This window comes from Variovorax sp. BGA-UO-ETr-C22, from assembly GCF_059567965.1.
Window position 1 is genome coordinate 1 of record NZ_JCAQPA010000005.1, and the last position, 55,993, is coordinate 55,993.

Sequence of the window (55,993 nt, forward strand, 5' to 3'; positions counted from 1 at the left end):
CCATGAATACATGGGCTCAACCGAGGTGCCTCCGGCGGCCCGGCAGGGGCCTGAAGACATAAGAGAAATCAATCGAGAGCAGATCAACATCCGCCTCGAACACAAAAATTCAGACAGCCCCACGGATCTGGTTGCCTTGCGCCGTGCGTGCCTTCACAAATCCCTGCCGCACCCGGTGCAGCGCGAGCACGGCCTGCTGCTCGACATCCTTGATGGGCACAAAGCGCATGTTCGGCCGGGCGACAGCCTCAGCAATCGCTTCAGCGTCGGCAGCATCGTTCTTGTTGGTCTTGACGTAGGGCTTGACGAACTGCGGAGCCATCAAGCGCACGGTATGCCCCATTGACTGCAGTTTGCGCGCCCAGTGATGAGCACTACCACAGGCCTCCATGCCGATCAGGCACGGCGGCAAGTTGACAAAGAACGGTGCCATCTGGGCTCGCTTGAGTTGCTTCTTCAGCATCACCTTGCCCTGCTGATCGATGCCGTGGACCTGGAACACACTCTTTGCCAAATCGATGCCAACAGTCGTAATCTTCATGGTGGACGCCCCTTTCGGTTCAAGTGGTTGATCAACGCTTCCACTTTGGCACGTCGATGCCGTTACGGGTGGAGGCGTCCATCCCATTGGTCGGCGCCAACATACCGATGTGCCTCCTGAAATTAACGCCGCAAGAGCCCTCTCAGTCGACCTTGGCGCCAGACGCTTTGATGATCGAAGGCCATTTGCTCAGGTCGTCCTTGAGCATCTTGGTCAGGACTGCTGGGGATTGGTCCTTCGCGATGTCGACACCCTGCACCAACAACTGCGCGCGCAGGGCAGGCGATGCCAAGGACTTTTCAATTGCGTCGTGCAGTCGATCGAGCACATCGCGAGGCGTGCCGGCAGGTGCGACGAACCCGAACCAAGTGTTGACCTCGTAGCCCTTGACTCCGCTCGCGTCGAGGGTTGGTACCTCAGGCAACAACGGCAAGCGCGCCAGGCTAGTGACTGCCAGCGCCTTGAGCTTGCCAGCCTTGATTTGCGTCAGCACGGTGGGAGTGTTGTAGAAGCCCATGTCGACTTCGCCGCTCATCACCGCCAGGATGCCCTGCGGAGCACCCTTGTAGGGCACATGCATGGCGTCCGCTCCAGTCAGCCGCGAAAAGAGCACCCCTGAAAGGTGGTGACTGGTGCCGCTGCCACCAGAGGAAAAGGTCAACCCTCCAGGCTTCGTCTTGCCCGCAGCAACCACGTCTGCCACGGTCTTGGCAGTGCTGTTGCTCGGCACCACCATCACGTTGGAAACGCCGCCCACGAAGGAGATCGGTGCGAAGTCCTTGACGGAGTCATAGCCCGGCTTGGCGTACAGGGACAAGTTGAATACCAAGGTGCCTTGCGACGCCAGACCAATCGTATAGCCGTCTGGCGCGGTATGCGCCAGTTCGGCCATGGCGATTCCACCTCCCGCTCCAGACTTGTTGTCAACGATCACGGGCTGCCCGAGTTGCTTGGCCACTTCGTTGCCGATGGCGCGTGCCATCAAGTCGGCTGTGCTGCCGGCGGCCTGGGGCACCAGAACCCGGATCGGCCTGGAAGGGTACGGTTGCTGCGCAAACGCAGTAGCGACACCGATGCACAAAAACAGAGCAAGGGCCGCACCAATAAATCGAGGATGGCGAGGTTTCATGAAAGCTGCTCCAACAAGTTGAGATGTTCCTGACTATGCAACAAGTACGCCAGCACATAAAGCTCTATAGCTTCAATGCTATTGATCAATTCAAAAGCCGCCCTTAGACTAGAGCCATGAATATCCCGGTGCCAGCCATCGTTGTCCACTTTCACCTGGCTTCGGCCGCCTTGCCCAAGCATGCCCGGCTGCGGCAAGCGGTCGTCAACGCCATCGAAGCTGGCGATCTAAGTGCAGGCGCCAAGGTCATGGGCGAACGCGAACTCAGCGAGGCCTTGGGCCTCAGCCTCGGGACGACGCAGAAGGCATTGGGCAAGCTCATGGACGAGGGTTTTCTCGTCCGCAAGCAGGGACACGGGACGTTTGTCGGTAGTGACCGCAGGCCCATCGCGGGAACTTGGCATTTCCGTTTTGTCGCGCCGGAAGGGGGGCCCGAACTTCCAGTTTTCGCCACCATCACGGCCAGAGAGCACATTTCCGAGCTTGGTGCCTGGTCCTCGGCACTGGGCGCCGACCCGAAGGGTTATGTTCAAGTCAGTCGTCGACTCGACGTGGGCGGCAAGTTTGTCTGCTTGAGCCAGATGTACCTGGGCGCAACCCGCTTTGCAAAGTTGCTGCGCATCGCGGAGAAAAGACTGGCTGACACAAACCTGAAGGCCATCCTGGAGAACGAATTTTCCGCGCCAACACTGCGCTCGGAGGGATTCGCCACGATGGTCCCGCTTTCGTTGGAAGATGCCGCACAACTCAGCATCTCAGCCGGCACATTCGGCATGCAACTCGACATCGTCGGCCGCAGTTTCGGACATGTACCCATCACATTCCAGCGAGTGCTTGTTCCACCGACGCGTTTCGCTCTGAAGCTGGACTTCTTTGCGCCTCAATCAGGCAACAGCGATTCCCCAGGGCGGCACGACCCCGCCTCAAAAGTTTAGCGTCGCTGGCACATCCGTTTCCTCCCGCTTCGAGAGCCTACCCCGCGCAGGTTCGGGCGAAGCGCTTCCACCAACTAGCCACTGCCACTGTCACCGCCATGAGAAACAACGCTTTTCACTCCACCTACCTGAACGACCGCGTCGGCCATGTCACCGTCTCACCGACCACCGCCTGCGAGGCGGGCGACGCCGGATCATTCACCTACACCTACACAGCGGGATACTTCGGCATTGACGACACCGGTAGCCTCAAGATCGTGCATCGCTTCGCGAGCGACATGGGCAAGCTGCAGTTCACCGACCCGAAGGGCTGGAACTACGTCAGTGCCGAAGCGAGCAATGGCGCCGTGTTGGAACTACGCTACGACCCCAAGGGCAATATTCGCCCTTGGGACAAGACACTGTCGGTGCGTGTGCAGCGTGGGTTCTTGCGCGAAGGCGACCAGATCGTAGTGCGCATCGGCGATACGCGCTTCGGCTCGCCAGGCATTCGTATCCAGACCTTTACCGAACCGACTTTCGAGTTCAAGTTCTTGGTCGACGCCTTCGCGACCTACAACTTCGTCGAGTTGCCGAACCAGCCTTTCATCAATATTCAGGCCGGTCCAGCGGTGCTCTACAAGGCGATCCTGCCCACCGGAAGACGTGTGGGCGAGACATTCAGTCTCGGCTTCAAGGGAGAAGACAAATGGGGCAACCCCAGTCACTTGGTTGCAGGGCGTTTCTCGCTGGAGGCATCCATGCCGGTCAATGGCTTGCCCGAATCGCTGGACCTCCCCGGCGGTGACCTCTCCACAATCATTCGCAACCTCTCCGTCGACCAGCCAGGCGACCTGACGATCGTTGTCAAAGATTCGGCAGGCCGCACAATCTCCAGCTCGAACCCGCTGCGCATCGCCAGCGCTATGGAGCTTTCCCCTTTTTGGGCAGACCTGCATGGCCAGTCGGAAGAGACCATCGGCACCAATTCGGCGCGCGATCTCATCGAGTTCGCCCGCGATCGTGCATTTCTCGACGTGATGAGTCATCAGGGCAATGACTTCCAGATCACCATCCCCTTCTGGGAAGAGCTCAACCGATTGACCGCGGAGTTCAACGAAGACGGTCGCTTCGTTATCTTCCCCGGCTACGAATGGTCGGGCAACACGGGCCTGGGCGGCGACCGCAACGTCATGTACAAGCATGAGGGGCGTCCCATTCATCGATCGCACCACGCACTGGTCGAAGACCTGAGCGACGTGGCATCCGACGCAAACAGTGCCAGCGACCTTTTCAAGTCATTGGCCGGCGAGGACTGTGTAGTCTTCGCTCACATTGGTGGACGCTACGCCGACATCGCTGTGGCCCATGACGGCCTCATCGAGCGCTCAGTCGAAGTGCATTCTGACTGGGGTACTTTCGAATGGCTGCTCGAAGATGCCTTCGAGCAAGGCTACCGAGTGGGCGTGCTTGCGAATTCCGACGGCCACAAAGGCCGCCATGGCGCTAGCCATCCAGGCGCCTCTCTCTTTGGCGCCTACGGTGGACTGTCTTGCCTGTTAGCCACTGATCTGAGCCGCGACGCACTCTTTGAGGCCTTGCGCCACCGCCATCACTACGCCACGACCGGGACCCGCCTGCATCTCGACACTCGGGTCAAGTTTGACAACTTGGCCGACCTTTATGGCGATGACCCGAAGATGGGTGGCGAGATGACGAGTCGTGTCTCGAGCGCCATGATGGGCGACATCCTGCATACGGATGACGAATGGGTCACTTTCGAAATCGACGTATCAGCAGGTGTTCCCATCGAACGCATCGAGATCCGCAACCGTACCGAGGTCTTGGAGACCTGGAGGCCCTATGACGCCGAAGCACTCGGCAGCCGGGTTCGCATCATTTGGGAAGGATCAGAGTACCGAGGTCGAGGTCGACAAAGCATCTGGGACGGCAGTGCAACGTTCAAAGGCAACGGCGTGCAGTCTTTCACGCCCATCAACCTGTGGAACATCGACAAGACAGTGCAGCAGCCGACGCCAGACACGCTTGCATGGCAGACGCTCACGACTGGCGGCTTTGGCGGCGTGGACGTGAAGCTGCAAGCCGCTCAAGCCGGCGTCCTCAAGATTGAAACAGCACTCGCAAAGGCCGAAATTCCAGTGCGCGACATCGGGCTGAATGACATCGTCCTGAGCACGGGCGGCGGCATCAAGCGGCAGATGCGGGTTTTCCGTTTGCCTGACGAGAACATCGTCAAGACGGCAAAGATCAGCCGCCGCATCCAGCGCACGAAGCTGAAGGAAGATGCCCTCTATGTGTGCGTCACGCTGGAAGACGGTCATCTGGCATGGTCCAGCCCAACCTACCTGATCGCCTAGATGCCCGGCGTTTGAGGTTTGAGTAATGCGCAGCGGCGAACTATGCTTCAGTCGCCATGACAGCCGCCCTCGCCAACCTGGGTCTGCCTGAAGGCTGGAGTTGCTGGCTCGAACTCCAGCAAACCGCCGATGGCGCCTACGCGGGCAAGGCAGAACTGCGCAAGGGCCCCGCCCAGCGGTGCGTGCTGGTCATCGCGCAGCAGGCCAGTCGCGAAGCCGCGCTCGAAAGGCTGAAGCTTCGCGCCGAATATTTCATCCAAGAGTGGGACGCGCGACAGCGGCAGGGCACAGATCCGCTCCGCTGAACCCGCTGCTATCGAGTGGCTAGCAGTCGTTGATGCATACCCGCCACGCGCCCCCGCGGCGGCTGCGACCATTCGCGACAAGATCGTTTCGGCCTGTTGAGCGCGGCCCCGAGGCCACTGCTTTGGTACCGCGCCGAAGAGACGGCTTCATCGGATTTCGCCCTCGGCGCGCCTGCGGGCTAGCGAGAAAACGCAATCGCACGGCATTTCGGCGTGCCGACACGCCCAGTCTGTGCCAACCCCCTGGGCGCCTCACCTGGCGTCGAGTCGGCCGCTAGACAATGCTGTCCAGCCACCCTCTCCCTCTAACTGGAAGTTCATGGCCGTGAGCCCAGGTCGCGGCGTAGGCACAGCGCTGAGTTCAAAGCACAGATTGCGGCCGCGTGTGCCGAGCCCCGACGCCACTGTGGCGGCGCGAACACGAGCCTTCGGCCCGAACGAAAACCTCGTTCACAACTGGCGCCGCGGCCGTAGCGACGCAGGCGTTCCAAGACCTGCGGACTTTCGCTGCAAGGGAATCGTCCGCTCAAAGCCGTTATTGACGGCTGGATAACGCCGCCCCCAGCTGTGGGACGTCAACGCCGCTGGCGATCGCCTTGCTCGTGGTAGGTCGCTCGGCTCTTGCACATTGTTTCCCTTTCTTTGGCTTGCACGTGCGAAAAACCAGTTGGAACTCGACCAGCAGAACCCATCAGCGGAGTTTCGTCCATTTATCCTTTGATCTTCGAACGAAGAATTACCCACCAAGCGAGGTCTATATGAATAAGACGTGCCATTCGATTTCTCTGGCCCTGTTGTTGGCCGTGGGCGTGATACCCGCTCACGCCAAACAGCCAGCCAAGATCCAATCGCCCGCGTCGGGCGTGCTTTGCGACCGCTACGTGTGCGCCGATGACAAAGGGATCTCCCGAGAGTTGACGAAAAAGTATCTCGGCAAGAAGGCTGCCGCGACCGAGTTGTTCACGACGAGTGATGTTGATCGGACTGAATTCACCTTTGCCAATGGGATCTTCTGCGATGTAAAGGAACGACTGTGCCGTGAAGATCGATACTATGGCTCGAACGGACAGCGCAGCGGGGCCGTCTCCAAGAAGTACACCAAGGCGCTCTTTGGCGAATGACCAAAGATGGTGGTCCTGCCTTTGACACCGCTTCCATGTGCGAAATGTCGCCGCGAAGTTCAGCCGCAACACCTCGCAGCGCGCGCTCGGCCGCGTTGTTGCGCTGTCGCTGCCTTCATCGCCCCGGCCCCCAGCAGCGGCGCCAGCGGTTACTCCCCGAAGGGATTCGCCGCGAGCTCAAGCGTGGGGCTGTCAGCGTAGGCGTGGCATGGCCCATCTCGGCCGGTCCCGACGGCACGGCATGGTGCAGCGCTGTTCCGTATCGACGCGCTGTGGCTGTGCACGAAGCCGGTGGACATGCACTCTGGCGCCGAGCGGCTGCTCGCGCATCCGGTGCACGCGCTGCCCTCAAGAAGCCGACGCTTGTACGTGCCAATTCGGCCTGCTCGCAAAGCCACGCATCAGCCTGCACACTGCCCAGCACTCACTTGATGTCCAGCTTCGATGACTTCGCGAGTTCTCTCCATCTTCGGGTTTCGGATTCAACGAACTTCTGCGCATCGGTCGCGCTGCCTTTGCCCGCGATGGAGCCCCCGGCCACCAAAGCCGGCTTGAGTTCGTCCGACGCGACCACCTCGTTGACCCAGATATTGAGTTGCTGCACCTGCGCCGCTGGTAACCCCTTCGGTGCCGCGACCACGTACCACTGTGCGGCGTCGTAGCCCTTCAACCCGGCCTCCCTCATGGTCGGTACGTCGGGGAGGCTCTCGATCCGGTAGCTGGTCGTAACCGCATAGGCCTTGAGCTTGCCGGATTTGATCTGCTGCAGGACCGGCGTCACGCCCAGCATGCCGAGCGGGATCTGCGCGCCAACCACGTCGCCCACCGCTTGGCCACCCCCCTTGTACGGCACATGCGTCATCGCCGTGCCCGCACTCACGTTGAAGAGTTCGCCCGCAAGATGTTGTGCCGTGCCGCTGCCCGAACTCGCATAGCTCCACGCAGCCGGGTTCTTCTTTATCGCATGAATCAGGTCACTCAGGTGCGCGGGCGCGTTCGGCGTGCCGCTCACCAGCACCATCGGACCCTGCGCCAAGGTGGCGACCGCTACCAGGTCCTTGCCGACCTCGGGCGCCTGCGTTGCGTACAGCACAGGGCCGGGCACGGTGATGAGCGTGTAGCCGTCCGGTGCCGCCTTGGCCGCGGCCTGCAACGCGATGGCGCCCGACGCGCCGGGCCGGTTCTCGATGATGACCGGCTGCCCCGTCTTCTCGCCGAGCTTGCGTGCGGCCACGCGCGTGAGCACGTCGACGGTGCCGCCGGGCGGGAAACCGACGATCCAGGTGATGGGCTTGGCATTGGGCCAAGCGCCGGGGTCGCCAGCGGCGAGCACCGCAACGGGCAGGCACAGCGCGACGGCCGCGATCACCAGCACGCGACGGGGAAGGAACGGTGTGGGCATTCGGGACTCCTGAAGATGATGAATGTGAAAACGACGGCGCTCAGTCGGGCCTGCCTGGCGGCGTGTTGGGAAACTGCTCGCAACTCTTGTTGAAGGCCTGGACCATGCGAAGGACGGGGCCGAGCACCCAGGTGTTGAAGACCAGCACGTCGGTCTCTTCCTTGGGGTCTCGGGTGAGATTGAAGAGGTAGGGCGACTCGAGCTTGCCCTTGCCCTCGTTCACCTCCGGCTCCCAATAGAAGTGCAGCTTCCAGTCACGCCACTTCACCGCACGCAAATCGTTCTTGATGTAGAACAGAAAGCCCTCTCGCGCCGATTTTTCCTGTTCGCCGAACAGGAAGGCGCGCTGGTCGACGCCGTCGATGGGCCGGTCGGCCGGCAACGATGCACCGGCCACGCCCGCCAGCGTGGTGAAAAGGTCCGTCACATGTACCAGTTCATTGCTGGCGCGGCCCGCCTCGATCCGGCCGGGCCAGCGCGCGATGAAAGGCACGCGCAGGCTGCCTTCCATCGCCGTGTGGTACGTGCCGCGCCACGGGCCAGCTGTGCCGCGGTAAGGCGCACGGAACTCCGGGCCGTTGTCGCTGCAGAAGATCAAGAGTGTGTCGTCGGCGATGCCGAGCCGGTCGACCTCGTCGATGATCTGGCCGACGCGGTGGTCCATCTCGATCATCGAGTCCGCGAAGTCGCCCGCGCCAGTGCGTCCCGCGAAGTCAGGATGCGGCAGCGTCGGAAAGTGCAAGTGCACCAGCGGCAGGTACAGGAAAAAGGGCTTGCGCGCTGCATGGTGGCGCTGCATGAAAGCCTGCGAGTGTTCGACCAGCTCTGCATCGATGCCGCGACGGCTGTCGAGGTCGTAGACCTTGACTATCTCCGACGGCTCGCCGCGACAGCCACGCATGATGTGGGGGATGTCGGCGACCGACGGGTCGAAGCCGACGGTCGACGTGAACTGACTTTCGTCGGTCGTGCGCGGAATGCCATACCACTCGTCGAAGCCGCGATCCGATGGGTAACGGCCCTCGATATCGCCGAGGTGCCACTTGCCGAAGTGGGCCGTGGCATAGCCTTGCGCCGACAGCAGTTCGGCGAGCGTCACCTCCCAGCGCGTGAGGCCCTGCGGCAGGCCGGGGGGTACCGACTGCAGGCAACCGGTGCGGATGGGATGCCGCCCGCTCATGAGTGCGGATCGGGTCGGCACGCAGTCGCTTTCGACGTTGAAGTTCTGCAGTAGAAGGCCCTGGCGTGCCAGGGCATCGATGCGGGGCGTCGGCGCGCCGCGCAGCGCGCCGCCCCCATAGCAGCCGAGCTCACCCCAACCAAGGTTGTCGGCGACGATCAATACGATATTGGGTGGATTCACGGTGGGCTCTCGTTGAAGCGGTGAGAGGCTTCAATCTAGCCAGACCGGCGCCGGACTCCATTCCCTTCGATAGAGATTCCGATAACCCTCGGGAATGCATGAAGGCGCACGGCGCGCCGATGGCGGTACCGCTCAGCGGGCGGCCGCAAGCGACGGGCGGTCCGCCAGCAGCAGATCGCGAAAGGCCGTCATCAACGGCGACCACGTCGCTTGTGGCCGGGTAAGGAGCACCAGCGTGCGCCGTAATTCGAGCATCGGCAAAGGCAGCGCCTCGACACGGTCACGCCAGGCGCGCATTACCGAGGATGGCACCAGGCCCACCAGGTCGGTGCTGGCAATCAGGCCCATCACGGCTTCCGACATGTAATCGACCTCCAGCGTGACGTAAGGTGCTGGCGCGCCGGCCTGCTCGAAGATCCGCGTCACCAGTCGGCGCGCGGCGCTCTGGCGGCTCGGCATGGCCCAGGCGCAGTCCTTCAGGTCGGAAAGCACAAGCGCGGCCCGCCGCGCAAGCGGATGGTCGGCGCGAGCTGCAACCCGCACCGTGTCTTCGCTCAAGGCGAGCTGGTCGCAACTGAATGAGATACCGGGATAGGACGGCACGACGGCGACGTCGAGTTCGGCCTTTTCCACCGCATCGTTGAGCGCATCGGACTTACCTATGACCATCGTCAGGCGCAGGCCCGGCCGATGCCGCACCATGTCCGAGAGCACCCGCACCGCGGGTCCGTCACTGGCCGCATTGGTCAGGCCAACGCGCAACAGGCCCGCATGCTGCGCCCGCAACTCCAAGGCGGAACGCATCAGCGCGATGTACTCGGCATCGAAGCGCCGCGCCGATTCGAGGAAAAGCTGGCCCTCGGCAGTGAGGCGTGCGCCGTGTGCACCGCGATCGAACAGCGCGACGCCGACGGTATCCTCCAGTCGCCGAATAGCCTTCGAAACGGCGGGCTGCGTCACGCCTGCGGCTTCGGCCGCACGGCCGACGTGCCCATGACGAGCTACTTCGAGGAAGTAGGCGATGTCAGCATGTGAGAAGCTCATTGAAGCGAGTTTGTACGACAGCGCAACGCGGGCGCAAAGGATCCGCTTCCCCCAGGTGTACGTAAGTGCCGTACGGCCTTTGCGTCGGCCTGCCGTTCACCGAGGAGTCGACCCCGCGCATCGATCGACCGCTTGCAGGCGCAAGAGCAAGAGTCGCCTCCTGGCCGACAGTCGAAGTCTAGCTTGCGGACCAGAGAGCTATGGCTGGGTCGACGTAGGATGGCTGCCGGGCAACGCACGAGCAGTCCTCGCCTCGCCCGCCCGCTGCGAACCACGCGCCAACGACACCTTGCTCGACTTCGCCCGCTACGACGGCACCTCGGGCTTGCTGCCCGCCCACGAACTCCGAGGGATAAGGCCACCGCGAGTCTTCACCCGTTGGGTGCTGGCGCGGCTTCGCCACCACCGCTTCGACCCCGTCGCCCAGGTCGATGCAGCCATCACCGAGCGGCTATCGCGCGTGAACGACCGACCGTTCCAGAAGCTGCCGGGCTGCCACGCCAGCGTGTTGGCCGAACTGGATGCGCCGGCTCTGATGGCGCTTCCGCGCCGACCGTACTCGCTCGCACGCTTCAAGACGGTGAAGGTTCACATCGACCGCCACCTCGAGCTGGAGGTCCACCGCTACAGCGTGCCTCACGCGCCCGTCAGCTAGGCACTGGAGACGCGTCTGCCTCGCCACAGTGTGGAGTTGCTGCTGCGCGGCCAGCGCGTGGCCGCCCGCAACGAGCGCTGCAGCGGCTACACCACGGTGGAGGTCCACATGCCCGCTGCCCACCGCGCCCACTTGGAATGGACGCCTCGGCGTCTGATCGATTGGGGGCAACGCATAGGCATGGCCTGCGGCGAACTCATCACCCGGCTGCTGCTGACCTACAAGCATCCCAAGCACGGCCACCCGAACCCGAGTCGTGCGAACGTGGCTGGAATGCGACCGTTGACTGGAATGCGAGCGATGGCCCGCGAAGCGAATGTCTCACTCCCAGCTAGAGCTCTGCGCGGGACAGACCGATGGCATCAGGTGACTTCACGCCCGCTGTAGGCCCAGGCGCGGCCGACATGCTCTTGATCGCCAACTGTGGATGCCAGGCAACGAACAGCGCGATGTTGCGGATGGTGCTCACCGCCGACGAGCTCATCCACGGGCTTGTGCTCAGAGCCCCGGAACCTGTCCGCGCGAGATGTCCATGATCATTCGCACCGCCAGGTACAGGCGCGGTTCGATCGAATCGAGCATCACATACTCGGCATCGGCCGAGTGCGCGCCGAAGCCTTGCAAGCCGAAGCGCTCCACCACGGCGGCCTTGGTCTTCAAGGCCGCAAAGGCAGCGTCGGTGCCGCCGCCGGCGGCCTTTGCATCAGCGCCCAGTGGACGGTCCAGTTCCTTGTAGAGGGCCTGAGCGTGAGCTGCCATGGCGCTCGAGGCGCTGTTGGCCTCCAACGGCGGACGGCGGCGTTCGAACTTCAGCTCGACCTTGGTCTCGGGCACCAGCTGCTTCTTCACGCGCTCGTTCACCTGCTGCTCGATGCGGTCGTAGTCGGCCACCTTGAGCACACGCACGTCGGCGCCTGCGGTGGCACTGGCCGGGATCACGTTGCGGTTGGTGCCCGACTTCGAGATGGTCCAGTTCATCTTCAGGCCCGTGGCCGGGTCGGACAGGTCGCGCATCTGCAGAATTTGATGCGACAGCTCGTACAGCGCGTTCACGCCCAGCTCGGGCGCCGAGCCCGCGTGCGAGGCCTTGCCCGAGACGTTCAGCGTGACCGAGGCGATGCCCGCGGTGGCCAGCGAGAGCTTGTCATCCTTGATGGACGCGCCTTCGAACGACAGCACCGCGTCGTGCTCTCCGCCGAGCTTGGTGAGCAGCGCGCGCGAACCCGGCGAGCTGATTTCCTCGTCGCCGTTGATCAGCACGGTGAGCGTGCCGTAGTCCTTGAACTTCAGCGCCTGCAGCATCGACACCAGGTGCGTGATGACGGCCACGCCCTGCTTGTCGTCGGCAATGCCCAGGCCGTAGGCCTTGTCGCCATCGATGCGGAACGGCTGCTTGTTGAGCATGCCGATGGTGTAGACCGTGTCCATGTGCGCGATGAGCATGATCTTCTTGGTGCCCGTGCCCTTGAAGGTGGCGCGCACCACCTTGCCGATCTTCTCCGGCGTGTCTTCCATCCGGTAGACCTCGTCGCCGGCCGGCTCAATCAGTTCGACCTTGCCGCCGAGCGTGCGCAGCTTGCCCGCGATCAGATTGGCGAGCTTGTCCAGTCCTTCCAGGTCACGACTGCCCGACTCGATGGAAACGTACTCCTTGAGCGTTTCGAGCAACAAGGGCTTTTCCTTGGCAGCGAGCGCGGCGATGCGGGCATCGGGGGCAGCGGCGGCGGTGCCGAGGAAGGCCGCACAGACGGCGGCAAGCAGGAAGGTGCGGGGCTGAAGTTTCATGGACGTGCTTCTGCTTTCTTTGTCTGCTCTTCGTTGTCGTTGAATCAATGGGCCTTGTCCCATTTGGGACCCACGCCCATTTCGGCCGTCACCGACGTCTTGAATCCGATACGAGAGATCCAATGCGCGATGCAGCACTCTACTACGGTGCCACCGGCGCTTGGCGCAGCTTCGGTGCGCGCGCATGCCCAATGCCCGCGTCTGACACGTCGAGCAGAAGGACTCGCTCTGCGCTCAATGGATTCAGCTGCGGTGCCCGCCAACGTAGTGGCTGCCCTTGCCGCTACGGCCGATGCGACGACTACCAGATCGGTTCGCCGCCTCGAGAATCGGCGCCGCTGAGGCGCCAGCAACGCGAAACACCAGGCCACCCGGCATTGCCAAGGAGCCCGCGCTGAAACGACCGGCGCAGCAACGAACAGGATGGCGAACAATGCTGTTTTCATGGTCGAGGTCTCCGCGTGCCGAGCTGGCGAGCCCCTCCCCCTTCGCTTTTCTCAGGCCTCGCGCTTCCGCCCTCCCCGGGGCTCAGCGGCCTCGAAAACACCATCTGTCAGGCAAAGCCTCGGCCAGCAAGTCGCGATTCGAGCCGGCGCGCCAGTGCTGCCCCTGCTCAATTGACTGGTATGCAACGCATAGCTTCTGATGAAAAGGGCAGGAATCACCCAAGGACTAACGCGGTGGGGAAGCTCGACGGCCTGCGACTGCCCGCATCTGTGATGGAGGCCGTGAGACTGAGCTCAGATGACTACGTCTGCGTGCGCCCGCTCGACGCCCGGGACATCCGCGCGCGGCCGCGTGCAGAACACGCGGCCGGCCCACCCGACGATTGCCGCTGCGAAGGACGGTGCAGTTGCCGCCGCAGAACCACCCTTCGCCGCTCTGGCCGAGGGGACGAGATGGTGCTGGCATCGTACTGAAATCGACTTCTACTAGGCGAGTAGCTCGTCGGGAGTTTTGCCCGCTTCGAGTGCGGCCTTGAACCAAACGGGACGAGGACCTCGGCCGCTCCATACATTGCCCTGGTCGTCCTTGAACTTCGGTACATCAGTCACGCCGGACGACTTCTTCGCCTTGCGCATCTGCGTCTTCTTGCCATCGGCGTTCCTGGTTGGGCCAGTTCGAGCGGATGTCTTCTCAACGCCAAGCTCGGCAGCAGTAAAGCCGTACACCGCAATTGCCTCCTTAATACGGCTGAGCACGCCATCAGCCTCTTTCTTGCGCAGGTGCTCTGCTTCCTTCTGGAGTTGTTCAATCTGCTTTTGAATCTGGAGGAAAGTTTTCGTCATGCGAAATATTAATAAATGGAAACCTATATTAAACACGACCACACCGTGGACCCACTGCCAGAGCAAGTGGCGGCGGATTCGCCTGACCGGCTTTGACCATGAGCAAGCTGCCGACGCCCAAGGCAATTCGACAGGCCTGTGACTGTCCGCATCTGTGACGGAGGCCGCAGGCGCGGGGCTGGAAGCCGACGACTACATCTGCGTGCGCCTGCTCGACACTGGCGACGTCCGCGTGCGATCCGTGAAGAACGTGCAGATCGCGGGCTTGCCGAATGCCGATAGATGCACAGGTCCAACGGCCAGCCCACGCGAAGAGCCGAAGTGGTGCTCTCCTGTTTGGTTCATAGATTCCCAGCCGCCTGCCTGTCTTGAGATGATCCAGACCCCGTCGCGGCCCATGCCGAATGCCACCGGCCGACGTCGGCGAGTTGTTGGTGCCCATGAACGTCGTGGTGCCCTCCCCCGGCCTATGGCACGCCGGCGCGACGCTGAGCACCAGCCACCAGGCCGTCCGGCTTGGCCCTGGGCTGGATTTAGCGATGTAGCGAACCTTGGAGAAATGGGTGGCGCCGGTGGCAGTACGCAGACGGTCAGGAGCCCAGTCACCTGACTCAGCGACGGGACTGAAGGTGCGGAAGCGCGTTCAACATGTTTAACAATTCTTGTTGTCGACCCGTGCGTGTCTTCGAGAAGATTGAGGCCAAATGGCTGCGCACGGTGGGCAGGCCAATGCTCAAGCTGCTGGCCATCTGCGCGGGGCTCTGGCCGGTCATCAACAGGGGCAACAGTCTTGCCTCCGCACGGCTCAAGCCGAAGGCATTGGTCACGAATTGAGCCGCCGCTTCATTGCTGTGCTGGGGATCGGCCAGCACCAGCATCTGCGCGTTGCGCAGGTCGCCGTTGGCGGTGGTAAGCGGCTGAGGCAGCGCGAAGGCGAGTGCAACCAAGCCTCGCCCGCCCCTGCTGTTTGCCCCCATGTGCAGGCTCGCGCCGCGCCCCGCGGCGCACGCGCGGATGAGCGCTGCGAGTTCGCCCTGGCGGGGAATCGCCAAAGGCAGTCGACCCATCCATCGGGCCAGTGCAGGCTGGGCGGCCATGCGGCTCGTCGTCTGGTTCGCATGATGAATTTGCAAGGCGGCGTCCAGAAACACGATGCCAAAGTCCAGGTTGTCCAGCCCGCCGCGCATCACATCCAATTGCTCCCGCAAACTACGCTGGCGCCAATGCAGAGTGAAGGCACGCAGCAAATGCGGAAGCAGGCGCTCGAACAGACTCAGGTCGGCATCGGAGAAGTCCACCGCCTCTTCTGGGCGAAACAGGCTGATGAACATGGGCGGCGGGGCGCCCGAGGTGGATCCATCGGAGATCACTCCGGACATGGCATAGAGCGCCGGCATACGGCACATAAACTCGCGCCAGTACGCGGTTTGGCGCAGCTCTGACGTAGGGATCAGGTCGCTGGAGCGGCGCGCTACACCCGTGCGAAACAGGCCCTGCTCAATACCGCGCAGCAAGGGCGCATCGTACGCCCACCAGCGCTCGGAGTACTCGCGCGCCAGCGCTTCAGAATAGTTATGTGCGGCGTAAAAGGCCTTGTCGCACTGCCCTTCACCCTTCAACACGAGCAGGCCGATGTTGGCGTGAAAAACACCGCACAGGTGGCCGAGGAGCTTTCGCCAAGCGCTGTCCTCACCCACCGCGGCATAGCACGCGTCAATCAGGCTCACCAAGGCGTCAGTCGAGTTGATGTCATCGGCACTGGGCCGCTTGGCTCGCGCGTTTTCATCCATGTGAATGATTTTTTTCTGTTGGAACGAAGCGAGTATCCGCCGCGTTCGTCTCAAATCAACTTAGGAGGTTCATAGACATGAACCGTCGCAACAGAAACTACGCGTGCGGTCGCGCGCAAACCATCATCTGCATGGCGCTGGCAATAGTCAGCGCCTAGGTCATCGCCCAAGATGCCGAGGTCGAGGTGGACAGCGGGACTGACCATATCCACGACGGCACCAGGGCCCCAGTTCGGACCTCTCGCAGGGGCTGCTCGCACCGTCGTCTTCGTCAGTGCGACCGACAGCGGTAGCGCCGCCTCGATCTCGACACCTTCGTCGCTTCCAATGGAAACGTACGCTCCATCGCAATCACTTCATCCACCCGCCTTGTGCGCGACTCGTCGGAAGCACGCGCCGCCCCCCTGATTCGACAACCGGCAGCATATCGACGACGAACGTGAGGCCGCAAGAGATCCATATGAGCACAGACGCCAGACTCGCCGCAACCAATGGGAGTAACGCGCTACTCAGCCTAGCCATTTCCGGCCTTTCGGTTGCAATTTCGCTCTTCGCCGCGTTTGGCCGATGGATGCCCTCCCGGGCAGACAAACGCCAAATCACTGCGTGCGGATTCCCCTTTCAATCCGGGGAGCACCTTGAGCTATCGATCTTCGTCAGCAACATTGGCAGGCATCCCACCACCATCAGGTTTGTGCAAGCACACCTACCGGGTTCCCCGACACTCAGTTTTCCGTTTCTCCAAGTGGGGTCAGCGCGTCTCAATGCCGGCGATTTCGTTGAAACGGTCGTACCTCGCTATGTGGCCTACCAACTTTGGAAGAATATTGTCGATCTTCACCGTCTTGAATTGGAAGTTGTCGACTCAGCAAATAAATCTCACCCAATCTCCATCTCGGGGAGGCCCACCAAGAAAAGTTCGCTCCGCCAGTTGTGAGGCGTTAGTAGGTTGCACTGATCGCGAACGGCAGCGGTTCACCCATTGATATGCCATCATTTCCGATACATTGCTGGCGCAACTTTTCTGCCAGATCATCGAGCCTTCCAATAGTTTGCTCGGATGAGCCAAGGCATCTTGGATGATCACTTCGGAGAACAGCCCAAGGACGCGAAGAAGCCCTCTTGGCCTATCCGAAAATGTAGCCCAGCGTCATTGAAGATTGGACTATGCGCAATTGCCCCCCCACTTATGTGGGGGGACGTGCGTCCAGTTTTTCGCTACACAGGCATATACCCTTCATAGCATCGGGTGATTTGTCACTCCGTCCTGTGCTCAATGCTGCAACTCGCCTCACCTTTTAAGGCTGCCGTCCGCCGAGCCTTGGCCGTGAACGACCGATTGGCGCCTCCTATGTCGATCAGCATGGGGGAGGTACCGCAGAAAGAGTCGGCCCTGCCCTTGTCTGGCCGATTGGCGTTGCCGCCGGCATCGTTCTTGGCAGGTCGGGGAGCTGATCGGGTATACGGAATTCGACCGCAACTAGTCGTTGGAGGAGGCAGCCAATATGAGCCGCGTTGAAAGCATCCAGTTCTTCGTTGGAGATCTTCACTCCGAGGCCTCGATTCTCGCGGCCCTTCGAGCAGCGACTGGAATCGCTGTAGAAAGCTCGGACTTTCCGGTGAGTGGAGCCAGAGGATTTCTTCAAATGGATGAGTACACCGAGGGCGAATTTCGCCTTGGCTGCCTCGTATCCTGGAGGATCAACGAACTCGAAGCGCTAGACCGAAATAGGCTAGCGCGCGGACTTTGTGGGGCACTGGGCGCAGACATACTGACCGAGGTGCCAGCCCCTGATTGCGTGTGGTTGCTAACTAGATGCGACGGCTCGGAAACACTAGTTCCTATCCGAGAGGTAAATGTAGGAGCAGGGATTGAGCTCGCAAGATGAGAAGTACATTCGCCAGAGATCGATCAGGCAAGCTCGGCACTATGGCAGCCACCGGCAGAGATGGTATGGGCACTCGATTCGGCGGCATTGCAGTAGGTGATGGATGCTCCTGAGGTCTCTTGGCCGTAGAGCCCCCTGTGCGGCTACACGGCACTCAACTTTTTTACCTCAGCGGTGATTCCACGACAGGCGACAAGTTGACATACTCGCTGCTACCGTCCCCCCGACCTACTACGGCGCTCGGTTGCTGGGAGTCGCAGTTGCCCGGCTTCAGCCATGTCGTTGGGTACTCATGGCTTGGGCACATATTCTTGCTGAATGAAAACACGGATGAGTGCGCTGTTCTCTACCCCTTTCGGCAGGCATACAAGGGGTATGGGATATTCAATTCGCTGGCCGAGTTTGAATCTGCGGTTCTCAAAGATCAGGGATTTGTAGCGCACGTGTTGAAGCCGGATCATCAAGCCGCTACGCACATCTAGTCTTTCTGTCACAAGAGTAGCTTTGCGCCGGCTCTTCCGCAGCAGGGGCACTGCCCCAGACGCGCGATCAACTGGTAGCTGAGGCGATGGCGCAGGATCGCGAGGAGGTCGCCACGTAACGTGACGCTCCGCGCGCAGGACTGCTGCAGGGTACCGAAAGCCATTGCTGCGTCTATTCCAGCCTGAATACAAAGCTCAAGGTCTGAGGCGAACTCAGCAGCGGCGATGCCTCACGGTGGGCGTAGCGATGTGCCTTGTGCCAGGCCCTTGCCTGCGCTATCTCAGTTTTGCTCATGAGGTCAATCCCGTGGCTCTGCTCTTTCGTCCAGGCCTGAAAGCATCTGACGACCATTGCAGGGCTACCGATGGCCTCTTCCAATAGAACGCGGTAGCAAAATCCCGCCACCATGACATCCTTTACTGTCGCGTTCTTGCCTTCTACACGGATCACATAGTTTCGGCTGGCGGTGGACTTTGGCATCTCAATGTCGATGTGCAGGACGGGTAGCGCCTGGGACAGCGCGACCACAGAAAGCTTCTTCCAGGCCTTGAAGGTTGAGTGAATTTACCAAGTGTGCATGACGCCCGGGCTTAGGCCGGGTCGGACATCGGCGACTGGAGCGAGGATCTGCATGAACGTGTACGGATTCACTCGACAAGCGGGTCGCGTGCCACGCAACCTCTTAGCCGGACGACTTGACGTGCGTAGACAAGGCGGGGTCAGCATGTCGTCTCAGGTTTGGTTGTGGCGACGCAAATCAAGAGGATCGTCTCGCTCGGCTTGCCATGCGCCATGAAGGCAATCGTCAAAATTGGTTTATCCGCGAGCGGCTCGGCGGTCGAATTTCGAGATCGTTCAAGGGGAATGTGTGTCCTGCTGGACTCTGGAGAGTTGGTTGACGCGGCTAATGCGCTGTCGCGGGTCGGATTGCCATACCACGCGGTCGTCCACGGCGTAGAGCCAACAGGTCTTGCCTTCGCGCTCGCAGGTGTTCAGGACGTCCGCCATCGCGGCGCTGCCGGATGCAAGGGCTGCCGTGCCGTCCGAAGCAATCCCGAAGGCGCGCGGCATGGGCAAGGCAAGGAAGCGAAGATACCGGTCCCGGATGTTCTCGCGCACGGGCACGAGGGAGGGATCGTTGACGTCGGCAAAGTGGCTGTCGACCGGCAACTTGTAGATGCTGACAGCAGGCCCCGCAGAGATCGCATGCCGCTCGGGCGCAGCGGCCTGCGGCTTCCGGTAGACCACGGCGTAGTCGACCGCGTAGACACTGCACTCGCCCTGGCGTCGCTCCGTGCAATATTCCAGCGCCCGCTGCGTCGGATCCGAAGGCCGGTTGATGTCGCGCGGCACCAGGCCGTCAGCCCAGTGAACCCAGGTACTGTCGCCAGCCTGCCGGATGACGAGGGTCCGCGGCGGCGTGCTCTGCAGGAATTTTTGATACGCCGCACGGCCCTCCGCGTTCAACCCGGGAACGGCATTGATGTCCTCGATGCTGGCGACATTTGACGCTGTGGCGGCTGCGTCACCGTCGGCGCCCGGTCTGCCGCGCAAATGGACCTCGGCGCTGCCGGTTCCTGCATGGCACTCGTAGGCGCCGGGCGTCGAAAGCACATTGCCTTCGTAGAAGCTCTCGACCTGCGTCACCACGCGCACACCACGCGCACGCGCCGCTTTGGCGAGCGCCGCCAGCGTATTGCGCATCGCCTCACGGCAGGTCTCCTCGTCGCTGCGGATCACCGGCCGGCCATCGGCATAGCGCTGTGTTGTGGAGTAAGGCCGTGCGTAGCTCTCCGCCAAGAGCATCTGCACCGGCGCCGCCTTGGCCTGTGGTGTAGCCGCGAAGCGAAGCTGGACATCGTTGCCAATGGCGTCTCGCGTGGCGAGTTGCTGCATCACAGGGTCGATGGGCAACACCAGCCGTGTGTCACGCGCAAACGCGGGCGCAGCCAACGATGCCAGGAGCAGAAGGAGGCCCGTCGCGGAACGGCTTATGCCGCGGGGGAGGAAGCTCATAGGGATCACTCCCTGCGCGGAATAGAGCTTGGAGATGCTTGAAAACATAGTTATTTTTGAAAAATCCCATCGGATAAAAATGTGAACGGTCCAGAAGTGCGCCGAGACGTGCATCTGGACGCTTGGGTCGCTGCAGAAAGCGGGCGTGCGATGGATCCGTGGACGCGACGAATCGTGCACAACAACTCCAACCCTCCGGTTTTATGACGTTGTTTCCAATGTATTTTTCAAAAACTGACCAGGCACTGACCCTGTCAGCTCCATTGCGCTGAAAGGCGACACCATCGAGTGGTTTCGCTCCCGCGTCTTCTAGGAAAAACTGTCTCGACTAGCCCAGTAGTGGGAGGTGCCACACGCTTCCATCGCGACCAGGCTTGGAACGCACTTGGCGAAGAACTCGGTGAGTCTCGCGCGTTTGATCTGTCGCCGTTGGATTTCGCCCGTATCTGCATCGACGATGTGCAGTTGGAACACCGACTTCGCCAGATCCAGGCCAATAACCGGCAGATTTTCGATAGATTGCATGGTGAGGCCTCCAGGTTTAAGTGGTTGCGTTGAACCTCCACTTTGGCACGCTGATGCCGTCTCCGCGAGGCCCCATCCTGCTCGGCAGATGCCTCACTTCAACCTCGGCACTGTAGGTGGGCGGGCAATGCCATCTCCGGCTTTTGTAGACACCTCTGAGCCCCAATCCTGAGGCCCAATAGCCACGACGGTAGGCACAGGTTCTACGTGAGGCTCGTGATGCGGCCGGCGGCGTCGTAGCCGTAGCTACTGAACTCGGTGTTGGTCAGCCGAAACCGAAAACCAAACCCCGAGACTTTATCCCCTCACAAACCTACAGCCCCCGAAGAATCGTCCCCGTGACATAGGACGCCTTGGACGAAAGTAGCCAACAGATTGCCTCTGCAATCTCTCGGGGCACCCCCGCCCGGCCCATAGAAATCTTTGAGGCCACCCTGGCAGGTCTGTCCGGCTCCCTGGCCGCCGCATAGATGACCGACATCGTCCTTGGAATGCAGCTCGCTCAGGAAGTTGTGGGTAACTGAAAGCTTGAGGCCACGCTTACGCCCGTTCGGCAAGCTGCTCTTGTATCAAGTGGTGGATGCGAAAGTTGGGCGTCATGGAGCGCTTGTCTCTTATCTTTTGTGCCAACGGGGCGGACACCATCTCTGGTGGGCGTGATTGCCCTTCCAAGATGGCTTCGAGGACTGTGTTCCTCGGGCGGTCCTTACAACCCTGGTTCGTCGCGCTGCTACGCGCGCGATTTCTTGGCCAGGAAGTCGGCCATGACACGCGCAGGGTCGTCGGATTCGTAAGCAGTGCCGAAAATTTCGATGCTGTGCTGCATGGCGCTATCCAAGTACGGAACCTCGGACGTACGCAGCACGCGCTTCTGGGCACGCATGCCGCTCGAGGACAGCTGGGCTATGGAAGCAGCCATGTGCTCTGCGGTGGCAGCCAAATCCTCATGCGGCACCACTTCCGTCACCAGACCCCACCGCTCAGCCTTCTCCGCATCAATGTGCTCGCCGGTAAGCATTAGCCACCTCGCACGGCCTTCTCCAATCAAGCGGCTTAGAAAAGCGCCCTGAATTACGGAGGGGATGCCAATCTTGACCTCCGGCATTACAAACTTGGCAGAGTCGGCGGCAATGCGGATGTCGCAGCATGCTGCTAACTCGAGTCCGACCCCGATGCACCAACCTTGAAGCGCGCAGATGGTAGGGACGGGCAGGTCTCTCGCAGCTTCGCAAAGCTCGTAAAGAGCGCTGATGAAGAGGCGCGCCGATTGCGGCGTGAGCTTGGCCAGCTCCTTGATGTCGGCACCGCCGACGAATGTCTTCTCGCCCGAGCCCGAGATGACGACGGCACGCACTTCCGAGTTTTTGGCTAAGTAGCGAAGCTGCGCAGCGATGCCGAGCGCCGTTGCGCTGTTGATGATATTTAGCGGGCCGCCGCCCTCAATCGTTAGGTTAGCAACACCGTTGGGGGCTATCGAAATTCTAGTGGGCAGCATAGTGGTATCGCCTTTGGCCTCAGACAGCATGTTTTTCGCCGTTTATAGGGAGATGAGTTGAAAGGTATGCGGCCGAATGCTCACCAAGATGGGGCGAGACCGCACTGCGAACTCCAGGGAGGGGGCTAGCAGCCCACTCGCGGCCATGGGCGCGGACATGGCTCTGGAAAAAACCAACCTGCTGGAGATGTGTGTCATCCAGGAGGTTTTCTACCGAGTTCACGGGAGCACACGGTATCTCCGCCCGGCCAAGGATTTCAAGCCACTCGCTCGTGCCCTTCTCGGCAATGACACGGGATACGAACTCGTAGATGTAGTCGTAGCTGTCGGCACGCTTTGCCGCTGTGCGGAACCGTGCGTCTGCCGCGAACGTCTCGGGCTGGCCGATGACGTCAAAGAACGACTTCCAGTGTTTGTCGTTGTAAACAATGACCGCGATGTAGCCATCTGCCGTAGCGTAAGGACGCCGATGCTTGGTGAGCAGCCGGTTGTAGCCGGTCACACCTTCGTCGAAGTTGAAGCTTCGCTCACCAAGATGGTCTGCAAGAACAAATTCGGCCATCGTTTCGAACATTGCAACGTTCAGGTAGGTCCCTCTTCCAGTGCGCTCTCGCTGAAAAAGCGCCGCCAGAATGCGGTGGGCTGCAGTCACTCCGGTCAAGCGATCCGCAATCAACGCGGGCAGGTACGCTGGGTCACCGCCTGTCTGCCGGGAGAAGAGCGAAGCCAGGCCGGACTCGGCCTGGATGACATCGTCAAACGCAGGACGGTCGCCGTACGGTCCGCCCACACCGTAGCCGGTAAGCTCGGCGTAGACGATGTCGGGACGCTCGCGCATGACCGTCTTGGCGTCAAGGCCAAGCCTTGCGATGGCTGCCGTCCGAATGTTGTGAACCAATACGTCGCAATGGCGCAGCAGCTCTGCGATTTGTTGGCGACCAAGCTCGGACTTTAAGTCGACGACCACCGACTTCTTGCCACGGTTCGAATGGAGGAACATTGCCCCCATCCCTGCCTCGGCTTTGGCGCCTGCGTGTCGCATGATGTCGCCCTCTGGCGGTTCGACCTTGATGACCTCGGCGCCATAGCCGGCAAGAATCTGCGTGCAGACCGGACCCATGACGACGGAGGTGAGGTCAAGTATCTTGATGCCCGCCAATTGAGAGACCTCCTGCGTCGTCATTCGGGCTTCACTCCTGCGGCTTCCGCGCGTGCCGTCCAAGCGGCCTTCTGGGCGATTGCGAACTTGCGCATCTCCTCGCCCACCAATGGCGCCACCTCCATGCCAGCAGTGGCCAACTTCGCGGCGACATCAGGCGACTTCAAAGCTGCCAGCGTCTCCTTTGCTAGTCGCTGGACGATGGGAGCGGGGGTGCCTTTTGGAGCCGCAAGGCCCACCCAGACAACTAGGTCGAATTTCTTGAAACCCAGTTCTTGTAGCGTGGGCACCGAGGGAAAGGCCGCTAGCCGAGCAGGTGTGGAAACCGCCAGTGGTGTGAGCTTCTTCGCGTCGACGAACGACTTGACAACCGAAATGTCGCCGAACATGTAGTCGATTTGACCCCCCAGGACATCGGCAACTGCCGGAGGTTGGCTGCGGTACGGAACGCCCAGTGCATTCGCATTCGCTTCCGTATTAAATGTGCCCGCTGCGATTTGGCTGGTCGCAGAGCCGTACGCGTAGTTGAGTTGCTTCTTGTTGGACGCCTCCACCAAGGCCTTGACGCTGCTGACCCCGAGGTCGGGACGCGCAACGAGCATCAACGGTATGTTCGTAGCCCGCGCGATGTGCACGAAGCTCTCGACGCCGTCGTAAGGAACGCGCTGGATGAGCGCAGTCGCCGCGGAGTGCGTCGAGCTACTGGTCATGACCAGTGTGTATCCGTCCGCTGGCGAGGTAGCCACGAAGTTCGAACCAATGGTGCCGCCGGCGCCCGCTTTGTTGTCAATGACAACCGGTTGACCCATGCTCGTGGAGATGGCCGCACCAATGATGCGGGCTGCGGTGTCGGTCGCGCTGCCCGCGGCGAACGGAACAATGAGCTTGACCGGGCGGTTTGGGTAATCCTGGGCCCCAGCGCTCGACATTGTGGTCAGCGCAAACACCCCCGCGAGAAGGGTGGCGACGCTCATACGCCGCGAGGAAGTGGGCGCTTGGAGGGGAAACATCTGATTGGCTCCGTTGTTAATTTGCAGGGGGCGGCTGCGGAGCATCCCCCGATCGACTCAGTTCAACAATCCACTTATTTTCATATATACATTCCAAAATGGAATCAATCTAGCCAGAATCTGCCGTCGGCGTATCTCGGGGAAAAAATGGCTTGATGCCGGCACCACTTATGCGAATGAATATCACCTTGCGGCAACTACGCGTCTTCTGTGCGGTGTACGAGAAACGCAGCTTCACCGCCGCAGCCGAGGAAATGCATATGACGCAATCTGCGGCTAGCAAGCTTTGCGCGGAGCTGGAAGCAGAAATTGGACTACCGCTGTTCGAGCGCACCACACGCCGCGTGGTGCCACGGGACGGTGCCGCAGAACTATACGAATATGCTCAAGATGTTCTCAACACCATGCGTTTGGCTGGTCGACGGCTTTCAGCACTGAGAAGTCTTGAAAGCGGAGCAGTAAGCATTGCCTCATCGCCGATGACGATGTACGGGATAATTTCCAATGTCATTGAGCGCTTCAGGCAATCACATCCGCGCATCTCCTTTGACTTGCACGAGCTATCGACCGACGAAACCGTCGAATATGTGCGAACTGGGCGCTGCGACTTCGGGGTAGTTTCCACTTCGGAGGAAGACCCCCAGCTCAGTGCACGGGTTGTCTACTCACACCCGCTGTTGCTCGCTTGTAGCCCGAAACATCCCCTTGGCCAGCGCGAGGCGGTTGGCTGGAGCGAGGTTGCGGAGCAGGAGCACATCTCGCTTCGAAGTGTCTACAGCACTAGGACGACGGTCGACAGAATCCTCGCGGCAAAGGGTTTGGAATTGAAGTCTTCCATCCAAACAGGGACGCTGGCCACAGCGCTCAAACTATCGGCGGCCGACCTCGGGGTCACGCTGATTCCCCATTACGCAGCCGCTGCAGCAATTGAGCGCGGTCTGCGAGTCATCAAGATTGAAGATAAGACCAACTATTCGCACGACCTTTCTCTAGTCACGCGACGTGGCTTGAAGCCGTCGATAGCCGCGGCCGCCTTTATGAAGGCTCTGGAGGAGGAGCTAGTCCGGCTCGCGGCGTGACATGAGACTCGAAACCGCCGCCCGCCATTGCCGTGGTGCTGAGCACCGCGGATAACTTAATGGAATTCAGCCCGTATGGCCTCGGTGTGCGGGCCGATTGTTGGAACCATTCCCAATCGCGCGGCTCATCTCTCACAAACGCAGGAGGTGCGACGATATGCGCTTTCCCATGAGACGTTCCCACCGAGATGTGTCGAAGTTGAGGGTGAGCAAATATTGCTGAAGTCAATGCGTCGCAAGCCCCCGGATGGCCACTTCAACTTCCTCCACCTTTGGCCGGGTAAATTCCTCCAGGGCAGGACGTGAGGGATTATGAGTTTTCGGGGGTGCGCAATGCACTACGGGCGGCGGCCTCCTTGAGGCGATAGCTCTTGCCCTCGAACTCGAGCATGGATGCGCGATGCATGAGGCGATCCAGGATGGTGGTTCCCACGGTCGCGTCGCCGAGGTATTTGCTCCAGTCCTGCACGACGCGGTTTGAAGTGACGATGAGGCTGCGACGCAGCTTGTAGCGCTGGTGACGCCCGTTTCGAGGATCGCCCGCCAACTGTTGCCCATGTCGAAGATGCGGCGCACCTGCGGCCCGCGCGCGTACTGCCGTTTGAAACGCAGGAAGTGGACGGCGCTGAACACCAGAAGGACAGCTTCGAGAACACAAGTGACCCAGTTCTCAGTGTGAATCAACATGCCGTTGCCCCTTTCTTAAACCGGTCAGTCAGATCGGGCCAGACCCAAAGCGTCCGCGAGGACCCAAGCGGGCGGCTCCTGCAATGCGACCGGCCGCAGAAACCGCTCAATGGAAACGCCCCCCACTGAGCTTGTTTGGGGTGCCGTGGACGCGGGCCAGGGTCCCCCGTGGTGCTGCGCCGGTGAAATGGCGACCCCGGTGGGTACGCCCTCGAAAAGGACGCGGCCCGCAATCGCCTGCGCAGTCGCCAAAATGCGGCGATCATCGTCGCTGCCGGTACCGAGGCCCCACAGTGTCACCGTCAGGCTGCCGCCCACCGCACGAAGCGCATCCAGCAGCCCGTCCGTAGATGCAAAACGCACCACCAATGCAGCAGGGCCGAACACTTCCTCACGCAGCGCAGGGTCCGCAATGAATGCCGCGACGCTTGTCTGCATCACGACAGGCGAGGGCACTTCTCCGTCACGAGCCGCCGAATACAGCAAGGGCGTCAACTCGGGATGCGCGAGCCAATGCGCCACGCCATGTTCGAAGGCCTCGCGCATGGCCTGCGTCAGCATGCGATGCTGCGGTTGAGAGCGCAGGGAATCGCCGAGCTTTGCCGCAAATGCGTCGAACTCGGCCTCGGACGGAGCCAGTACCAAGCCCGGGCTTGTGCAAAATTGCCCGCTCCCACTTGCGATGGATGCGGCCAGTACCTGTGCCAAGGGAAGGGCGGCCTTCCGAAGCGCCGGCGCCAACGCGACGATCGGGTTGATCGACCCGAGTTCTCCGAAGAAAGGGATTGGGCGCGGCCGGGCATTGCATGCCCGCCACAACGCTTGTCCGCCGCGGAACGATCCAGTGAACGCGACGGCGGAGATCGCCGGATGCTGCGCCAGGCGCAGTCCGACCTCATGGCCTGCGCCTTCCACCAGGGTGAGCAGTCCCTCCGGCCAGCCCATATCCCGTATAACCCGCACTGCCTGCGCGAGCACCGCGCGGGAGAGCCCCGGGTGCCCCGGATGCGCCTTGACGACGACCGGACAGCCGGCAGCCAAGGCGGCGGCCGTATCGCCGCCCAGCACCGAGAACGCGAAGGGGAAGTTGCTGGCCGCGAACATCGCGACCGGGCCCAACGGCACGCCGATGCGCACCAGGTGCGGGTGGCCCTGCGGTGGAGCGCCCGGCTCCGCCGGGTCGTCGATTCGCGCGTGCGCCCGCCCGTCCTCGGCTTGCTGGGCGAAAAAGCGCAGCTGAAAGGTCGTGCGATCGAGTTCACCCTCAAGGCGGGCGGTGCTCAGGCCGGTTTCCTGTGCTGCCATCCGGACCAGTTCGTTGCGCTCCGCCTCCAGGGCGGCGGCCAGTGCGCGCAGCAGTGTCGCGCGCTCGGCGCCCGTGCTACCAGCGAATTCCGGTGCGGCTCGCGCGGTCGCCTCGGCGGTGGCATCGACCATTTCAAGGAGAGAGGTTTGGTTCATAGAGGTTTCACCTGCCCCAGCGCAGGACAACCGGATCGAGCCGACGCGCAATCTCCAGCAGGCCTTCGCGGGCCTCGGAATGCATCACCGGCCACGGATGGCGCGGTGCGTCGCAGGCGATCACCCCGCCTTCCTTCATCAGTGCCTTGGCGGCCAGGAAGCCGCATTGGCGGTTCTCCTGATTGATCAGCGGCAGCCAGCGTTGATAGAGGTCGAACGCCTTGTCCCGGTCTCCCATGCGATGCGCTTCGATGATGGGCCGAATACCGTCGGGGAAGCCGCCACCGGTCATGGCGCCGGTCGCGCCGGCATCGAGGTCGGCCAGCAGCGTGATGCCCTCTTCTCCGTCCCACGGGCCTTCGACGGCATCGCCACCCAGCGAGATCAGCGCTCGAAGTTTGGCCGCCGCACCGGGGGTCTCGATCTTGAAATAGGAGAGTTGCTCGATCTCGCGCGCCATGCGTGCCAGAAAGGGTGCGGCTAGCACGACGCCGCTGGCAGGCGCGTCCTGCACCATGATGGGAATGCTCAATCCGTCCGACAGGCGTGCGAAGAAGTCGTAGACCTCTTTTTCCGGCACCCGGAAGGTAGCGCCGTGATACGGCGGCATCACCATGACCATGGCCGCACCCATCGCCTGGGCGCGCCGGCTTCGTTCCAGGCACGCCTTCGTGGAGAAGTGCGTCGTAGTCACGATCACCGGCACCCTGCCGCGCACATGCTCCAGCGCCGTGCGGGTGAGGATCTCACGCTCGTCGTCGGTCACGAGGAATTGCTCAGAGTAGTTCGCCAGCAGGCAGATTCCGTCGACGCCTGCATCGATGAGGAAATCCAGGCACCGTCTCTGGCTATCGAGATCGAGATCGCCCGCTTCGGTAAAGGGGGTGGGAGCAACGGGAAAGATGCCTCGGAAGCGAGGTGACTTGGCGATGTTCATGCGCGAATCAAAAAAATTGGACCGAGATGTGTCAGGTGATGACGCTCAGCTGCCAGGGAACGAACTCCTGCTGGCCGTACCCGTGCCGCTCGCTCCGTGAAGGCTCGCCAGAGGCGGTGGTCAGCATGAGCTGGAACAGTTCGGCGCCGAGCTCCGGGATCGAGCGGCCGCCCCCGAAGACTTCGCCGCAGTTGAAATCCATGTCGTCGCCTTGACGCAACCACAAAGCGGTGTTGGTTGCCAGCTTCAGCGATGGCGATGGTGCGCAGCCGTAGGCCGAGCCTCGACCCGTCGTGAAGCAGATCAGATTGGCGCCGCCCGCGACCTGGCCGGTTGCCGAAACAGGGTCGTACCCCGGTGTGTCCATGAACACCAACCCGCGCGTCCGTACCGGCTGTGCATATTCGTAGACCTCCATGAGGTTCGTGGAGCCTGCCTTGGCGATCCCGCCCAAGGACTTCTCGAGCACGGTCGTGAGTCCGCCGGCCTTGTTGCCCGCCGAAGGATTGTTGTCCATCGACGCGCCGTTGCGCGCGCAATAGTTTTCCCACCACCGGATGCGGTCGACCAGCTTGCGGCCCACGGCCTCCGACGCTGCGCGTCGGGTCAGGAGATGCTCGGCGCCGTAGATCTCGGGCGTCTCCGAGAGGATCGCCGTGCCGCCGTGGCGCACCAAGAGATCTACTGCCGCGCCGAGTACCGGGTTGGCCGAAATTCCCGAATGACCATCGGAGCCTCCGCATTGCAGGCCCACGACCAGATGGCTCGCGTCCACGGGCTCTCGCCGCACGTCATTGGCGGCGGGCAGCATCTCGCGCACCAGTTCGATGCCGCGTGCCACGGCACGCGTGGTGCCGCCGGTGTCCTGGATGGTGAAGGTTTGCAGGCGTGCACTCGGCGTGAGGCCCTGGGTCTTCACAAGCGACGAGATCTGATTGGTCTCGCAGCCCAGTCCGATCACGAGGATTCCCGCGAAGTTCGCGTGCGTTGCATAGCCGCCTAGGGTCCGCTGGAGAACTTCCAGACCCTCGCCCTGCGAATCGATCGCGCACCCTGCGCCGTGCGTGAGTGCGACCACGCCGTCCACGTTGGGGAAGGCCGCGAGCATGTCGGGAAAGATGTCCCGACGAAAGCGGTCCGCGATGGCGCGCGCCACGGTGGCGGAGCAGTTCACCGACGTGAGGATGCCGATGTAGTTGCGAGTGGCAACGCGGCCGTCCTCGCGCACGATGCCCTGGAAGGTGGCGCGCTCGTCCACGTACTGCGTGACGCGGGCCTCCGTGCCGATGGCGTAGTCGCGCGTGAACTCGCCCATGCTCAAGTTCTGCACGTGAACGTGCTGGCCGGCGCGGATTGGCTGGCTGGCGAAGCCGATAACCTGGCCATAGCGTCGAACCGCGCTGCCGGGCTCGATGTTCCGCGTGGCCATCTTGTGCCCCGGCGGAATCAGGCCGGCGACAGTCACGCCTTCGCTGTCGATGTGCGTGCCGGAAACGAGCTGCGCGAGCGCGATGACCACATCGTCATCGGGATGGAGGCGAATTGTCGGCGGCGCGGCCGGCGTGTGCGCGTCCGCGGATTGCGCGCTTGCTGGAGATGAATGCGACATGTCTATCTACGCCCTTGCCGGCGGGTCATGTATGAATCGAAGGCCAACGCGAAGAGCAGGACCAGGCCCTTAATCACCAGCTGAAGGAACGACGAGATGTTCAGGATGCTCATGCCGTTGTCTATGGTGGTGAGCAGCACGGCCCCGACGATAGCGCCGGGGACGGTGCCGATTCCTCCCTTCAGCGCGGTGCCACCGATGACGGCGCCGGCGATGGCATCCAACTCCAGGTACATTCCGGCCGTCGGCGTGCTGGCGCCGACGCGCGCGGTCAGCAGCGCGCCCGCCACACCATAGAGCGCCCCCATGAGCATGAAGCCCAGATACAGCTGCCGCGCCAGCGGAATGCCGGCGAGAACGGAAGCCTCCTGGTTGGAGCCGATCAGGTAGGCGTTGCGCCCGAAGACCGTGCACGTCATCAGCACCCACAGGACCATGCCGATGGCCCCGACCCAGACCAGCGCCGTCGGAATGCCGCGGAAGCCGACGCATACCCATATCAGGAGACCCACGGCGGCGGTGAGCCCCACCAACCGACCGATCAATCCCGCGCTTCGAGTCTCGCCCATCAGCATCGCATCCTGGCGATGGCCGCGCACCATGAAGAAGACGCCGATCGCGTAACAGGCAAGCAGCAAGACGACGGAGGGGCCGATCGGAATGAAGGCTTCGCTTAGCGCCGAGAACTCCTGGGGCACCGGGGCCAGTGTTGCGGCATCGGTCGCGTAAAAGCCGATACCTCGGTACGCCAGCAGCCCGGCGAGCGTGACGATGAAGGACGGCACGCCCACCGTGACAACCCACAGCCCTTGCCACAGTCCGATGAGGGTACCGGCCGCCACGGTGATGAGCACCGTGGAAACGATGTCCATGCCATACGTGATTTGAAGCGTCGCGGCCACCACGCCGCACAGGTAGACGGAACTGCCGATAGAGAGATCGATCTGCCCCATGATCATCAGGATCGACACCCCCGCCGCGACGAGCGCGACGATGGATGCCTGGCGCAGCAGCAACGACAGGTTGCGAGGGGTCAGGAACAAGTCACCAGAGGCGACATTGAAAACCAGTGCCAGTGCGAGAAACACGACCACCATGGTCAATGTCCTCGCGCTGATGACCTGGCCAAGCCCGCGTCGAGTTGCGGGCGAAGGGGGGGTGCCGGCGGTGGCGCTGATCGTCATGGTCTGTTTCTCCATCAGTGGGATTGCCCCGTCGCGGCCGCCATCAGTGCCTGCCGCGTGGGCTCTTGTTCGAATGCTCGGGTGATGCGGCCCTTGTACATGACCAGGGTTCGGTCACTCTCGTCGATGATTTCCGTCATGTCGCTGGAGATCATCAGGACACCGGTGCCGCCGTCAGCCAGTTCGCGCAGTAGGGCGTAGATCTCGGCGCGGGCGCCGATGTCCACGCCGTAGGTAGGTTCGTCCACGATGAGAATGCGCGGGCGAATGGCCAGCCAGCGCGCCAACAGGACCTTCTGCTGGTTGCCTCCGCTGAACCATTCAATCCGGTATTCCAGCTTCATCGGACGTAGTTCCATCTTGCGAACCAACGCCAGGTTCCGTCGCACTTCCTCGCGACTGCGGATGAACGGACCCCGGCAGACTTCGCGTAGGCTGGCCGCGCTGACGTTGTGCAGCACGGAGTGCCCTTCGATGATGCCGGTCTGCTTGCGATCCTCGGTGAGCATGCCGACACCGCGTGCAATGGCTTCGCGCGGCGTGCGAGGTCGGCCAGGGCGTCCTTCGATCTGTACCTCCCCGGTCACACTGCCGGGCCAGGCGCCGAACAGCGCCTTGGCGAGTTCCGTACGACCTGCGCCGACAAGGCCGAACAGCCCCAGGATCTCGCCACGCTGCAGTTCGAAGGACACGTCGTCGACCCGTCGGCGGCGTGCCCCGAAGGCTTCGTGAACCGTCAGTCCCGAGACCGAAAGAACCGACTCGGCGCGTTGCGGCCGAGCGCGTCGCGCTCGAGGTTCCGGATCGCGCCCGATCATCGCGCGCACCATCTCTGCAATGGGACCTTGTGCACTGGGGAACTGTGCAACCACCCTTCCATTGCGCATCACCACGACACGATCTGCCACTTCGGCGATTTCGTCGAGGCGATGGGTGATGTAGATGCAACCCACTTTTTGCGCCTTGATCTGCTTGATACGCTCGAACAGATGCACCGCTTCGCCCTGCGTGAGCGACGCCGTCGGCTCGTCCAAAATCAACACGCGTGCAGCCGCCTTTGACAGCGCAGCCGCGATAGTCACGAGCCGTTGCGCTGAAGGGCTCAGTTCGCCCACCGGTGCGTCGGGATGCGCGTTCACGCCAAAGAACGCAAGCCTCTCGGTTGCGAGCGCGTGCAGTTGCGCCTTGTCGACGAATCCGCGATTCGACGGCAGCCGGCCCATGAACATGTTCTCGGCGATGCTCAGATTGGAGGCGACGTGGAGTTCCTGCGCCACCAGGACGATACCGGCGGCTTCCGCGTCGCGCACGTTGCAGAACCGCTGGGCCTGGCCGTCCAGCAGCATCTCGCCATCGAAGGTGTCGCCGCCGTAGACGCCGGAGATGATCTTCATGAGGGTCGACTTGCCGGCACCGTTCTCGCCGATCACGGCGACGACTTCGCCCGCATCGACGCGCAGGCTCACGTCGCTGACCGCGGCGACGCCCGAGAACGACTTCGACACCCCGCGAAGCTCCAGCGAGGGAGTGCCAGAGGCGCTACGCACTTGCAAGTCCTGCATGCCCAGTCTCACTGGCACGTGGTCTTGCCGGCGCCGTAGACCTGCTCGGTCGTCACCCAGCCCTTTGGTGCGTCCTTGGTGATGAAGGCGCAGAGATTGTCCCGCGTCACCGCGGTGACCCTGACCAGTTGGGTGGGCACCGGCCCGGAGCCCAGGTCGACGACGGTGCTGCTGGCCGGCTTTTGCTTGCGCGCGAGCGCCACTGCCGCACGGACGGCGGAGCGACCTTGCTCCTCCAGGTCAGTCCACACCGACATGGTCTGAACGCCCTGCGCAATCAGTTGGAGACTCGCGGGGTCGGCGTCCAGTCCGGAAAGGTAGACCTTGCCCGCAAGATTGCGCGCCTTGAGCGCTTGAGCCACACCCAGGGCCATGCCGTCATTGGCCGTCACGAAGGCATCCACCTTGTCGTTCTGCGCACTCAAAACATTCTCTGCGTTGGAGAGCGCGAGCTTGGGGTCCCAGCCGCGGACGAACTGGTTGAAGACCACCTTCACATCCTTGTTTTTCACCAGCAGGGTGTCGTACTGTTTCGAGATGGCCTGCGCCACGTCATTGCCGGCGTCGCCCTTGATCAGGGCCACCGTACCGTGCGGCGCGTGCTGGAGAGCCCCCTTGGCCTGCAACTGACCGACCAGGTCGTTATTGCGCATGACGAAGTAGTCGAGCCGGGCCGTCGACACGCCCATGTCATAGCCGACCACGGGAACCCCAGACTCCTGGGCAGACTTGACGATGCGCCCCCCTGCCTGCTGGTCCACCGGCACGATGATCAGTGCATCCGGCTGCTGGCTCAGCAGGTTCTCCACTTGTGAAGATTGCAGCGCCGGGTTGTCGTTAGCCCATTGGACGATGAGGCGCGCGCCTTGCGCCTTGGCTTCTCTTTCCATCGCCGCGAGGTCGAAGGCCCAGCGACGCTGCATCTGCGTCTTCATCGCGACGGCGATCACCGGCGCCTTGTCGCTGGCGACGGACGGTGTGGCGAACATCGCGCTAACGGCAGCCGCGGCGAATGCCACGGCACAGCTCAATGAAGTACGGAACGAAAGACGGCGTTGCATGATTTGTCTCCTGAAGTTTCTCGATCGTGGAAAGCGGGCCCGCCCGCCGATCCCGCAACGTGTGTGCTGATCGGGCGAAGCAAGTACCGGGGATGACCTCAGCGCAGAGGCTCAAGGTTTGAAGAACACACTCTCCATTCGGGCCCACCACTCGCCTGGCTGACGCGTCTCGAAGGGAATCTGCATCGGATCGCAGAGCTTCCACCAGTCCTTCATACGTGACTCCTGTGCAAGACGCGCCTGGTCACCAGCGAAGTCGCTGCCGTGGTATTCCCAATACGCAAACAGAAGGTTCTCCGGCTGCTTGAGAAAGATCGAATAGTTGCTGATGTTGGCGGTCGAGATGATCTCGACGATCTCCGACCAAGTTTCGCGATGCAGGCGTTTGTACTCGGGAATGTCTTCTTCCCTGAGGCGGAGCACGAAGCCCATGCGTTCCATGATGTGATGCCTTGTGATCGTGGTTTGCGTTGTTCGTCAACCGTGGTTGACGACTTCGGCGTGCGCGGCCTTCCACAACCGGGCGTCCTTGGGAATCGCCAGCGGGTCGTCGACCTTGGGCTCGGCACCTTCGATGTCCAGCAGAAAGCGCTCCGCAGAGCCGGCTCTGTCATACAACGCCCGCGTCAGGTGTTCCCGCTCATTGAGTTGCTGGGGGATGTCGCGCCGGCCAATGGCCAGATGAAGCACACGACGCTTCTCGCCGCTCTTGTTGGCGGTGCCTCCGTGCCAGATGTGTCCGTTGATCACGGCGATCGACCCGGCCCGTCCTGTCACGTGGATCTCCTTTGGGTGGGTTGCCACAGGATCTGCGGGGACCATGGCCGCCTGTTCGGGCGTCACCGCGATGTGCTCGAACTCGGCCATGTTGATGTCCGGCACGTTGATGGGAACCCACTTGTGCGACTGCGGCACAAGCCGCGTCGGGCCGTTTTCTTCGGTCATGTCGTCGAGCATGACCATCGTGTTGATCATTCGCCAGTCGTTGTTGTGTGCGCGCGGAACATCGCTGTGGAGCGGCTGCTGCCCTTGCCCTTTGGCTGGATTGCGTGCGTTGAGCGAGTAGACCCGGACCTCGCCAAGCAGGTGATGGGCAACGGCCAGCGTCGGCGCGCAGCGCAGACACCGATCGAAGGCCGGTGATTTGTTGAAGAGATTCGACAGTCGCAGCGCGCCGGGCTCTATGTGGACTTCATGGCCGCCATATTCGCCCTCGATGGCTTGCAGGCGCTCGATCTCGGAGATCATTTCGGCGACGTCTTCCTTGGAAAACACGTCGGGAATGATCAGGTAGCCTTGTTCGTCGAAGGCACGGATCTGCTCCTGCGTGAGGATAGACGTCGAGATGCCGAGTTGCGCGAGCGCTTTTGCAGTGTGCATGATGGTTCCTTGGGGTAAGGTCAAAGTTGCTTCGCCTGGCCGGCGAGGCGCGATTGCAGTTCGTCCGAATCGATGCGGTAGAAGGCGAGCGCGTTGTTTCCGAAGATTCGCTGCAGAGCCGCTTCGCCAAGAGGGGCCAGCAACGTCTCGCACAACCTCAGCCAGCGCCCGTACTCGATCGCACTAGTCGAGACGGGCCAGTCGGAGCCCCACATCAGACGCTCGGACCCGAAGATCTGCACAAGGTGCTCGATGTAGGGACGCAGACGCTCCTCTGTCCACCCCGCGCCTGCCTCGGTGGCCAGGCCCGAGAGCTTGCACAGGGCATTGGTGTAGCTGGCGATAGCGCGCATGTCGGCGGCCCAGGTTTGGAATTCGCTGCGCGCGATCTCGGGCTTGAGGCCATGGTCCAGGACGATGCGGAGGTCGGGGTGGCGCTGTGCGCGCGCAAGAAAGCGACGCACATGGCGCGGATAGCCCAGCGCATCGAAACTCAGCCCGAGCTCTTGTGTTGCCGCGAACGCCCAATCAATGTCCTTGCGCAAGACCCAGTCGTCGTCGGCGATGTCCTGCACCATAGGGCGAACCGCGACCAAGCGCGGATGGCGCGCCAGGCATTCGAGTTGCGCTTTCTGGCCGGGCTGCTCGAAGTCGATCCAACCCACCACGCCGGCCACCGACGGTGTGGCGTCGGCGATGCCGAGCAGGTAGTGGGTTTCGTCCACCGTGGGCGCCGCCTGCACGAGGATGCTCGCGTCGATGCGCGCTGCGGCCAGCAATGGTGCCATGTGCTGCGGACTGAAGACACGCTGCAGACAACTCGGCGCATTCGGCATCCAGGGATAGTCGCCCCGTTCCGGACACCAGTAGTGCTGGTGCGCGTCAATCCGCATGCCGAGACTCCTCGGTGGTCGCTGCTTGGGGCGCCACGATGGGCGCGTCCTCGCGCAACAGGCCCTCGCGCTTCAGATCACTCCACAGCGCTTCGGAAATCGGTGCGGTGACCGATGCGACATTCCCGCGCACTTCGTCCGGCGTGATCGCACCGGGGATCACACTGACCACGGCGGGATGCATCAGCGGGAACTGCAGTGCTGCATCGCGCAGCGCAGTGCCGTGCGCACGGCATACACGTTCAATCTCGCGCACGCGCTGCAGGATGCCCGCCGGCGCCGGCGCATAGTTGAAGAAGGCGCCGTCCTTGGGGCCGGTCGCGAGTACACCCGAGTTGAAGGGCCCGCCGATGATTACGCCCATGCCACGACTCTGGCAAAGCGGCAGGAAGGAGTCGAGCGACTCCTGCTCCAGCAGTGTGTAGCGTCCCGCCAGCAGGAAGAGATCCACGTCGGCGTGGCGCGCCACAGTTTCGCAGACCTGCCATTCGTTGACGCCGATGCCGATCGCATCCACGGCGCCCTGTCGACGCAGTTCGTCGAGCGCCCGCATGCCGCCGTCGAGGAATTCGCGCGTGCGCTGCGCGCTGGCTTCGGCGCTGCCGTGCGTGAAGATGTCGATATCGTGGCACAGCGAGATGTCCACGCGGTCGAGGCCCAGCCGTTCGAAGGAGGTCTCGAAGCAGCGCATCACGCCGTCGTAGGAGTAGTCGTAAACCACCTCACGTGAGGGCACGTCGAAGAACTTTCCGATGCCGTCGCGCGCGTCGGGCGAGGTCCTACGAAGGATGCGACCGACCTTGGTGGACAGCAGAAAGCTTTCGCGGGGCTGTTCGCGCAGGAACGAGCCGACCCGGATTTCCGCCAGACCGTAACCGTAAAGAGGCGCCGTGTCGTAGTAGCGCAGACCGCTGCCCCAGGCTTCGGCGAGCGATTCGCGAGCCTGTGCATTGGAGATCGGCCTGTAGAGGTTGCCCAGTGGCGCGCTGCCGAAGCCGAGCGCGCTGAAGTCAAGCACCCGGCCCGCGCGACTGGTAAAGCGGCGGCCGCCCAGGGCCTTCGGTGAATGGTTCAACACTGGTTTCTTCTTTCGAATACTGTTCCCGGAGGAGATGGGTTCATGACGCGAGAAACTCATCTACGTACATTGCATTCCAAGTACATATGTACATTGTATTCTGCATACATTTTGAGTCGTGATTGGTGGTTTCCCTGAGACCCTTCGACGTACCACGGTTCGCAACCGAATGCAGAATCTGGGCAACACAACCGGCAAGAAGGCACCTGTGCGCCCCGCCCTCGTGCAGAACGTCAGCGGACATCCGGTTTTCGGAGAAAGGGGTGAGGCCTCAAGCGGTTTCGCTTCGAGGGGCATCAACGACCTGTGACTAAGATGAACTTGAACATCAGCGGCGCCACGCGCCTGGAAGAATTGACGACCGCCTCCCTGGTTGAGGATGGTCACGCACCGATCCAGCAGCGCGTCTACTCGCGGATCCGGGAGATGATCGAAGACGGTCGAATCCGCCCTGGCGAACGCCTTCTTGAAGTGCATGTGGCCAAGGCGTTCGCGGTCAGCCGATCGCCGGCGCGGCGCGCGCTGCAAGAGCTTTGCGAGGCAAAGATCGTGCGCGCGGCACCAGGCCGCGGCTACGTCGTCGTGGGACGGCGTAGCGAGCGCGGCCCTGCCGAGTTCGCCAATATCGTTCCCACTACAGTGGAACCGATGGCGCGCTGGCGGCAGGTCTATGCCGAGATGGAACACCAGATCTGTATCGGTGTTGTAGCTCACTCGCTGCGGATCACCGAGGAACGCGTTGCCGAACACTTCAGCGTCAGCCGCACCGTTGCACGCGATGCGCTCGCAAGGCTCCAGGGCGTGGGCCTGGTCTCCAAGGATCGGCAGGGCCGGTGGCTGGCCGAACGCCTTACTTCGGAGCGGCTGCGCTCGCTCTATGAACTGCGCTGGCTGCTGGAGCCGCAGGCGCTGGTGCAATCGGCTCCAACCGTGGACGAGGCCAAGGTGCGCGCCTGGCGCGAGAAGCTGCTCTCTGCGTTGCACGATATTCCCAAGCTCGGTAGCACCACGCACATCGATCTTGAGAACGACCTGCATGTGCTCATGCTGGCGGGCTGCCAGAACAAGGAACTCTTGCGGGTGCTCGAACGCACGCACTCGCTGTTGGTCTCCAATCCCCATCGATTGAGCTTCAGGGTGGGCTCCCCCCGCGAGCACATGAGAAGCAGCCTCAGCCAGCATCTGGAGGTGCTCGACCTGGTACTGACGCGCAAGCTCGACGCTGCGGGAAAGGCTCTGCATCGTCACCTCGTGGAGTCGTGCGAGTTCTGGCTGGAGAACTGGGGCCGAGTGGAGGCCGAGCCGGTGTCGCCTCTGCCGTCCTATCTTGCGCCGGTCGATTCGTAGCGTAGTGCGACGCAGGGGCCGGCCGTGCGAGCAGGATCGGCAGACGTCCCCAGCAGGCTGAAGTACGAAGCCAACGCGCCAAACTCACCGAAGGGGGACCTTCGAGTGAGGTATTTCAGCAGCCTGCTGGGCCGCCAGAAGTGCTGGTGGGCGTCCACCCTCATGGAGCGGCTCTACGCGTGGACGGCAACAGGCCCCGCTGCGCCAGGTTGCCCATGAGTGCGGCGATGCCGAACTCCCAGCGCTCCGCGCGGTCCGCGTGGACGACCCGGTTGACCAAGGCCCCGAGTTGCGCAGCCGATATGCGCACCACGTCGCCGACCGCATGCGTGAAGCCTTGGCCGGGCCCGAACCTGTCCTGGGTGGGCGCGAACATGGTGCCCAGGAACAGCATGAAGCCATCCGGGTAGGCATGCTGCGGGTTCAGCACCTGCGCCACGATGTCCAGCGGGTCACGGCTGATGCGGCTGAGTGAACTGCGGCCATGCAGTACGAAGCCGTCCTCGCCCTCGACGGACAGCGCCACTTCACAGCGCCGCACGTCGTCGATGCCGAAGTGGCCGTCGAACAGGCGGATGAACGGCCCGATGCCGCACGACGCGTTGTTGTCCTTGGCCTTGGACAGCAACAAGGCGCTGCGCCCTTCGACATCGCGCAGGTTCACGTCGTTGCCCAGCGTGGCACCAACAACGGTCCCACGGCTGTTCACGGCCAGCACGACCTCGGGCTCGGGGTTGTTCCACTGCGATGCCGGATGGATGCCGACCTGCGCGCCCGCCCCTACGGCCGACAACACGGGCGCCTTGGTGAACACTTCCGCATCGGGGCCGATGCCGACCTCCAGATACTGCGACCAGGCACCGCGTGCAATCAGCAACTGCTTGACCTGCAACGCCTGCTCCGAGCCTGGCACTATGCCCGCCAGGTCGCCGCCCAGCACCTCGCCCAGTTCGCGGCGAATCGCGCCAGCCTTGGAGGCATCGCCGCGGGCCTGCTCCTCGATGACACGCTCCAACAGGCTGTCGATGAAGGTCACGCCACTGGCCTTGACGACCTGCAGATCGCACGGCGCAAGCAACCAGGGGCGTCCTTTGTCGCGGCGGGTCTCGTCGGCATTGGCCAGCACTTCTTGCAGCGTGGCCACCACGGGCGCACTGTCCCGTGCCTGCCGTACGGCAGCGGCCAAGTCCTCGTGCTCCAGCAGCTGGCTGGTGGTGGGGGCCAGACCCGACAGGTCGACCAAGTGGAGGCCGTGCACAGCAACGGGCATGGGGCCTATTTCCGGTACCCATAGGCGCCCCACGAGCAGGGCTCGGGCGGCATCGGCGGGCAGGACCGCATCCAGGGCGGCTATCGTGGAAAGTGTCATGGTTGTTTATCGGTGGAAGGAGGAGAGGAGCCGCGTGGCCCGTACGTCGTTGCTTGCACCCTAGTTAGTCGTGCTCTTGACCCTGCGCCGCGCAGTGGCGTCGCCGCCCGGTGGCGCGCAAGAGGCGCGTACGACCAGCTCCGGCTTCAGCACCACGGTTTGCGGGGCACTAGCGTCGCCATCGATGCGTGCCAGCAGCCGCTGCAACGCCGCCGAAGCCATGGCGGCAATCGGTTGGCGCACCGTCGTCATCGCCGGTGAGAAGGCCGTTGCCCAGGGGAAATCGTCGATGCTGGCAACCGACAGGTCCGAGGGCACGACGAGGCCGAGCTCGGCCACCGCCTTCATCAGCCCGATCAGCATGTGGTTGTTGGCAACGAACACGGCTGTGGGACGAGGCTCAGCCGCCAGCAATTCCCGGGACGCCTCGTATCCATGCTCCACCTGGAAGTCGCCTTGCCGCACCATCTCCGGCGGGACTTCCAGGCCGTGCTGTCGCATGGTTTCCAGAAATCCTTGCAATCGATCTGAGCCTGGCGACTGGTCAGTGGGACCGGCCACCGTGGCGACAAGCCGGTGTCCGCACGACACGATGTGCTCCGCGGCCAACTGGGCGGCGCGGCGGTTGTCGAGCATGACACCGTCCACGCCCATTCCTGGCGGCGCGTTGTCAACGAACACCAGCTTCATCTTGCCGGCCTGGGCGACTACATCCCGGCAGGCCTCGGCACTGCCGGTGGCGCACAGGATGGTGCCTGCAGCCTGATGGGAGCGCATCAGCCGTACCAGCGCAGCTTGCCGTTCCGGACTCTGCTCGCTGATCGCTAGCAGCACGGTATATCCCGCCTGTATCGCATCGCGCTGCACCAAGTTCACGAACTCGGTGAAGAACGGGTTCGTGATATCGGGCACGATGAGACCGATCAACGAAGTCTTACCGCGCTTGAGACCGCTCGCCACCGAATTGGGTTCATACCCCAGTTCGGCAACCGCCTGCAGCACGCGCGCCTTCAGATCCGGGCTGACGTAGGCCGTACTGGCCAGCGTCGCCGACACCGTGGCGATGCTGACTTTCGCCACCGCCGCCACATCCTTCATAGTTGCCATCCGATTGATCCTCCTGATTTCGTTCAGCATGCCTGCTTCACGAGCGTCCCATGTCACGCTCGATCCGCCGCTCTTTCTCCACTGCCTCTGCTGGCGTTAGCGCGCCAAACCGCATGTCCACGCGCCAGGCATCACCACCCGCCAGGGCGACGTAGCGCCCGGCGGATTTCTCGGCGTGGTAGCCCTCGACACCCGATGTCGCCGGGAACGACAGCCCCAGTGCATCCTGGTCCGCAGTCCGGCACAACCACCGCACCGTCTTCGGTGCCTGGTCGGGGCGATGCGAGGCGTAGTCCGCAGCACCGTCGGGGTGGACCTGCAGCGCATGCGCCCAGCCGTCGGCATCGGAGACCATGTCGACGGCAAAGACCACCTCCGGGTCGTAGGCCACGCCCGCTTGTAGGCGGTGGTGCGCCTGCGGGTCCACCGCCAGGGCCTGCAGCAGTTCCGCATACCCGTGGGCTGGTGCGATGTGATCCGGGATGGAACGACGTACCCGCACCGCCTGCGGCGTATAGGGGGCACTGTAGACCAGGCGTGCGCCATCCACGGGGCGGAAGTTGGCGTGGCCGAGGTACATCAGATCCATCGGCGTGCGCTTGAGATTGCGTACTTCAAGCCCGACCTCCAGCATGGCGGAGTCGCGCTGGATGCCGACGTGCGCCATGGCCCGGTAGTCGGTCGAGAACGCGACGGTGTGCCGGTAGCTGCCACGCACCCAGAGCATCTGGCTGGCTGCATCGAACTCCAGACTGGCCTCATCAAAGTCCGCATTCGGCAACTCGCCATGCAGCGGGTGGTTGTCCCGCGGCCCAGGCGCACCCAAGCCGGTGAGGCCGCAGTGCAGGAAGAACGCGCCATAGGTGCGAAGATAGTCCGTGCTGCGCGAAGGCTGCTCGAACATGGAACGCATCGCCAGTTCGCGACCATTGAACGCAGCCCGCCAGATCTGCTGACCGCGGAACGGCAGCACCACGATCTCTCCGCGTGCGTTGCGGATGCGCAAAGCTTCGACGCCGGAGTCGAAACGGAAGGTGGAGCAGGCCAGGCCCGGCGCTTCCAGCAGCGGATGCTCGCGCTCTCCAAACATGGCCGGGCGCAGGATGATGCGGGTCGTCATGGCGCTGACGGTACGGGTGCATCGGCACGAACCAGCCCCTCGGCCTTGAGTTCCTGCCAGAAGGCGGCTGGGATTGCGGCAGCGGGCAGCGCGGAGGCGGAGCTTGCCTCCTGCGGGTGCTTGGCTCCCGCGATCAGCGTGACGACTGCGGGATGAGCCAATGGAAACTGCAGAGCCGCTTCAATCAGACGCACGCTGTGGCGCTCGCACACCTTCTCAATGCGGCGGACGCGCTCAAGAATGGCGGGTGGTGCAGGGGCGTAGTTGTAGAACGCCCCCGGGGCGGCGCCGGACGCCAGAATGCCGGAGTTGAAGGCCCCCCCTAGCACGATGCCGATGCCACGCCGCTCGCACAGTGGCAGCAACGTGTCCAGTGCCTCCTGTTCCAGCAGCGTGTAGCGGCCTGCCAGCAGGAACAGGTCGAAATCGCCGCGCTCCGCCAGGATCTGGCAGGCCTGCCATTCGTTGACGCCGGCACCAAAGGCCTTGATCACGCCCTGTTCGCGCAAGGCAAGGCAGGCCCGATAACCGCCCTGCAGGAATTCGTCAATGTAGTGGTCGCGTCGCTCCACGCTCCCATGGCTGAACACATCCAGGTCGTGGGCATAGAGGATGTCGATGCGGTCCAGGCCCATGCGCTCCAGCGAGAACTCCACTGACCGCATGACGCCGTCGTAGCTGTAGTCGAACTGTTCCTGGCGCGAGGGTACCTCGAAGAACTTGCCGATGCCTAGGCGCTCGTCCGGCGCGCACAGGCGCAGCAGGCGCCCCACCTTGGTCGACAGCACGAAAGGCTGCTCGCGCCGCTCGAACAGGAAGCGGCCCAATCGCCGCTCCGCCGTGCCCAGCCCATACTGTGGCGCGGTGTCGAAGTAACGCATGCCGGCGTCCCATGCCGCTTGCAGGGTCGCGCGTGCCTCCTCATCGCTGATCGCCGAGTAGAGGTTTCCCAGCGGTGCCGTGCCCATACCGAGGCGCGAGAAATGCAGGCCGCCGTTGCCGAGCCTGTCCCAATGTCTGTAGTCCATGGTTTCCTTCAATTGCGGATGCGCGCACCGCTTGCGGTATCGAACACGCAGGCCTTGCTGGCGTCCACCGCGATGCTCATGGCCCCGTGCATCTCGCGCTCGAAGTACTTGTCGGCCTTGACCACCGCATGCGTCTCGCCGATCTGGCAGGTAACGATGGTTTCCTTGCCGGTCATCTCGGTGGAGTAGATGCGGCCGTCCAGGGAACCCTTGCCGGGGTCTCCGATGTAGGCATCTTCGGGGCGAAATCCGAGCGTGACTTTGCTGCGCGGCTGGAAACCCGGCAGGGGGACGCGTCCGGCCGCGCAGATGAACGACGCATCGGCAATCTCACCCTCCACGAAGTTCATGGGCGGCGAACCGAGAAAGCCCGCGACGAACAGATTGGCCGGGTTTTCGTAGATCTCGCGAGGCGGGCCGACCTGCTGCACCACACCGGCGTTCATCACGGCCACGCGGTGCGCCAGGGTCATTGCCTCGATCTGGTCGTGCGTCACGTACACCGTGGTGACGCCCAGGTCCCGCTGCAGGTGCTTGAGTTCCGCGCGCATGTGGTCGCGCAGCTTGGCGTCCAGGTTCGACAACGGCTCGTCCATCAGAAACAGCTTGGGCCGCCGAACCATCGCCCGCGCCAAAGCCACGCGCTGGCGCTGCCCGCCGGAGAGTTCTCGCGGGTAGCGGTTGAGGTAGGGTTCCAGGTGCACCTTGGCAGCGGCTTGACGCACCTGCTGGTCAATGCCCTCCTTGGGCACCTTGCGGAGCTTCAGCGGATAACCGACGTTGTCAGCCACGGACATGTGCGGATACAGCGCATAGCTCTGGAACACCATCGCGATGTCGCGGTACTTTGGCAGTACGGAGGTGACGTCACGGTCGCCGATGGCGATGGTGCCGCCGGACACGGACTCCAGGCCCGCGATCATGCGCAGCGCGGTGGTCTTGCCGCAACCTGACGGGCCGAGCAGCACGAGGAATTCGCCTTCGGCGATGTCGAGGCTCAAGCCCTTGACGATCTCTACGTTACCGAAGGACTTTTTGACATTGGACAGTGTGACGCTCATGGTGGTCTCCGGGTCAACCCTTGACGGCCCCAGCCATCAGGCCGCGGGCGATTTGTTTCTGCAATGCGACGGTCAGTGCGACCACGGGCGCGATCATCAAAATGATGAGCGCAGACATGGTCCACCACTGCGGGCCGCGCGTAGCGTTCTGCGCAGCGATCAGCAGGGGCATCGTCTGGGTGTTGGCAGTGGACAGGAATAGCGCCAGCAGGTACTCGTTCCAGCACAGGATGAAGACCAGTAAGGTCGTTGCCACCAGGCCGTTTCGGGTCATCGGCAGGACGATGGTCCAGAAGATGCGCATCTTCGAGGCGCCATCGATCGCGGCCGACTCTTCCATGTCGATCGGAACGCCGGCGAAGAAGTCACGCATCAGCCAGACGACGATCGGCAGGTTCACCGCCACATAGGTCGCGATCAAGGCAACGCTGGTGTCCAGCAGGCCTGCGCGCTGGAACATGACGTAGATCGGCAGCACGGTCACGACCGGGGGCAAGATGCGATTGGAAACGACCCAGAACAGGACATCGTTGTTGCCAACCTCACGCCGCAGATGCCGCGAGATCGTGGACAGGAACAGGCAGAACAAGCCCATGCCTGACACGAGCGCGACGCCCAGCGGAACATCCAGGGCAGCTGTGGCCACCGCCACCGCCCCGACGATGATGATGAACGCGACAATGGAGCCGACCTTGACCCGGTGCCGCACGCGCACCAGCGAGTAGGCCGCCATGGCGCCGAGCAACACCGCAATGACCGTGCTGATGGCCGCGATGTACAGCGAGTTGAGGTAGGGCCTCAGCGTGTCGCGCCCCGTCTCGACCAGGATGTAGCGCCAAGCATCCAACGAAGGCTCGAAGTCCACGAACGGCAGGTAGAACGGACCATCGCTGACATGCACAGGCAGTTTCAGCGAAGTGATCGCCACCCAGTACAGCGGAAACAGCACCACCACTGCCCAGAAAACGAGGACGGTATAGGCAGCGACGCGGGCAAACGGAGAACTGGAGACAATGTCTCGTGGCTCGAACAGGCGCTGCCAGAGGCTGCGCGGCGGCATAGGGGTTGTTGTCATGCGGCCTCCCGCTCATGGGCACGCGCGCTGCCCGAAGCAAAGTTGAAGAATGCCGAGCAGCCGATCACGGCAATGAACAGCAACATGTAGCCAACCGCCGCCGACTCGCCGAGCTGTTGCGTGCGCCACGCGATGAACGAATGCAGGGTCATGGACTCGGTTGCGATGCCTGGGCCGCCGTTGGTCAGCACGTTGGGCAGGTCGATGATCTTGAAGCTCTCGATCAGCCGGATCAGGACGACGGTGGCCGCGACGGGAGCGATGGCAGGCCAAGTGACGTCGCGGAACACGTCCCATGGACCGGCGCCATCCAGGCGCGCCGCTTCGATCTGCTCCGTGGGCTGGTTCTCTACGGCGGCCAGCAGCACCAGGAACATGAATGGAACCCATTGCCAGGTGTCAGCGATCACGACGACGATGCGGGCCGCCCATGGGTCACTCGCCCAGGAAAATTCACCCAGTCCCAGTCCACTCCACAGTGGCGCCAACGGCCCCATGGACATGTCCGCCATCATGCGAAAGGTGTAGGCAATGCCCACCGGGGTCAACATCAGCGGAATGAAATAGACCACCCTGAAGAAGCTCTTGCCACGCAATGGCAACGCGCAGAGCAAGGCCAGGCCCAGTCCGATGCCAAACTGCGCCGTGACACCCACAACGACGTAGAACAGGGTCGTGACCAGCGAGCCGGGCGCACCCTCTGCGCTCACCGTCCCGACCGATAGCAAGAGCAGCGCCCCTACGAGCATGGCGATGAGCAAGCGTCCGGCCCAGCCGATGACCGAAGACCGTCCGCCACGTGCAGACCGCCACAGCCAGCGCAGCAGCGCGATGCCGGCCAGCGCCATGACGGACCAACCGATGATTCCGGGCGATGCCCAGAAGCCGAGGAAATGATCCTGCTGCGATCCAAACAGCAGCCGCTCGAAGTTGCGCCAGCCGACGTACTCCAACTTGACCCCACCCGCCTCCAGCGAGAAGCGCGACAGCGCCAGGTAGCTCGACGCCAGCAATGGGAAGATGGAGAACGCCAGCAGCACCAGCACTGCCGGCAGCACCATCAGCCGGCTGGAATGGACGTCGAAGCGCTCGGCCAAGCGGGCCATAAGGCCGTCGCCGGCTGCCTCGCTTTGCGCCTGCTCGCGGTAGGTTGCGGACATGGACATCGTGGGGTTCGTTCTGATCGATCGGGGTATAGAGCAAACCGGCCCGTCCAGCGAGCCGGTCCGGTCCTCAGCAGGCTACTTGTCGAGGCCCAACGATGCACGGTAGGCAGCCAATTGCTTGTCCGCGCCGTTGTCCTGGTTCAGTTCTTCCCACGCCTTTTGCAGTTGCGACAGGGTCTGCGCCTTCTTCACACCACCGGACAGGAAGCGAGCCAATGCCGTGTCCAACGCGACCTGCTGGTATGCCTGGTTCTTGGGGATGCGCAGGTCCAGGGCCATGTTGGGGCTCTCCAGGCTGGCCTTGATCGCACCCAGGTAATTCTCGGCCGCGGCCTTGCTCATGCCGGCATCCATCCACAGTTGGATGTTCTGGAAATGCGACAGGCGGTAGGGGTTGAAGCCCGTCTGTCCCAGCGTCACGTCCTTCGAAGACTGCGCGGGGTTGGAGACGTAGGAGAAGAAGTCGTAGGCCGCGCGCTTGACCGCATCCTTGGCCTTGGCATTGACTCCGCCGGACCAACCGCCGAAGGCCGCGTACGGTGCATGGTTGACGCCATCGATGGCATAGGGGCAAAGCTTGACATCGCACTGCGCCAACTTGCCGGTGGTGCGGTCCAGTACCTTGCGCGAGCCCGGCAGCATGATCGCCGCCACCTTGTCCATCACCTTGGAGGTCTTCGCGTCGATGGCCAGGGTGCCGGTATCGCCCCAGTCCAGGGTCAGCGCGCAGCGCCCTGTCATGAACAGGCTTCGTGCGTCGCCGATGTCGTGGTTGATTTCGTCGGGAGGGCCGTACTTGCCAGTCTCCGCATAGGTGTCGAGTGCGGCGCCGAAGGCCTCGTTGTTGACCAATGGTTTGCCGGTCTTCGTGTCGAAGAAGATGCCCTGATTGGTGCCCTGCGATTGCAGGTAGCTCGCAGCGATGGACATGAACATCCAGTAAGACTGGGCATTGCGCTTCTTGGCAATGCAGGACCCGTAGTCTGGTTTGCCGTCGCCGTTGTGGTCCTTCCCGTTCGCCGCCTTGGCAATCGCCAGGTAGTCGTCCCAGGTCTTCGGCGGATTCAGCCCGAGCGACTTCAGCACGTCCGTCCTGTAGTAGACCATCTGGAAATCGCCGTCCATGGTGACCAGGTAGGACTTGCCCTTGTACTTCTGCGAGAAGTCGCGAAAGAACGGAGCGATGTCGTTCTCCTGCAGCGCCTTGTCTGCGGCCATGGAGGCACTGAGATCCTGCAGATAGCCCGGCACGATGTAATCGACTGCCCATTGCGGAGGAATCACGGCGGCGTCGATCGAGTTGGTGCCAGAGGCCCAGTCGGTCAGCACCTTGGTGTACAGGTCCGCGAACGGCACCGTGACAATGTTGATCTTTGCGCCGGTGAGCTTTTCGAAATCCGGCGCACGCCGCTGGAGCGGTTCGGCCGTGATGGGGCCCGTGAAGGTCATGATATTGACCGTCACGCCAGTGTGCTGACCAGCGGCGAAGGCTGATCCTGCTGCGGCGGTTAACGTCGCCGACAAGGCCAGCGAAAAAAAGTTGCGTCCGATATGCATGCGATGTCTCCTCAGTAGTGGGCAATGGGGTGCGGCTAACTTCAGTTCCACCAGCCGTTGTTTTCGCGCTTCTTCTGCCGCAGAACTTCGTCACCAGTCTTGGGCTCGATCTCAAGTAGCCAGCGGTGGACAGGGCTCATGCGCTCGTACAGATCAGGGGTCAGGTAGTCGATCTGGCACAACTGCTGCGGCAGATCGCGGCGTGTGTAAGTCAGGTGCAGCACACGGCGCAGCGCATCAGTGTTCTTGAGCGTGCCGGCATGCCAGATGGAGGAATTGATGATGACGACATCGCCGGCTTTGCCCGTCACCAGAACTTGGCCTGGATACGGCGCATCGAGGTCGGCCGGCACGCGCGCCTGCTCCTCGGGAGTCAGTGGCATAGGCTCCCAGTCCGCCTGGTTGATGTAGGGCACATTGATCGGAGCCCAGTGGTGAGAACCGGGTACAACGCGGGTCGGCCCGTTGTCCAAGGTCATATCGTCAAACAGGACAATGGCATTGAGAACCCACCAGTCCTCCGGAAAGAGCTTCGGCACATCAACATGGAGCTGTTGCTGTCCATACCCTTTGACCGGATCGCGCAGGTTGGCGCCGTGCACTTTGAATTCGCCGAGCAGGTACTGGGCGGCGGCCAACACCGGCTTGAGCTCCAGGCAGGCATCGTAGACGTCAGTTTTGTTGAAGATGTCCGAGATCCGTCGAGCACCTGGCTCGATGTGCACCTCACCCCCACCTTGATCGCGCTCCTTTGCATGGATGCGCTCAAACTCTTCTGCCATGCGTGCGCACTCGGTAGGCGACAGCACGCCCCTGACGATGTAGAAGCCGTTGCTATCCAGTTGTTGACGGTGCTCAGGCGTGAAGTCGCTTGGCTGAACGCCAAGCTTGTTCAAGGCTTGCTTCGAATACATGTTGCTCCTTCAGGTGGTCAGAAGATCGCTCGCAGGTGGACCTCAGTCCTTAGGCGAAACGTTTAGCTAAACGATTCGCTGTAGTCTAGGATTGCGTCCAACAACGCATGTATGGGGGAAACCCGAGTTTTACCGGTCTAACGAAGTGGGGGCGTGGGGCGAAGGCCTCAGCCCGGAACAGATCGTGGCGCAAGCCCGGCGCTGCGGCGGCATTTCTCGGTTGCCGAGACCTGGCTGCCCGGCCGCACGTTGGTGAAGCTGTTAGCGCCAGTGCAATCGAGATCAGCGCTTTAGCTGGTCAAGATTGCGCTGGCACTAACAAGCGTGGGCGAACGGACACTGCACCGGCTGTTCTCCAAGGAGATCGGGATGACCTTCGCGCAATGGCGTGAGCAAGCGCGCTTGCTACACGCACTTCGGAGGATCGCCGAGGGTGACAAGCTCATCGAGGTAGCCTTCGATTGTGGGTACTCCAGTCCGAGCGCATTTGCAGCGATGTTCAGGCGACATTTCAAGACATCGCCGTCAACCTTTTACCGGTGATATTTCGCTCTCTTGGGCCTGGGCGGATGACTAGAAAGAAGTCGCTCCCGAGCGACCGGACAAACTTTGCCTGTCGGCTTGGTTGCAACAGCTAAATCAGCTTGCCCCCGTATTTCAGGCCACGGGCTATTCGCAATGCCGCGTCTGCTCGGTCTGAGCAAAGCGCTGTTGTGCAGCGCGATGCTGCCTGAACTCCCTGGGTGATTTCATCTTCAATGCCGAATGCGGGTGCACCTCGTTGAAGTGCTCGAAGGCGGCGGCCATCTGCGCCATCACCGTTCTCGCATCGGCAAGGTCCACCGGCTAACGTAGCCTCGCTTGAACGTGTTCACGAAGCTCTCGGCTATGCCGTTGACGAAGGATGCGAACGATTGGCACGCGCCTGCAACACATTGGAGAAGATCTGATCAGGTTCTGATCCGAGCCGCTGTTAGATGTTCGACAGCACCGAGTGCGATTTCGGCACGGATATAAGAACGACTCGGACCTAGGCTTGCTGACTCAGTGAGACTAGACATGATGGTCGCTCTATTGGCGAAGGAAGGCTCGTCTCCGGTATCGTGGATTGCACACTCAGGTGCGCAACCCACGATACCGGAGACGAGCCCTTCGCGGCGCTATCGAGCGACCATGATGTCTAGGAGCTCGGCAGCGCCGGGAAGTCGGTGCCCAGCCATTTTCGATAGAGCTTGTTCAATTCGCCATTGCCCTTGTTTCGCACCACGAACTCATCCACGGCCTTCTTCAGTTCGAGCTGGCCCGGTCGCAACACGATGCCCATGACCTGCTGACGCAACAGCATCTTCTGCTCGTAGGTGTTGGCCGGTGCGCGCTGAGCGATCTGCGCGGCCACGGTGGTGGAGCAGCCGATGGCATCGACCTGGCCGGATAGCAGCGCCTGCATGGCCGATGCGTCGTCATCGAAGCGACGGATCTCGGTGCCCTCGGGCGCCATACCCGTCAATGTGACATCCTGCACGCTGGCGCGAGCCACCCCCAGGCGCTTGCCCTTGAAGTCGGCCGCCGCCTTGATCTCGGCCTTTCTGGCGCCATAGAGCACCACGGATGCCGCTGCATAGGGGATCGAGAAATCCACCTGCTTCGCACGCTCGGGGGTGATGGCCAGTGAGGCAACCAGCAGGTCGACCTTGTTGGTTAGCAGGAAGGGAATTCGATTCGGGCCCGTGACTGGCACGATGTTGACCTTGACGCTCCAGTCCTTGGCCAGCAGCTTGGCCACGTCGGCGTCGTAGCCGTCGGGTTGATTCTTGGCGTCGGTGGTTCCGTAGGGCGGAAAGTCGACCAGCATGCCGATGGTGATCTCGCCCTTCTTCTTGAAGTCAGCCACGGTTTGGGCCGAGGCGAAAGGCGCGAGCACGGTCAGCGCAGCGCCAAGGCCCAGGGCTGCCAGGACGACGCGGCGGTTGGAGGTACGGGTCATGGTCTGTGTCTCTTTGCTTGTCATGGGTGCGCGCTACATCACGCCGAATGTCTTGAATGCCTCAACGGTGCTCATGCCGTTCTTGATGGCCCTGCGGACGCTGCTTTCCGTGGCGACCTTTTCCAGCGCGAGGCCGATGGCCTCCACCTCGGCCTCGCGGGGAATGATCAGCACGCCGTCCTGATCGCCGAAAACGATGTCGCCTGGGCGCACGCGGACACCCTGGATCTCCACCGGCACGCGGTAGTCCACTACCTTGCCACGCGGCCCCTGGTCCTGGGAGTAGCCGCCGAGCGAGAACACGGGCAGGCCCAACTCGATCACCTCCGTCGTGTCGCGGGAATAGCCGTCCAGCACCGCGCCGGCGGCCTTCAGGTGCATGGCGCGCGTCGTCATAAGGCCGCCCCACAGCGCGAACTGGGGCGCTGATCCGGTAGCGACGTAAACCTCGTGGGGCGCAAGGTCGTCGAGCGCGTGGAACAACAGGCCGAAGGCCTGCTGGCTCAGCGGGGATTTGCCCTCGGGCTCAGCGCGCGAGAAACAGTTGGTCTCCAGCACCGGCATGGCGCGGCCTACGACGACCATTGAGCGCTCGACCGGCTTGATCGCCGGCGATAGGAACTGGTGCATCAGCCCGAGCGTGTCGAGAATGTCGCCGACCACGGCCGGAAACAGGCGCGTGCGCATAAGACCGAACAGCTCGGCATCATCTTTCCACATGGATTCTTGCCTCCTTGAGAGAGGTGGATTGAACGCGCCAGATCCTGCGACGACAAGCTGTCACCCTGTATGATAGGTCTGAAGGACCAAGCCATGACAGCACACCCCTTCGTCCCCGGCCGCCTTGAGCGGAACTCGCTGACCGAGCAGGCGGTGCAAAGCCTGCTCCAGCACATCCAGGACGCCAAACTGGGCCCAGGTGCGCCGCTGCCTTCAGAAGCGCGGCTGGGCGAGTCGCTCGGCGTCAGTCGGACGGTCGTGCGGGAGGCACTGAGAACCCTGAAGGGCCTGGGCGTCGTGGAAATCGCCAATGGCAGGAGTCCAATCATCCGACGCGACCTGGACGCGTCAGCGCTCGGCATCTATTTCTCGCGCGCGTTGCTGGTGCTGGAGAACTCGACGGAAGACTTGATGGACGTGCGCGCGAGCCTCGAAGGCCGCGCGGCCTCGCTGGCCGCCCGACGGCACACCCCGGAGCAACTGACTCGCATGTCTGATCTGATCATTCAGATGCAGACGCAACTGCGCCGTCCTTCCGTCTATGCGTCACTCGATACCGAATTGCATCTGGAAATCGCGCGCGCCAGCGGCAATCTGCTGTTGTTTCAAATGATCGAGTCAGTTCGCGCTTCGCTTGAGGTGCAATCCCGCAAGGGCATGGAACGACGCAAGACCGAGGCTAGCTTGCAGAAGGTGCAGGACGGCCACGCCGAACTCGTAGCGCTGATCGGTGACGGCAATGCAGAAGGCGCAACGGAATGCATGCGCTTGCATATCGAGAGTGCGCTGCGCATACTGAGCACGTCAGCCGCACGTCGTCCAAAACGGTTGAAACCATAGCCTGGGTCCTGCCTGGTTGTCCATTTTTTTGCGCGCTGCACTTGTTTTCAACGTGGCCGGTGTCCACGCACAGCTTGTGTCGTCGCAAGCGCAGCTTTCGCTCGCGCTGACAGCACTGCGTCTGAGCAGAAGGTCTGATCGGAATTGAGTCCCTTGGCCGGATTTTTCCGCGGTAGAGACACTTCCGCCTCATGACAACCCTCGAGGCGCGCGTGGAGAGACACCTTAGATACAGCCCTGTGATAGCTCGGTGTGGAGGAGCAACAGCGTCGTGTCGTGGGTGCAACAACCGTCGTGGCAATCCTCCCCATGTGCCGACGTTCGCCCAGACGGGCTTCACTGCCATTACGCTGGTACGGCCGGGAGGGGGCAGGTCAACTTCAACGCCACCGAGTGGCCGCTTCCGAAAAAAATGTCGCATTCGGGCCCGACGCGGAAGTAGCGGCTGCTCTGAGCCAGTCACTCAGAGCCGGCAGACCAAGGCTCCGTGTCGTAGAACATCGATAGCGAGACGGCTGGCACCAGTACAAGCCGAAATCCCGCCTTGCGGGAAAGCCGAATCGCTCCCTCTCGACTGCTTTCGAGATGCCCAATGAACTCGATGAACTTAAGGTACTGTGAGTTCCTTGTGCGAACCTCCTCGCAGTAGCTCAGCCGGGCCGCTGCTATTGGGGCCGCCTGCGCGGCCACGCTCAGTTTGATCCCAAGCTCCATTCCATAGTCAACGCGAAGTTCGGCCGAGATCGAAGGGGAGCTGAAGGTATAGACGTAGCCTTCTTTCTCGTCCCCTTCGCAGCTTGATGCCAGCGCAAGCAGCTCCACAACATCCGCTCTTTTTTTGAGAGCTTGACGTTCGTGCGAAAGTAGGGTCGGCATGAGAATTTCTTTACTCGTTTGTGGGTTGATTCGGGAGCTCAGACGGGCGACCGCTGGTGACCAGCAGCCGGCGCTGCCCCTCTCACTGCGGTGACAGGCGTCAGTCGGCGGGGTATCAGGACCGTAGCGCGGTGACTTCGATCTCGATCTTCATACGCGGATCCGCCAACCCCGCTGAGATCATCATGGCAGCGGGGCGAACTTCGCCGAAGTATTTACGCAGCACCGGCCAGCACCGGCTGAACTCAGCACCATTTGGCAAGACATACGTAACACGAACGACATCCTGCAAGCTGGCGTTCGCTTCTCGCAATGCGGACTCAATGTTCTTCAAACATTGCTCGGTCTGTTCAATCAGGCTGTCCGAGATGGACATGGTGTTGTAGTCAAAGCCTGTAGTGCCCGAAACAAACACCCAGTCACCAACTACTACCGCACGGGAGTATCCGATCTCCTGCTCGAAGGTCGAGCCTGAACTGATGAGTCTTCTGGTCATTGGGTATCCCTGGTGGAGATTACGTGGCCGATAGGTCGCGTCAAGTGCTCGCTGCGCCCGTATTTTTCCTTGGCGGGCCGGTCTCTGATCGACGACGCACTCGAAAGACGGCGCGCCTCGGGCGCGGAAAGCACAACCCAAATCGACCATTCCGGCCGAAATGGGCGGCATTCACGCACGTCGGATCCCGGCCGACTGTAGCCGAAGCTATGCCGACTGAGCGAGGCCCGTAGCGGCTGCATGACTTGCTCCGAAACAGTCATCTACCTGGTCTCTGCGGCCCCATCACCGTACCGATTCTTGTCACAAGGATTGGTCCATTCCCGACCACCGAGTACTCAATATCCCCCGTGGCGATAAGGCGAACAGTCTGGTAGGGAAATAGCCATCCTTCGTAGGACGCCCGAATTGCGGCATCAACGATTGTGTAGGCCCCTCCTGGAGGAGGCGAGATGCGCTCCGTGATGTACTGTTCCGCCAAGACACGCGCATCGCGCATTTCTATATTCATCGACATCACCTTTTTATGTACGGGAGTGAATCTCATCACAGCCTCGCCCACGTCCATCAGTGACCGGTCTTGGGCTGCGTTCTTCCGCACCGATGACCAGCCGCCCCTCGCTGAAAGCAGTGGCTACCAAATTTTGTACCAAGGCTTTCTCTCCCTCGACGACTCAGGAACAGCCTGGAACTGACGGTGAAGCTGCCCCATCAGCGATTGATAGAGCGGCATGCTAAAGAGCTGCAAATTTGCGACCTCCAACTTCCCTCCAAGCAATGGGTGAAGTTTCCATCCAAGACACTCATCTAGCTGAGGCTCAAGTCCATTTCCCGCGGCGATGGGGAGCCAGCCCGCGATAAAGGTTTTCTCCAGCCAGTCGGCGGATTTGTTGAACGTGTTGTATTCGTTGGAGTTGCGGGCCACCTGCAGATAGGTCCCTTCGAGGACTGAGAGTACCCACAGGCTGCCGTCAGGCTTGCCGAACACCCAATCGCCAAACGCAGAAATGAAAAGAGGGGTGCCGTCGGGTGGGACGAGCCAACTCCATTCCCGCAAGAAATCGTCGACTTCGTACTTTCCCGCCTCGACCATGAGTGGTCGGAGTGAGTTCATGAATGCCTCCTAACGAAATGTAGATCGCGGGAAGCCCGGGTCGCCATCGAGAACAAACATCGCCTGGCGGGCTCCGTCTGCGCAGACGGAGCAGCATCGCGCCGCGGCGGCGAAGGTTGGGTCTTGGCGACAAGAACCCTCCATTATTTGCCGTTACAGCACAAGTCCCTTTCCGAGAAGAAGTCGTACCGCTCTTGCGCGAATGAAGAAAGTGAGGAACTGGGATCACTCGGCAATGGGATCAGTATGGCTCGTGCGCGGCCGAAGCCTTGTCGCTTAACCATTTTTGAGATTTGAGGCGAATTGCAGCATGAATGCCTACGTGTGCCAGGTTTACTGCGTGAAAGTTGAGAGACCAAACAATGTGACGAAAGTCTGGTCCTTGCACGTCCGAGAATTCACGCGCCTACATCGTGCGCAACGAGGACGTATCGGGTTATTCCGATCTTTTCAAGCAAATGATGGACTTGCTTTGCGAGAGTCTGCATGTCGCATGCCGTCCATTAGGCAATCAGAATCATCTTTGTCCTTTTAAATCTGGCGCAACAATCTTGTACGTTCTAGCAAGCTGTGCCATCACTTGGCGCCATGCGAACCAGCTCTGCGGCGATCCGTGGGATCAGGAGGAAGTGCTTCCAGCAATTGCTGCGCGCCGTGAATCGCGGACCGTTCTGCAACGTACTGATCGATCCTGTCGATTTATCACGCTCCCCGATCCGGGGTCACACGAATAGCCATTGCAGCGGTGATTGCGCTCGAAGATGACGGAGTTGGAGCCAAGAAAAAGCAAGGCTGTGCGGGCCCGCTCAGCGCTGTACAGATCGACCGCTACGGCGACGCACTGCCGCCGATCCGCGCGTTCGTGCCTCCGATGGAGCCTGTCCTGAATTTTGTGTTCGAGGCATAGCATGACGAGAAGGAGCATGTATGCCAGTGAGCAAGACGAAGATGAAGAACGCGGCGATCGCCGCCAGGATGGCGGCCTTGCCATCGAT

Annotated in this window: 48 protein-coding genes and 5 pseudogenes; 10 read left to right on the forward strand and 43 right to left on the reverse strand. The window is 62.1% G+C overall.

The annotated features are described in order from the left end of the window. Positions 1-118 precede the first annotated feature (118 nt). Both AC57B8_RS01445 and AC57B8_RS01450 read right to left on the reverse strand, forming a co-directional pair. Positions 119-541 (reverse strand): annotated as a pseudogene (locus tag AC57B8_RS01445) (IS110 family RNA-guided transposase); the annotation flags it as partial. A gap of 142 nt (positions 542-683) precedes the next feature. Then, entirely contained in the window at positions 684-1,670 is a 987-nt protein-coding gene (locus AC57B8_RS01450; RefSeq protein WP_496478408.1) for a Bug family tripartite tricarboxylate transporter substrate binding protein, read from the reverse strand. Positions 1,671-1,786: 116 nt separating this feature from the next. On the opposite strand from AC57B8_RS01450, the gene AC57B8_RS01455 reads away from it, so the two are divergent. From AC57B8_RS01455 to AC57B8_RS01470, 4 genes are all read left to right on the forward strand, one after another. Continuing rightward, on the forward strand, positions 1,787-2,605 hold the full coding sequence (locus tag AC57B8_RS01455) for a GntR family transcriptional regulator (protein WP_496478409.1): 819 nt from the start codon (positions 1,787-1,789) through the stop codon (positions 2,603-2,605). A 98-nt stretch (positions 2,606-2,703) separates the two neighbouring features. Further along, positions 2,704-4,962 (forward strand): DUF3604 domain-containing protein, encoded by a 2,259-nt coding sequence (locus AC57B8_RS01460; RefSeq protein ID WP_496478410.1) that lies wholly within the window; start codon positions 2,704-2,706, stop codon positions 4,960-4,962. A gap of 56 nt (positions 4,963-5,018) precedes the next feature. After that, positions 5,019-5,267 (forward strand): hypothetical protein, encoded by a 249-nt coding sequence (locus AC57B8_RS01465; RefSeq protein ID WP_496478411.1) that lies wholly within the window; start codon positions 5,019-5,021, stop codon positions 5,265-5,267. A gap of 758 nt (positions 5,268-6,025) precedes the next feature. Beyond that, positions 6,026-6,388: a YcgJ family protein gene (locus tag AC57B8_RS01470; protein WP_496478412.1), complete on the forward strand. Its 363-nt coding sequence runs from the start codon at positions 6,026-6,028 to the stop codon at positions 6,386-6,388. Positions 6,389-6,812: 424 nt separating this feature from the next. Here the strand turns inward: AC57B8_RS01470 and AC57B8_RS01475 are convergent, their stop codons facing one another. From AC57B8_RS01475 to AC57B8_RS01485, 3 genes are all read right to left on the reverse strand, one after another. Further along, positions 6,813-7,790 carry a Bug family tripartite tricarboxylate transporter substrate binding protein gene (locus tag AC57B8_RS01475; protein WP_496478413.1) on the reverse strand — a complete coding sequence of 326 codons (978 nt, stop codon included), beginning with the start codon at positions 7,788-7,790 and terminating at the stop codon, positions 6,813-6,815. Positions 7,791-7,830: 40 nt separating this feature from the next. Continuing rightward, entirely contained in the window at positions 7,831-9,153 is a 1,323-nt protein-coding gene (locus tag AC57B8_RS01480; RefSeq protein ID WP_496478414.1) for an arylsulfatase, read from the reverse strand. Positions 9,154-9,285: 132 nt separating this feature from the next. Then, positions 9,286-10,197 (reverse strand): LysR family transcriptional regulator, encoded by a 912-nt coding sequence (locus AC57B8_RS01485; protein ID WP_496478415.1) that lies wholly within the window; start codon positions 10,195-10,197, stop codon positions 9,286-9,288. A gap of 289 nt (positions 10,198-10,486) precedes the next feature. Between AC57B8_RS01485 and AC57B8_RS01490 the strand changes: the two genes are divergently transcribed. Further along, the gene (locus tag AC57B8_RS01490; RefSeq protein ID WP_496478416.1) at positions 10,487-10,852 is read left to right on the forward strand and encodes a hypothetical protein; all 366 of its coding nucleotides are present in this window, start codon (positions 10,487-10,489) and stop codon (positions 10,850-10,852) included. Positions 10,853-11,350: 498 nt separating this feature from the next. On the opposite strand, the gene AC57B8_RS01495 is transcribed toward AC57B8_RS01490, so the two are convergent. The 3 genes from AC57B8_RS01495 to AC57B8_RS01505 all read right to left on the reverse strand — a co-directional run bounded on the left by AC57B8_RS01495 (position 11,351) and on the right by AC57B8_RS01505 (position 15,716). Beyond that, on the reverse strand, positions 11,351-12,637 hold the full coding sequence (locus tag AC57B8_RS01495; protein WP_496478417.1) for a M20/M25/M40 family metallo-hydrolase: 1,287 nt from the start codon (positions 12,635-12,637) through the stop codon (positions 11,351-11,353). Positions 12,638-13,569: 932 nt separating this feature from the next. After that, positions 13,570-13,926 carry an H-NS histone family protein gene (locus tag AC57B8_RS01500; protein ID WP_496478418.1) on the reverse strand — a complete coding sequence of 119 codons (357 nt, stop codon included), beginning with the start codon at positions 13,924-13,926 and terminating at the stop codon, positions 13,570-13,572. A gap of 611 nt (positions 13,927-14,537) precedes the next feature. Then, on the reverse strand, positions 14,538-15,716 hold the full coding sequence (locus AC57B8_RS01505; protein WP_496478419.1) for a helix-turn-helix transcriptional regulator: 1,179 nt from the start codon (positions 15,714-15,716) through the stop codon (positions 14,538-14,540). 460 nt (positions 15,717-16,176) lie between these two features. On the opposite strand from AC57B8_RS01505, the gene AC57B8_RS01510 reads away from it, so the two are divergent. After that, entirely contained in the window at positions 16,177-16,653 is a 477-nt protein-coding gene (locus tag AC57B8_RS01510; RefSeq protein WP_496478420.1) for a hypothetical protein, read from the forward strand. Between the two features lie 1,606 nt (positions 16,654-18,259). On the opposite strand, the gene AC57B8_RS01515 is transcribed toward AC57B8_RS01510, so the two are convergent. The 7 genes and pseudogenes from AC57B8_RS01515 to AC57B8_RS01545 all read right to left on the reverse strand — a co-directional run bounded on the left by AC57B8_RS01515 (position 18,260) and on the right by AC57B8_RS01545 (position 24,257). Next, the gene (locus tag AC57B8_RS01515; protein ID WP_496478421.1) at positions 18,260-18,616 is read right to left on the reverse strand and encodes a hypothetical protein; all 357 of its coding nucleotides are present in this window, start codon (positions 18,614-18,616) and stop codon (positions 18,260-18,262) included. 327 nt (positions 18,617-18,943) lie between these two features. Further along, positions 18,944-20,104: a hypothetical protein gene (locus tag AC57B8_RS01520; RefSeq protein WP_496478422.1), complete on the reverse strand. Its 1,161-nt coding sequence runs from the start codon at positions 20,102-20,104 to the stop codon at positions 18,944-18,946. Between the two features lie 330 nt (positions 20,105-20,434). Continuing rightward, a pseudogene (locus tag AC57B8_RS01525) lies at positions 20,435-20,629 on the reverse strand (IS110 family transposase); the annotation flags it as partial. Between the two features lie 313 nt (positions 20,630-20,942). Then, complete coding sequence (locus tag AC57B8_RS01530) at positions 20,943-21,110, reverse strand: SDR family oxidoreductase (RefSeq protein WP_496478423.1); 168 nt, start codon at positions 21,108-21,110, stop codon at positions 20,943-20,945. Positions 21,111-21,359: 249 nt separating this feature from the next. Further along, positions 21,360-22,154 (reverse strand): enoyl-CoA hydratase, encoded by a 795-nt coding sequence (locus tag AC57B8_RS01535; protein WP_496478424.1) that lies wholly within the window; start codon positions 22,152-22,154, stop codon positions 21,360-21,362. Further along, positions 22,144-23,307 carry a CaiB/BaiF CoA transferase family protein gene (locus tag AC57B8_RS01540; RefSeq protein ID WP_496478425.1) on the reverse strand — a complete coding sequence of 388 codons (1,164 nt, stop codon included), beginning with the start codon at positions 23,305-23,307 and terminating at the stop codon, positions 22,144-22,146. The genes AC57B8_RS01535 and AC57B8_RS01540 overlap by 11 nt, the downstream gene beginning before the upstream one ends. Then, entirely contained in the window at positions 23,304-24,257 is a 954-nt protein-coding gene (locus AC57B8_RS01545; RefSeq protein WP_496478426.1) for a Bug family tripartite tricarboxylate transporter substrate binding protein, read from the reverse strand. The genes AC57B8_RS01540 and AC57B8_RS01545 overlap by 4 nt, the downstream gene beginning before the upstream one ends. Before the next feature lie 212 nt (positions 24,258-24,469). On the opposite strand from AC57B8_RS01545, the gene AC57B8_RS01550 reads away from it, so the two are divergent. Further along, entirely contained in the window at positions 24,470-25,372 is a 903-nt protein-coding gene (locus AC57B8_RS01550; protein ID WP_496478427.1) for a LysR family transcriptional regulator, read from the forward strand. Positions 25,373-25,682: 310 nt separating this feature from the next. On the opposite strand, the pseudogene AC57B8_RS01555 reads toward AC57B8_RS01550, so the two are convergent. The 11 genes and pseudogenes from AC57B8_RS01555 to AC57B8_RS01605 all read right to left on the reverse strand — a co-directional run. Beyond that, a pseudogene (locus tag AC57B8_RS01555) lies at positions 25,683-25,892 on the reverse strand (ATP-binding protein); the annotation flags it as partial. 191 nt (positions 25,893-26,083) lie between these two features. After that, positions 26,084-27,520, reverse strand: a complete 1,437-nt coding sequence (locus tag AC57B8_RS01560; protein WP_496478428.1) for an aldehyde dehydrogenase (NADP(+)) — start codon at positions 27,518-27,520, stop codon at positions 26,084-26,086. Between the two features lie 7 nt (positions 27,521-27,527). Continuing rightward, entirely contained in the window at positions 27,528-28,457 is a 930-nt protein-coding gene (locus AC57B8_RS01565) for a dihydrodipicolinate synthase family protein (protein WP_496478429.1), read from the reverse strand. Positions 28,458-28,488: 31 nt separating this feature from the next. Further along, a complete protein-coding gene (locus AC57B8_RS01570) occupies positions 28,489-30,066 on the reverse strand; it encodes a UxaA family hydrolase (RefSeq protein ID WP_496478430.1) in 1,578 nt (525 codons plus the stop codon). Positions 30,067-30,068: 2 nt separating this feature from the next. Then, positions 30,069-31,250: a sugar ABC transporter permease gene (locus AC57B8_RS01575; protein ID WP_496478431.1), complete on the reverse strand. Its 1,182-nt coding sequence runs from the start codon at positions 31,248-31,250 to the stop codon at positions 30,069-30,071. 14 nt (positions 31,251-31,264) lie between these two features. Beyond that, the gene (locus AC57B8_RS01580; protein WP_496478432.1) at positions 31,265-32,812 is read right to left on the reverse strand and encodes a sugar ABC transporter ATP-binding protein; all 1,548 of its coding nucleotides are present in this window, start codon (positions 32,810-32,812) and stop codon (positions 31,265-31,267) included. An 8-nt stretch (positions 32,813-32,820) separates the two neighbouring features. Next, positions 32,821-33,873 (reverse strand): substrate-binding domain-containing protein, encoded by a 1,053-nt coding sequence (locus AC57B8_RS01585; RefSeq protein ID WP_496478433.1) that lies wholly within the window; start codon positions 33,871-33,873, stop codon positions 32,821-32,823. Positions 33,874-33,984: 111 nt separating this feature from the next. Beyond that, positions 33,985-34,314, reverse strand: coding sequence for an L-rhamnose mutarotase (locus tag AC57B8_RS01590; protein ID WP_496478434.1), 330 nt, complete (start codon positions 34,312-34,314; stop codon positions 33,985-33,987). A gap of 36 nt (positions 34,315-34,350) precedes the next feature. Continuing rightward, a complete protein-coding gene (locus AC57B8_RS01595) occupies positions 34,351-35,253 on the reverse strand; it encodes a phytanoyl-CoA dioxygenase family protein (RefSeq protein ID WP_496478435.1) in 903 nt (300 codons plus the stop codon). Between the two features lie 20 nt (positions 35,254-35,273). Next, the gene (locus tag AC57B8_RS01600; RefSeq protein ID WP_496478436.1) at positions 35,274-36,146 is read right to left on the reverse strand and encodes an amidohydrolase family protein; all 873 of its coding nucleotides are present in this window, start codon (positions 36,144-36,146) and stop codon (positions 35,274-35,276) included. Then, entirely contained in the window at positions 36,136-37,221 is a 1,086-nt protein-coding gene (locus AC57B8_RS01605; protein ID WP_496478437.1) for an aldo/keto reductase, read from the reverse strand. Before AC57B8_RS01605 ends, AC57B8_RS01600 begins: the two co-directional genes overlap by 11 nt. A 318-nt stretch (positions 37,222-37,539) precedes the next feature. Here AC57B8_RS01605 and AC57B8_RS01610 point away from each other — a divergent pair, with 318 nt between their 5' ends. Then, positions 37,540-38,571: a GntR family transcriptional regulator gene (locus AC57B8_RS01610; RefSeq protein WP_496478438.1), complete on the forward strand. Its 1,032-nt coding sequence runs from the start codon at positions 37,540-37,542 to the stop codon at positions 38,569-38,571. Positions 38,572-38,731: 160 nt separating this feature from the next. On the opposite strand, the gene AC57B8_RS01615 is transcribed toward AC57B8_RS01610, so the two are convergent. From AC57B8_RS01615 to AC57B8_RS01655, 9 genes are all read right to left on the reverse strand, one after another. Further along, positions 38,732-39,940: a fumarylacetoacetate hydrolase family protein gene (locus tag AC57B8_RS01615; RefSeq protein WP_496478439.1), complete on the reverse strand. Its 1,209-nt coding sequence runs from the start codon at positions 39,938-39,940 to the stop codon at positions 38,732-38,734. A gap of 60 nt (positions 39,941-40,000) precedes the next feature. Continuing rightward, positions 40,001-41,077, reverse strand: a complete 1,077-nt coding sequence (locus AC57B8_RS01620; RefSeq protein WP_496478440.1) for a LacI family DNA-binding transcriptional regulator — start codon at positions 41,075-41,077, stop codon at positions 40,001-40,003. 7 nt (positions 41,078-41,084) lie between these two features. Then, positions 41,085-42,167: a DUF4432 family protein gene (locus tag AC57B8_RS01625; RefSeq protein ID WP_496478441.1), complete on the reverse strand. Its 1,083-nt coding sequence runs from the start codon at positions 42,165-42,167 to the stop codon at positions 41,085-41,087. Next, positions 42,164-43,195, reverse strand: coding sequence for an aldo/keto reductase (locus AC57B8_RS01630; protein WP_496478442.1), 1,032 nt, complete (start codon positions 43,193-43,195; stop codon positions 42,164-42,166). The genes AC57B8_RS01625 and AC57B8_RS01630 overlap by 4 nt, the downstream gene beginning before the upstream one ends. Positions 43,196-43,203: 8 nt before the next feature. Next, on the reverse strand, positions 43,204-44,256 hold the full coding sequence (locus tag AC57B8_RS01635) for an ABC transporter ATP-binding protein (RefSeq protein WP_496478443.1): 1,053 nt from the start codon (positions 44,254-44,256) through the stop codon (positions 43,204-43,206). A gap of 13 nt (positions 44,257-44,269) precedes the next feature. After that, positions 44,270-45,331 carry a carbohydrate ABC transporter permease gene (locus AC57B8_RS01640; RefSeq protein ID WP_496478444.1) on the reverse strand — a complete coding sequence of 354 codons (1,062 nt, stop codon included), beginning with the start codon at positions 45,329-45,331 and terminating at the stop codon, positions 44,270-44,272. Further along, on the reverse strand, positions 45,328-46,491 hold the full coding sequence (locus tag AC57B8_RS01645) for a carbohydrate ABC transporter permease (protein WP_496478445.1): 1,164 nt from the start codon (positions 46,489-46,491) through the stop codon (positions 45,328-45,330). Before AC57B8_RS01645 ends, AC57B8_RS01640 begins: the two co-directional genes overlap by 4 nt. A gap of 81 nt (positions 46,492-46,572) precedes the next feature. Then, on the reverse strand, positions 46,573-48,054 hold the full coding sequence (locus AC57B8_RS01650; protein WP_496478446.1) for an extracellular solute-binding protein: 1,482 nt from the start codon (positions 48,052-48,054) through the stop codon (positions 46,573-46,575). A 41-nt stretch (positions 48,055-48,095) separates the two neighbouring features. Beyond that, the gene (locus AC57B8_RS01655; protein WP_496478447.1) at positions 48,096-48,968 is read right to left on the reverse strand and encodes a phytanoyl-CoA dioxygenase family protein; all 873 of its coding nucleotides are present in this window, start codon (positions 48,966-48,968) and stop codon (positions 48,096-48,098) included. 324 nt (positions 48,969-49,292) lie between these two features. Between AC57B8_RS01655 and AC57B8_RS01660 the strand changes: the two are divergent. Beyond that, positions 49,293-49,511: pseudogene (locus AC57B8_RS01660) on the forward strand (helix-turn-helix transcriptional regulator); the annotation flags it as partial. Positions 49,512-49,637: 126 nt separating this feature from the next. Here the strand turns inward: AC57B8_RS01660 and AC57B8_RS01665 are convergent. From AC57B8_RS01665 to AC57B8_RS01675, 3 genes and pseudogenes are all read right to left on the reverse strand, one after another. Continuing rightward, positions 49,638-49,864, reverse strand: a pseudogene (locus AC57B8_RS01665) (integrase core domain-containing protein); the annotation flags it as partial. Positions 49,865-50,148: 284 nt separating this feature from the next. Then, a complete protein-coding gene (locus AC57B8_RS01670) occupies positions 50,149-50,952 on the reverse strand; it encodes a transporter substrate-binding domain-containing protein (RefSeq protein WP_496478448.1) in 804 nt (267 codons plus the stop codon). 33 nt (positions 50,953-50,985) lie between these two features. Further along, positions 50,986-51,672, reverse strand: a complete 687-nt coding sequence (locus AC57B8_RS01675) for an RraA family protein (protein ID WP_496478449.1) — start codon at positions 51,670-51,672, stop codon at positions 50,986-50,988. 93 nt (positions 51,673-51,765) lie between these two features. Here AC57B8_RS01675 and AC57B8_RS01680 point away from each other — a divergent pair, with 93 nt between their 5' ends. Next, positions 51,766-52,512 (forward strand): FadR/GntR family transcriptional regulator, encoded by a 747-nt coding sequence (locus tag AC57B8_RS01680; protein ID WP_496478450.1) that lies wholly within the window; start codon positions 51,766-51,768, stop codon positions 52,510-52,512. A 459-nt stretch (positions 52,513-52,971) separates the two neighbouring features. On the opposite strand, the gene AC57B8_RS01685 is transcribed toward AC57B8_RS01680, so the two are convergent. The 5 genes from AC57B8_RS01685 to AC57B8_RS01705 all read right to left on the reverse strand — a co-directional run. Further along, entirely contained in the window at positions 52,972-53,388 is a 417-nt protein-coding gene (locus AC57B8_RS01685) for a hypothetical protein (protein ID WP_496478451.1), read from the reverse strand. A gap of 115 nt (positions 53,389-53,503) precedes the next feature. Further along, positions 53,504-53,884, reverse strand: coding sequence for a RidA family protein (locus AC57B8_RS01690; protein WP_496478452.1), 381 nt, complete (start codon positions 53,882-53,884; stop codon positions 53,504-53,506). 259 nt (positions 53,885-54,143) lie between these two features. Beyond that, the gene (locus AC57B8_RS01695) at positions 54,144-54,452 is read right to left on the reverse strand and encodes a YrhB domain-containing protein (protein ID WP_496478453.1); all 309 of its coding nucleotides are present in this window, start codon (positions 54,450-54,452) and stop codon (positions 54,144-54,146) included. A gap of 66 nt (positions 54,453-54,518) precedes the next feature. Beyond that, the gene (locus AC57B8_RS01700) at positions 54,519-54,998 is read right to left on the reverse strand and encodes a T6SS immunity protein Tdi1 domain-containing protein (protein WP_496478454.1); all 480 of its coding nucleotides are present in this window, start codon (positions 54,996-54,998) and stop codon (positions 54,519-54,521) included. 806 nt (positions 54,999-55,804) lie between these two features. Next, positions 55,805-55,993 (reverse strand): hypothetical protein (locus tag AC57B8_RS01705; protein ID WP_496478455.1); only part of this gene is annotated, 189 nt, incomplete at its 5' end.

Bases quoted from the DNA above. Each gene is read 5' to 3' on its own strand.
- AC57B8_RS01450 (WP_496478408.1), bottom strand. From the start codon at position 1,670: ATGAAACCTCGCCATCCTCGATTTATTGGTGCGGCCCTTGCTCTGTTT.
- AC57B8_RS01455 (WP_496478409.1), top strand. From the start codon at position 1,787: ATGAATATCCCGGTGCCAGCCATCGTTGTCCACTTTCACCTGGCTTCG.
- AC57B8_RS01460 (WP_496478410.1), top strand. From the start codon at position 2,704: ATGAGAAACAACGCTTTTCACTCCACCTACCTGAACGACCGCGTCGGC.
- AC57B8_RS01465 (WP_496478411.1), top strand. From the start codon at position 5,019: ATGACAGCCGCCCTCGCCAACCTGGGTCTGCCTGAAGGCTGGAGTTGC.
- AC57B8_RS01470 (WP_496478412.1), top strand. From the start codon at position 6,026: ATGAATAAGACGTGCCATTCGATTTCTCTGGCCCTGTTGTTGGCCGTG.
- AC57B8_RS01475 (WP_496478413.1), bottom strand. From the start codon at position 7,790: ATGCCCACACCGTTCCTTCCCCGTCGCGTGCTGGTGATCGCGGCCGTC.
- AC57B8_RS01485 (WP_496478415.1), bottom strand. From the start codon at position 10,197: ATGAGCTTCTCACATGCTGACATCGCCTACTTCCTCGAAGTAGCTCGT.
- AC57B8_RS01495 (WP_496478417.1), bottom strand. From the start codon at position 12,637: ATGAAACTTCAGCCCCGCACCTTCCTGCTTGCCGCCGTCTGTGCGGCC.
- AC57B8_RS01500 (WP_496478418.1), bottom strand. From the start codon at position 13,926: ATGACGAAAACTTTCCTCCAGATTCAAAAGCAGATTGAACAACTCCAG.
- AC57B8_RS01505 (WP_496478419.1), bottom strand. From the start codon at position 15,716: ATGGATGAAAACGCGCGAGCCAAGCGGCCCAGTGCCGATGACATCAAC.
- AC57B8_RS01510 (WP_496478420.1), top strand. From the start codon at position 16,177: ATGAGCACAGACGCCAGACTCGCCGCAACCAATGGGAGTAACGCGCTA.
- AC57B8_RS01520 (WP_496478422.1), bottom strand. From the start codon at position 20,104: ATGAGCTTCCTCCCCCGCGGCATAAGCCGTTCCGCGACGGGCCTCCTT.
- AC57B8_RS01530 (WP_496478423.1), bottom strand. From the start codon at position 21,110: ATGTCGGTCATCTATGCGGCGGCCAGGGAGCCGGACAGACCTGCCAGG.
- AC57B8_RS01535 (WP_496478424.1), bottom strand. From the start codon at position 22,154: ATGCTGTCTGAGGCCAAAGGCGATACCACTATGCTGCCCACTAGAATT.
- AC57B8_RS01540 (WP_496478425.1), bottom strand. From the start codon at position 23,307: ATGACGACGCAGGAGGTCTCTCAATTGGCGGGCATCAAGATACTTGAC.
- AC57B8_RS01545 (WP_496478426.1), bottom strand. From the start codon at position 24,257: ATGAGCGTCGCCACCCTTCTCGCGGGGGTGTTTGCGCTGACCACAATG.
- AC57B8_RS01550 (WP_496478427.1), top strand. From the start codon at position 24,470: ATGAATATCACCTTGCGGCAACTACGCGTCTTCTGTGCGGTGTACGAG.
- AC57B8_RS01560 (WP_496478428.1), bottom strand. From the start codon at position 27,520: ATGAACCAAACCTCTCTCCTTGAAATGGTCGATGCCACCGCCGAGGCG.
- AC57B8_RS01565 (WP_496478429.1), bottom strand. From the start codon at position 28,457: ATGAACATCGCCAAGTCACCTCGCTTCCGAGGCATCTTTCCCGTTGCT.
- AC57B8_RS01570 (WP_496478430.1), bottom strand. From the start codon at position 30,066: ATGTCGCATTCATCTCCAGCAAGCGCGCAATCCGCGGACGCGCACACG.
- AC57B8_RS01575 (WP_496478431.1), bottom strand. From the start codon at position 31,250: ATGACGATCAGCGCCACCGCCGGCACCCCCCCTTCGCCCGCAACTCGA.
- AC57B8_RS01580 (WP_496478432.1), bottom strand. From the start codon at position 32,812: ATGCAGGACTTGCAAGTGCGTAGCGCCTCTGGCACTCCCTCGCTGGAG.
- AC57B8_RS01585 (WP_496478433.1), bottom strand. From the start codon at position 33,873: ATGCAACGCCGTCTTTCGTTCCGTACTTCATTGAGCTGTGCCGTGGCA.
- AC57B8_RS01590 (WP_496478434.1), bottom strand. From the start codon at position 34,314: ATGGAACGCATGGGCTTCGTGCTCCGCCTCAGGGAAGAAGACATTCCC.
- AC57B8_RS01595 (WP_496478435.1), bottom strand. From the start codon at position 35,253: ATGCACACTGCAAAAGCGCTCGCGCAACTCGGCATCTCGACGTCTATC.
- AC57B8_RS01600 (WP_496478436.1), bottom strand. From the start codon at position 36,146: ATGCGGATTGACGCGCACCAGCACTACTGGTGTCCGGAACGGGGCGAC.
- AC57B8_RS01610 (WP_496478438.1), top strand. From the start codon at position 37,540: ATGAACTTGAACATCAGCGGCGCCACGCGCCTGGAAGAATTGACGACC.
- AC57B8_RS01615 (WP_496478439.1), bottom strand. From the start codon at position 39,940: ATGACACTTTCCACGATAGCCGCCCTGGATGCGGTCCTGCCCGCCGAT.
- AC57B8_RS01620 (WP_496478440.1), bottom strand. From the start codon at position 41,077: ATGCTGAACGAAATCAGGAGGATCAATCGGATGGCAACTATGAAGGAT.
- AC57B8_RS01625 (WP_496478441.1), bottom strand. From the start codon at position 42,167: ATGACGACCCGCATCATCCTGCGCCCGGCCATGTTTGGAGAGCGCGAG.
- AC57B8_RS01630 (WP_496478442.1), bottom strand. From the start codon at position 43,195: ATGGACTACAGACATTGGGACAGGCTCGGCAACGGCGGCCTGCATTTC.
- AC57B8_RS01635 (WP_496478443.1), bottom strand. From the start codon at position 44,256: ATGAGCGTCACACTGTCCAATGTCAAAAAGTCCTTCGGTAACGTAGAG.
- AC57B8_RS01640 (WP_496478444.1), bottom strand. From the start codon at position 45,331: ATGACAACAACCCCTATGCCGCCGCGCAGCCTCTGGCAGCGCCTGTTC.
- AC57B8_RS01645 (WP_496478445.1), bottom strand. From the start codon at position 46,491: ATGTCCGCAACCTACCGCGAGCAGGCGCAAAGCGAGGCAGCCGGCGAC.
- AC57B8_RS01650 (WP_496478446.1), bottom strand. From the start codon at position 48,054: ATGCATATCGGACGCAACTTTTTTTCGCTGGCCTTGTCGGCGACGTTA.
- AC57B8_RS01655 (WP_496478447.1), bottom strand. From the start codon at position 48,968: ATGTATTCGAAGCAAGCCTTGAACAAGCTTGGCGTTCAGCCAAGCGAC.
- AC57B8_RS01670 (WP_496478448.1), bottom strand. From the start codon at position 50,952: ATGACCCGTACCTCCAACCGCCGCGTCGTCCTGGCAGCCCTGGGCCTT.
- AC57B8_RS01675 (WP_496478449.1), bottom strand. From the start codon at position 51,672: ATGTGGAAAGATGATGCCGAGCTGTTCGGTCTTATGCGCACGCGCCTG.
- AC57B8_RS01680 (WP_496478450.1), top strand. From the start codon at position 51,766: ATGACAGCACACCCCTTCGTCCCCGGCCGCCTTGAGCGGAACTCGCTG.
- AC57B8_RS01685 (WP_496478451.1), bottom strand. From the start codon at position 53,388: ATGCCGACCCTACTTTCGCACGAACGTCAAGCTCTCAAAAAAAGAGCG.
- AC57B8_RS01690 (WP_496478452.1), bottom strand. From the start codon at position 53,884: ATGACCAGAAGACTCATCAGTTCAGGCTCGACCTTCGAGCAGGAGATC.
- AC57B8_RS01695 (WP_496478453.1), bottom strand. From the start codon at position 54,452: ATGGACGTGGGCGAGGCTGTGATGAGATTCACTCCCGTACATAAAAAG.
- AC57B8_RS01700 (WP_496478454.1), bottom strand. From the start codon at position 54,998: ATGAACTCACTCCGACCACTCATGGTCGAGGCGGGAAAGTACGAAGTC.